This is a genomic window from Pseudomonas sp. RtIB026, from assembly GCF_016861355.2.
Classification (GTDB): Bacteria; Pseudomonadota; Gammaproteobacteria; order Pseudomonadales; family Pseudomonadaceae; genus Aquipseudomonas; species Aquipseudomonas peradeniyensis.
The window spans coordinates 3,957,203-4,012,951 of the sequence record NZ_AP023348.2 but is presented as its reverse complement, the minus strand read 5'-3'; the positions used below and the strand labels follow the sequence as shown (position 1 = coordinate 4,012,951).

The window sequence follows — 55,749 nt, the reverse complement described above, 5'->3', positions numbered from 1 at the left end:
GCGCTGTTGAAGGTGCTGTTCGAGGGGCTGTTCGTGCACGGACGCAATCTGGGAGACCCTGCGGTATTGGGTGAGACCTTGGCCGCAGGAGGCTTCGAGGCCGAGATGTTCCAGGAACTGGCCGCGCGGCCCGAGGTCAAGGACGCCTTGCGCAAAGCTACCGAGGAGGCGGTCGAACGTGGCGTGTTCGGGGCGCCGACATTCTTCGTCGACGGGCAGATGTTCTTCGGCCAGGACCGGCTGGATTTCGTCGAGCAGGCTTTGGCCCGGCAGGCATGACGATCTGGCCATGCCACCCCCCTGTAGGAGCGGCCTTGTGCCGCGAAAGGGGCGCGAAGCGGCCCCGGCGATCTTTGCGTCAACGCTGAAACCCTGGGGCCGCTTCGCGCCCCATTCGCGGCACAAGGCCGCTCCTACAGGGGATCAGACCAACAGTCGTTCTATTTGATCGCGTTCCCAGAGGCTCAGGTGATCCACCGGATTGGTGCCATAGCGGTGCCAGTCGTCCAGCGTGCCCTGGCGCCCATCCGGGCTCTGGCAGTGGCTGCAGTGGGCCAGTCCCTCGCTGTCCAGCACCAGGCTCAGGCGCCAGCCGTCGACTAGCACCTCGACCTGCCCGCCGGCCAGGCGGGCGACCGTTACCAGCGATCGGACGCCAAGGGCGGCGTCACGCAGGCACTGGTACGCCTCGCGGCTGGCGACGGTGGTCATGGGCGGATCAGAAGTTCGCCGGGGTATTGGCGCTGATGATCTCGGCCTCGTCGGGGCCGATGTTCTTGAAGGTGTGGGGCAGGGTGGTAGGGATGTAGTAACCATCGCCGGCGTTAAGCACGCTGACCTGGCCATCGACCCACAGCTCCATGGTGCCTCGGGTGACCAGGCCGCATTCCTCGCCTTCGGCGTGGACGATCGGCTCGCCGGAATCGGCGCCCGGCGCATACAGCTCGCGCAGCATGCGCATCTGCCGGCCTTCGACACTCGCACCGACCAGCAGCATGCGCAGGCCGTTACGGCCCAGGTCGGGCTGCTCGCCGCCACGGAAAACGTAACGTTCCTCGCGCACCGGCTCGTCGAAACTGAAGAACTCCGCCAGGGACATGGGGATCCCTTCGAGCAGTTTCTTGAGGGAACTGACCGAAGGGCTGACCCGGTTCTGCTCGATCTGCGAGATCGTCGAGTTGGTCAGCCCGCTGCGGCGGGCCAGTTCCCGTTGGGAGAGGTTGTTGCGTTCACGCACCAGTTTGAGTCGTGTCCCCGTGTCCATAGCCGCCTTGTTTGCAGAGGTGTCAAAAATAATGGGCGAGGCATTAAAACACACTCTGCAGGCTTGCGCGCTGTGCGTCTCAGTGACGCTGGTCGCTCGCTGCCGGCCACAGCCCCACCAACAACAGCAGGGCACCCACGGCAAGGAACGGCAGGCGCGGGTCGAGGGCATAGACCAGAGTGCCGGCCAGCGGCCCGATCACCGCGCCCATGCCCTGGGCGGCGCCGATCGAGCCGGCCGTGGCACCCTGTTCGCTGGCGTGCATGGCGTTGGCCGCCAGGGCGGAGAATGCCGGGAAGACGAAGCCCATGCCAAACGCAGCGACGAAGAATGCGCTCCACAGCCAGGGTGCGTGGGTTGCCAGCGCTGCGGCAGCGAAGCCCAGGCCGGAGATGCTGGCGCCGACACGGATCATTTTCGCCGGCGGCCACTCGAGCCTGCGCAGGAACACCTGCGCCAGCATCAGCGCCACGCCCACGCAGGTCAGGGCGATGCCCGCGGCCTGGGCGGCGTCGCCGGCCTCCAGGTGCAGGCGATCGAGGGCGAAGAAACCGACGGCGATCTGCGACACGGTGATGCTCAGCATGGCGCTGAAGGCCACCAGCAACGGGCGGCGCAGGCGTGGATCGGACAGGCGCACCGGATTGGGCGCATGAACGTGTGCCAGTGGCTGCGGCTTGAGCTTGAACAGCAGCACCACGAACGCCGTGGCCGGCAGCAGCGACATGGCATAGAACGGCAGGCTCAGGCTGTAGCGCGACAGCAGCGCGGCCAGTGCCGGGCCGACCACCAGGCCGACGGCATTGGCCGCGCCCAGCGAAGCCATGGCCCGCGCCCGGCGCTGGGGCTCGACATGGTCGGCAATCAGGGCATTGCCGCCCACCGGCAGCGCGGCATAGAAGGCGCCGATCAGGCCGCGGGCCAGCATCAGCCCGAAGAACGCCACGCTCGCGCCCGGCAGCCAGCGCAATGCGCCGTCGATGAACAGGCACAGCACCCAGTAGGCCAGGGTGAAGCCGCCGCTGCCCAGCAACAGTACGCGGCGCCGGCCATAGCGGTCGGCCAGGCGCCCCCAGGGCCGCGCCAGCAGCACCCAGACCACGCCGGCCACGGTCACCGCCGCGCCGGCCTGCCAGGTGGCCATGCCCAGCAGGCGGGCGATGGGGCCGATCAGGGCGACGAAGGCCATCATCGACATGGTGCAGGCCATGTTCACCAGCATCAGTGGACGCAGGTCCAGGGTGCTGGACGGGGTCAAGGCGGCAGGGTCCTTTGCAACGTTCATGGGGCAGTCCGGGGCAGTTCGACGAAATGAGCGCCAATGTTAGTAATAATTATTTACATGTGTCGACCCCGGCAATGCTCATTCACTGCGGCGCAGCGGGCCTGGCCACATGCTACGCAAGACGCCGTCGCGGCGCACCAGGGCATGCACCAACGCCGCCCCCAGGTGCAGCAGCACGGTGGCGAACAGCAGGTAGCCGGCCCAGCCGTGGGCCTGGCGCAGTATGGCGTACAACTGCAAGTCGTGGGGGGCGATGGCGGGCAGTTGCAGGGGCCGTGGATAGCCACCGGCCGAGAGCATGGCCCAGCCGAGCAGCGGCATGGCCAGCATCAGGCCGTACAGCAGCAGGTGCGAGGCGCCGGCGGCCAGCCGTTGCAGGCGCGGCAGGTCGCCGGGCAGCGCCGGGTGTGGCAGGGCCAGGCGCAAGGCGATACGCAGGATCACCAGCACCAGCAGGGCCAGGCCTGTGGCCTTGTGCAGCTCGACCAGCAGCGGATGCCGTGGCGACAGGTCGCCGACCATGTTCACGCCGATGAACAGCATGGCCAGGATCAGCGCGGCCATCAGCCAGTGCAGCAGGCGGGCCAGGGGGTGGAAGGCGGTGGCGGTCATGGGCGGGCTCCTTCGCTCAGCGCTTCGTGGCTGCGGCGGTTGAACGACACTGAATAGGCGGCCGAGCGGGCGGCGAGGATCGGGTCGGCGGACGGTTCGATGCCGTGGGGCAGGATCAGCGGGTCGAAGTTCAGGTCGCGGCAAGCGCCTTGCTCGGGGCCGTCGACCCGTTCCAGCACCAGGGTGCCGGCGTCGATGCTGCGACGTTCGACGGGCCAGGGACGGGCAGGGTCGTCCACCGGGTCGCCGGGCTCGGCCAGGGTCAGGCGCAGGGTCCAGCGCAGCGGGCCCTGGGCCAGGCGTTGTTGCAGGTCGTGCTGGAGGAACTGCTGGTCATCGACCTGGGCGGGCAGGGCAGCGAACGCTGTCTGCGGCTCCAGGGCCCAGCGTACCGGGTGGGCGTTGCCCTGGGCATCGATCAGGCGAAAGGCATTGATGCTGTTGTAGGCGGTGCTGGCGAAGCTGTCGCTGGGCTTGTAGCTGGCCGCCCACTGGCGAAACGCCGCGCTTTCCGGGTGGCTGGCGAAAAACGCCTGCAGCTTCGCTGGGTCCGGCTTGCCGGTGGCCGGGTCGGGCGCCCCGGCCAGCACCTGCTGGTAGAACGCCTCGGGCGTGCTCACCGCCAGCACCGGCGGGTTGTTCATGCCGGTGCGCCAGACCTGGCCGTCGTCGCTGCTCAACTGGATGGCCAGGCTGCGTACCGGTATGGCGGTGTCCGGGGCGGAGGGGTTGGCGCCGCCGATGGCGAAACGACCGATCACCGGCACCTGGGCCTGGCTGAAGACGCGGGCGCTGGAGAGCGCCGCAGCCTGCCCGCTGGCCTGGAAGTAACCGCTGACGCACAGGCCTTTGGCATGGTTTTTCCGATAGCCGGGATAATGGCCGGCCTGAGCCTCGAAGGTGTCGATGATGCGCTGCGGGGTCAGCCCTGGCGCGCCGATCCAGCCGGCGGCATAGGCGAAGCCCGCTCCGAGGGCGGCGAGGGTGGCGCCGATGGCGGCCAGGCGCAGGGCCTTGGCGGTGCCATGCAGGGGAGTGGTCATGGGGACGCTCCGGTCAGGTGGGATGAGCCGGTACGACGCAAGGGCGAACGATTTATTCCCGCCGGGGGAATAGATTTCGTGCCGGGCCGTCTGCCCATTACACTGACTGCCCATTGGGGCCCGGAACCCGACCATGCACGATCTGGACGACCAACAATGGCGCGAGCTGCTGCAACGCCTGCGCCGCTTCGCCCTGTGGCTGACCCGCGAGCCCGGCGGCGCCGACGACCTGGTCCAGGCCACGGTCGAGCGTGCCCTGAGCCGCCGTGGCCAGCAGCGCGACGCCGACAGCCTGCGGCCCTGGCTGTTCACCATCCTTTACCGGCTGTTCCTCGACGGCAAGCGCCGCGAGCGCCTGCACGCCCGCTGGCTGGCCTGGTTCGGTCGGGGCCAGGCCGAGGAACCGACCGGTGGCGAGATCGAGAGCATCGTCCTGGCCCAGGCCGATCTGCGCGCCTTCGCCCGGCTGTCGGCGGAGCAACGCGCCCTGTTGCTGCTGGTCAGCGTCGAAGGCCTGAGCTACAAGGAGGCGGCCGACACCCTCGGCATTCCCATCGGCACGGTGATGTCGCGCCTGTCGCGTGCCCGTGCCGCCCTGCGTGAACTGACCGAGGGCAACCCCACGCCCCCGGCCCTGCGGAGACTCAAATGACGCGCCTGATCCCCACCGAGCACGAGTTGCATGCCTATGTCGACGAGCGCCTGGAGCCGGCCCGCCGGGCCGAGGTCGAGGCGTGGCTGGCGGTCAATCCCGAGGATGCGGCGCGGATCGAGGCCTGGCGCGGCGATGCCCGGCGCCTGCGGGCGGCCCTGGCCGGCTTCGGCGAGCAGCCCAGCGATCCGGCGCTGGACCTGGCGCCCCTGCGCCGCCGCCTGCGCCAGCGTCGGCAATGGCGCCTGGCACAGGCGGCGGTATTGCTGCTGGCCGTGGGCCTGGGCGGCCTGGGCGGCTGGCAGGCACGTGAGGCGACGCTGTTCGCCGGCATGTTGCCCATGGCCGATGCGGTGGAGGCCCACCGACTGTTCGCCGACGCAAGCACGCTGGATATCCAGGCCAGTGATCCGGCGCGGCTGCAGGCCTGGCTGGGACGTCACTTCAACCGTGTCGGCCAATTGCCGGACCTGTCTGGCTATGGTCTGCAGCCGGTGGGCGCACGCCTGCTGAGCAACGAGGCGGGGCCGGCGGCGCTGCTGGTGTTCCAGGACCGCCAAGGGCTGCGCATCAGCCTGTTCCTGCGCTCGCCCGGCGAACACTTCGAGCGCATGCCCAGCGGCCAGCGCACCGACGGCCAGTTGCAGGCCCGCTACTGGTCCCACGGCGACTACAACTTCGCCCTGGTCAGTGCGGTGGATGATGCCCGTGGCGAGCAGGTGCGCCGGGCGCTCGGCGTCAGCCTGTAGGCCAGTCACCTGTCCCGGGTATCGATGCTCACCACCACCGACATCCCCGGCCGCAGCTGCCTGGCCTCGGGCTGGTCGCCATCGACGGTGATCCGCACCGGGATGCGCTGGGCGATCTTGACGAAGTTGCCGGTGGCGTTGTCGGCCTGCAGCAGGGCGAATTCCGAGCCGGTGGCCGGGGAGATCTGCTGCACGTGGCCGCGCAGCTTCAGGTGGTTGAGCGCATCGACGGTGAAGGTAGCGGGTTGGCCGATGCGCACCTTGGCCATCTGCGTTTCCTTCAGGTTGGCGATCACCCACAAGGTGTCCGGCACCAGCGCCATCAACTGCGCGCCGGGATTGACGTAGGCGCCCAGGCGGGTGCCGATCTGCCCCAGTTGGCCGTCCCGTGGCGCCTTGACCCGGGTGTTGTCCAGGTCGATGCGGGCCAGCTCCACCGCGGCCCTGGCATTCTCCACCGAGGCCTGCAGCGCGGCACGGTTGACGATTACCGTCTCGCGGTCCTGGCGGGCGATTTCCAGCGCGGCCCTGGCCTGGGCCAGGCTGGCGACGGCGGCGGCATGGCTGGCGCGGCTCAGGTCCAGTTCGCGGCGCGACACCGAGCCGTCGCTGACCAGCGCCTGGTTGCGCTGCAGGTCGGCCTTGGCCTTGTCGGCCTGGGCCGCGGCGTCGCTGATCGCGGCCTGACGCTGGGCGATGCCGGCCTCGGCGCTGTTGCGCTGCTGTAGGTTGTTGGCCAGCGCCGCCTCCTGCTGTTTGAGCTGGGCGATGGACTGGGCCAGGCGCTGGCTGTAGATACGGTCATCCAGGCGCACCAGCAGGTCGCCCTGCTTGACGAACTGGAAGTCGTGCACCGGCACCTCGACGATATAGCCGCCCAGTTGTGGCCCGATAATCGTCACCTGGCCGCGCACCAGGGCGTTCTCGGTGCTCTCGATGGCGCTGCTGAACGGCGGCAGGCGCCAGGCGTACAGCACCAGCAGGATGCCGGCCAGGGCCACGGCGGCGAAGCTCAGCGACGACAGCAGGCGCACCCGCCGGCTGCGCGCCGGGCTGGTCGGTTCGCTGGGTGGTTGCGCGCCTTCCGGGGTTTCGGCGATGGCGGTGGTGGTGGTCGTTGGCGTCTCTTGGGTCATCGGCTCGGGGTACCGCTGGTGGAGTGGTTGTAGCGCAGGTACAGGCTGCGGATGAAGATCCAGATCATGGTCAGGATAGCGATGGCGCCGATCAGCATGAACACATCGTTGTAGGCCAGCACATTGGCCTCGCGGGTCGCAGCGTTGGCCAGCAGGCGCATGCCGGCCTCGTTGCGCAGCGCCGGGTCGGCGAACACCCCGGCGTAACCGGCGCCACCGCCCTGCACGCGGGCGCTGACCAAGGGTTCCAGGGCGCTCAGGCGATCCATCAGCTGGTTGGAGTGGAATTTCTCGCGCACGGTCTGGAAGGTGCCCAGCAGCGCCGAGCCGATCAGCCCGCCGAGGTTGTTGCAGATACCGAACAGCACCGAGAAGCTCACCAGGTTGCGCGGGTTGGCGCGCACATGGCCGATGCCCAGCGCCATCGACGGGCCGACGAAGAACGTGCTGCCGAAGGCCAGGAGGAACTGGCTGAGGTACATCTGCGCCGGACGGGTCAGGTTGCTCGAGGTGCTGTCCATGAAGGCGCCGGTGGCCATGGCCGCCAGGGAGATGAACAACGGCAGCACCAGGTGCTGGGGGTTGATGGTCAAGGCGCTGGTGGTCAGCCCCGTGACCGCGCCCAGCAGCATCACCGCGTACAGCGCGCGCATCTGCTCGTTGCCCATGTTCAGTGCCTGGAGAAAACCCACGGCGCCGGTGGACTGCTCGGAGATCACCATGCGGATCAGGATCACGCACAGGGCCAGGCGGATGATCGCGCCGCTGCCCAGCCAGCGGGTCATCAGCAGCGGGTTGCTGCGGTTGTGCTCGATGGCCAGGCCCGAGAGGATCAGGGCGATGGAGCACGCCAGGGCGACGCCGATCCAAGGCGCGTCCAGCCACCAGTCGATGCGCCCCAGCGACAGCGCCGCGCAGAGCAGGGCGGTGCCGCTGGCCATCAGGGTGAAGGTGAGGAAATCCAGGGGCTCGAAGGTCTTGAAGCGATCGCCGGGGGGCAGCTTTAGCAGCAGCACGCAGCCCAGCGCGGCCAGGGCCAGGCCCAACTCGAACAGGTACAGCCCCCGCCACTCGGCGATCTGCAGCAGGTCCTCGGAGAACACCCGGGCCAGCGGCACCGCCAGCTGCGAGGCGCCAAGGCCCAGGACCATCGCCTTGAGCCGCCACTGCGCGGGGAAGGCCTGGATCATGTAGTACAGGCCCAGCGAACTCAGCGCGGCGCCGACCATGCCATGGGCGGCGCGCACGGCGATGGCCGAGTTGAGGTCGTTGACGAACAGGTGGGCGAGGGTGACCAGGGCATAGAGCACCAGGAACACCTCGGTGAAGGCGCGCAGGCCGAACTCCTGGCGGAACTTCACCAGCAGCAGGTTCATCGACACGTTGGTCATCACGAAGGCCGCCGGCAGCCAGGCCATTTCGGCACTGGTGGCACCCAGCGCGCCCTGCAGGAACGGCAGGTTGGCGACCACCAGGGCGTTGCCCAGGCCGCCCGTGATGGCCACCAGCAGGCCGACCAGGCCGAAGGCCAGGCGCTTGGCCGGGGCGTGCAGCGGCGTCGAGGGCGAGCCGGGCAGGCTGGGCTTCTCATGGGGGAGCCACTGGCGGGGGGCGTACTTGTCCATCGGGTTGTCCGTTACCGCAGGTGATCCGACTCTACGTCAATGGCCGTTTGGATGAAATCATCGCTCAAACGCCGAGCGCCAGGCGCATGGCGCAGCGATTGCCCAGGCCATGGGCCAGCTCGCCGGCAAGGATGCCTTGCAGGCGCGCATCAAGCTGCGGCGCGGGGATGCGCTCGAAACCATAGCGGGCGTAGAACGGGGCATTCCAGGGGACATCGTCGAAGGTGGTCAGGGTCAGCCAGGCCAGGCCGTTCAGGCGCGCGGCTGTACGCGCCTGGTCCAGCAGGCCGCGACCCAGGCCCTGGCCCTGGGCTTCCTGGCGGACCGACAACTCATGGATGTGCAGGGCGTCGCCTGTGGTGCTGGCGCAGAGAAAACCCAGCGGCAGGTCCCGGCCATCCACGGCAACCCAGCTGCCGCCCTCGGTGACGAACGTCAGGTGCTCGGCTTCGTTCATCACATCGCTGTCGGCCAGCCAGGCCAGGTGCGGCAATTGCCGGAAAGCCTGGGCCGCAGAGCGTTCCAGGGTAGGGAGCAGGGGGATGTCGCTGACGAGGGTGGGGCGCACGTGCATGGTGGATCAGGGCCTGTAGGAAATCGCGCAGCCCATTGGGCTGCGCTGTTGCATAAAGAACTGTACCCCTGTGGGAGCGGGCTTGCCCGCGAAGCAGGCGTCGCGGTGCTTGGCACCGGCTTTGCCGGTGATCGCGGGGCTAGCCCGCTCCCACGCTGTTCCAATCTGCGCAGGAAGAGTGGAGTTTGCCAGATCGGTGTGTGAAGGTGTTGCATTGTAACTGTTATAACGTAACATTTATGGTCTTCCTTTCATCCAGGGCCTCCACCGTGATCCGCAGAAACCCCTCCGGCCATCTCCCGCAAATCGCCGAATCGGCCTATATCGATCACACCGCCATCATCTGCGGCAAGGTGATCATCCACGACAACGTGTTCGTCGGCCCCTATGCGGTGATCCGCGCCGACGAGGTGGACGGCAGCGGCGACATGCAGCCGATCGTCATCGGCGCCAACTCCAATATCCAGGACGGCGTGGTGATCCACTCCAAGTCCGGCGCGGCGGTGCGCATCGGCCAGTACAGCTCGATCGCCCACCGCTCCATCGTCCATGGTCCGTGCGAGGTCGGTGACCGGGTGTTCATCGGTTTCAACAGCGTGCTGTTCAACTGCAAGGTCGGCGACGGCAGCGTGGTGCGGCACAACTCGGTGGTCGACGGTCGCGACCTGCCACCGCGCTTCTATGTGCCGCCCACCGAGCACATCGGCCCGCACACCGACCTGGAGCGTTACCCGCCGGTCAGCGTGTCGGCCTCGGAGTTCTCCGAGGACGTGGCGCGCACCAACATCGACCTGGTCCAGGGCTACAAGGCCCTGCAGAACGAGTTCTGAACATGGACACATTGCTGGTGCGCAACGCACGGCTGGTCAATGAAGGGCGCGAGTTCGAAGGCGACCTGCTGGTGCGCCACGGGCGCATCGAGCGGATCGCCGGCAGCCTCGACAATGCCCGGGCGGCGCTGGAGATCGATGCCCGGGGTGCCTGGCTGCTGCCGGGGATGATCGACGACCAGGTGCATTTCCGCGAGCCGGGGGCGCCGCACAAGGGCAGCATCGCCAGCGAGTCGCGGGCGGCGGTGGCCGGGGGCATCACCAGCTACATGGACATGCCCAACACCAACCCGCCGACCCTGACCCTGGAGGCGCTGGCCGACAAGAAGCGACGGGCGGCGGCGAGTTCGCGGGCCAACTATGGCTTCCACTTCGGCGTGAGCCGCGACAACCTCGACACCATCGCCGCCCTCGACCCGCGCGAAGTGGCCGGGATCAAGGTGTTCATGGGGGCCTCCACCGGCGACATGCTGGTGGATGACCCGCAGGTGCTGGAAAAGCTCTTCGTCTATGCGCCGACCATCGTCCTGGCGCACTGCGAGCACACCCCGAGCATCCTCGAGAACGAGGGCTGGTGGCGGGCCCGCCACGGAGAGTTCATTCCCCCGGCCGCGCACCCGCTGATCCGCGACGCCGATGCCTGCTACCGCTCCTCGAGCCTGGCGGTGGAGTTGGCCCGGCGCTTCGGCACGCGCCTGCACGTGCTGCACCTGACCACGGTGCGGGAACTGGCATTGTTCCAACCGGGCCCGGTGAGCGGCAAGCACATCACCGCCGAGGTGTGCCTGCACCACCTGCTGTTCGACGACAGTGACTACGCAAGCCTGGGCCACCTGATCAAGTGCAATCCGGCGATCAAGACCGGCACCGACCGCGATGCCCTGCGCAAGGCCCTGGCTCGCGATCGCATCGATGTGATCGGCACCGACCATGCGCCGCATACCCTGGAGGAAAAGCGCCGGGTGTATACCCGTGCGCCGTCGGGCCTGCCGCTGGTGCAGCATGCCTTGCCGGCGGCGTTGGAGCTGGTCTGCGAAGGGGTGCTGAGCATGGCCCAGGTGGTGAACAAGACCAGCCACGCAGTGGCCGAACTGTTCGCTATCCGCGAACGGGGTTTTCTGCGCGAGGGCTATTGGGCGGACTTCGCCATCGTCGAGCGCCTGGCCAGCCCACGGGCGGTGGCGGACGACCCGATCCTGGCGCATTGCGGCTGGACGCCGTTCCAGCAGCGCGCCTTCCACCATGTGGTGCGCAGCACGGTGGTGTCCGGGCAACTGGCCTGGCACCAGGGGCGGGTACGCGACCAATGCCAGGGCTTGCCCTTGATGTTCGACCGCTGAATCCCCCCAGATCGCCCATCCCTTCGGGCTGCTCTGTCGCGCACGGAACAGAAGAGCACGCATCACCAACGTGGGAGCGGGCTAGCCCCGCGATCACCGGCAAAGCCGGTGCCATACACCGCATCGCGGGGCAAGCCCGCTCCCACGCTGTTCAAGTCAGCAAGTTACGTTTTGTTCCATGAGGGCGGTCTCGCGCCCCCAGCATTCTGGAGTTACCCCCATGACTGAAGAGCAACTGCTGCAACAACCCGCCAGCGCCTACATGAACGAACCCCAGCGCCAGTTCTTCCGCAACCTGCTGCTGACCCAGCGCGGCGAGCTGCAGACGCGCATCGAGCAGGAGTTCCGCGCCCTGCGCGAACAGGAAGTGCACAGCGACCCCGCCGACATCGGCAGCGCCGAGGAGGAACGTCACTGGCAACTGCGCTCGCTGGAGCGGGAGAAGAAGCTGCTGGACAAGATCGACCAGGCGCTGGAGCGCCTGGCCCGGGGCGATTACGGCTGGTGCGAGGAAACCGGCGAGCCGATTGGCCTGCGCCGCCTGCTGCTGCGGCCCACCGCCACCCTGTGCGTCGAGGCCAAGGAACGCCAGGAGCTGCGCGAACGGCATGTGCGCGACGACGTCTAGTCAGAGGGCAGACCCTGGGCCTGCAATTGCCAGCGCACCGCGCTCACGCCTTTCTCCAGGCTCACCCGCCCGACCAGGCGCTCCAGCTGGGTCGGCGCCTGCGGCGTGCCGAGCAGCTCGGCGCGCACTTCCAGGCGTGCCGGATCGGCCAGGTCCTCGCTGTGCAGCGACTGCAGGCGCAGGCCCGGGTCGCTGAGGCTGTGCAGCATCAGGCTGCGCACCTGGATCTCGTCCTCGGCGCGGCAGACGATGCGCACCTCGTAGCGCTGCTCGACCTCGCTGGCCGGCACCACGTCCTGGCGGTCCAGGCGCTGGGCGAGGTCGCGCAGCAGGATGTTGGCGCACAGCACCACCAGGCTGCCCAGGGAGGCCTCCAGCAGCAAGCCGAGGCTGCACAGCACGCCGACCGCGGCGGTGCACCAGAGGGTGGCGGCGGTGTTCAGGCCGCGCACGTTGAAGCCGTCGCGCATGATCACGCCACCGCCGAGAAAGCCGATGCCCGACACCACATAGGCGGCGATGCGTGAGGCATCGGTGGGTGCCATGCCCGGCACGGCCTGGGTCATCAGCACGAACAGGCAGGCGCCGGTGCTGACCAGGGCGTTGGTGCGCAGGCCCGTCAGGCGCTGGCGCAGTTGACGTTCGGCACCGATCAGGGCACCGAGCAGCAGGGCCACGCTGACGCGCAGCAGAAAGATTTTCCAATCCATAGCGAACTCCGTTCCGCGGGCGATGGCCCGCACGAGCACCGACCGCAGACGGCGCGAATGAAAGCGAGGAATGCGCAGGACCACGCGCCATGCCAGGTGGCAGGGCAGGAAAGGAAGGAGGAATGTTCAGCCCCGCAGGGCCGAAGGGAACCACCGTCTACCGTGTGCGGCGAGACAGTGGCAGGAACGCTGCCGGACTAGCTCGCCGTGTGGGCCTGTCGCAATCGACTGGGGCTACTGTCCAATGCAGTGGACTCCTGTGTGGGGGATGCTTGAGTGCGCGGCGGACCATACGCCTCGACCCGCGCAGGGTCAAGGCGTGAATCATGACAATTGCGTTACGCCAGGCGCTGGCAGACGTAGGCCTGGGTCCGGTAGGGGAAGGCGATGCGCTCGCGGCCCTTGAGGTCCGGGTGGTTGTCGATCAGGTCCTGCAACCGGGCCATGACCCTGTCCTGTTCGGCCTGGGGCAGGGCGGCGATGAAACTCACCGAGCGCAGGCGTTCGAGGATCACCGTCTGCGGGCTGCCTTCATGGACGTGGGGCAGGGTGGTCAGTTGCGGCGCGCTGAAGCGGCTGCCCGCGAAGGCGTCGCGCCAGCGACCGGTATGAAAGCGTGGGGTGTCGCCCTCGTAGGGGGTGATGATCTCGGTGATCCGCGCCACCCAGTCCACCGCTTCGTCACGCACGTTCCAGATCAGCCCCAGGCGGCCGCCCGGCGCCAGCACCCGGTGCATGTCGCGCAGGGCGGCGGCGTCGGCGAACCAGTGGAAGGCCTGGGCGCAGACCAGCACCTGCTGGCTGGCGTCGGCCAGCGGGATGTGCTGGGCGGTGCCTTCGAGCACCGGGACCTCGGGCAGCCGCTCGCTGAATCGCTCGCGCATGGCGGCCACCGGCTCCACCGCCGTCAGGCGCGGCGCCAACGCGGCGAGCAGGCGGGTGAACTTGCCGGTGCCAGCGCCCAGGTCGAGGACCGGGGTGCCGGCGCCGATGCCCAGGGTGTCGCGCAGCCAGCCCTGCAAGGCGCTGGGATAGTCGGGCCGGCCCTGCTCGTAGTTGCTCGACTGGCGGGTGTAGCCGGTGCTGGCTGAGACGTGCACATCCTTCATGGAAAATCCCTCCGAATGACCTGGCGGCAATGGTACCCTTGCGCCTTTCGTTGCCAACCCCCCGGACCGATCCATGTTGTTCAATCTCGCCGTGCTGTTCGGCACCCTGGTGGCCATGGAGGGCGTCGGCACGCTGGCCCACAAGTATGTCATGCACGGCTGCGGCTGGTGGCTGCACCGCTCGCACCATGAGCCGCAGCTGGGCATGCTGGAGACCAACGACCTCTACCTGCTGGCCCTGGGCCTGATCGCCACGGCGCTGGTGGCCCTGGGCAAGGCCGGGCATGCACCGTTGCAATGGGTTGGCGCTGGGGTAGCGGGGTATGGCGTGGCCTATGTGCTGGCCCACGATGGCTTTTTCCACCGGCACTGGCCGCGAGCACCGAAACCGGTCAACCGCTACCTCAGGCGCCTGTATCGGGCGCATCGCCTGCACCATGCGGTGAAGGGGCGCCAGGGCAGCGTTTCGTTCGGCTTCTTCTACGCGCCGCCCTTGCGGGTGTTGAAGCAACAGCTGAAGCGGCGGCGGGGCTGAGCTTCACGCCTCTCCCCGACCTTCAGGCGCCGCCGGCCTACCAGGCCAGCGGCTGCTCGAATCCCTTCCAGCACAACCAGCGCCTCACCTCGCCATGCGCCCCGGTGCCGATCTGCCATTGCGGCCTGCCGCTGTCCAGGGCGATCAGTGAAATGAAACCGGCATGGCTGGCCACCGCCAGGGTGCGGCCATCGGCGCTGATGTCCATGGCGCTGATGGTCGAGCCGAGGTAGTGCTGCCAGTGCTCGCTGCCGTCCTCGCCGAAGGCGCGCAGGTAGCCATGGGCGTCGCCGACGATGTACTCGCTTTCACGGGCCACGCCGGCGTAGATCCGTGCGCCGTCCTGCAACAGCGGCGTGCGCGGGTCCTCGCTGTAGAAACCGGTGTCCAGCCCCGGCAGGTCGGCCACCCGCACGCCGACGGTGCCGCCCCGGTAGAAGTGGCAGGCGTTGAGGATCAGCTGGTCGCCACGCCGGTTGAACAGGGCGAAGTGCGGGTATTCGCTGGCCGGGCCCACTTCGGCGATGGGCTTGAACTGCTCGTCGAGCACCAGGTGTCGGCCGCATTGCTCGCCCAGGGCGATCAGCCGGCCATCCGGTGACAGCGCGGCATGCTCCATGGCCAGGCCCAGGACGATGTCGTCCGGATCGGTGCCCTGGCGCAGTTCATCGAGAATGTCCGCCTGCCGCGGCAACAGGCGCGTGGCACCGCTGGCGGCGAGCACGAAGATGCCGTCGCTGCTGACCAGCAGGACCCGCTGGCCATCGGGGAAGGGCAGCAGCGCGGTGGGTATCGGCAGCAGGTCGAGGGGGTCGAACGGGTAGCCGGCGGGCAACCCTTCCAGGCCATGGGGCCAGGCCAGCCTGGCCACCTGCGGGCCGCCCCAGCCATCAGTCACGCGCACCCCTTCGGCATTGGCCAGGGCGTAGTAGCGCCGTTGCGGGCAGCGGCCGAAATGCTCGACGCCGATCACCGGGGTGACGCCCTGGTCGTCGATGCGCAGCACCTGCCCCCGGTCGAACGGCATGCCGATGCGCGCCAGCAGGCTGCCGTCGTCGAGCAGCAGCAGGCTGCCGATGCCCTGGGCCTGTTCCTCGAACAAGGGCACCAGCGGCAGGTGCGCCGGCGGCCAGGCCTCGCGGAACAGCTGGCGCTGTGCCGGGTCGACGCCGGGCCGGTTGATGGCCCGCAGCGCCGCCAGCCAGGCGTCGAGCAGGTGTTCGGTGGCCGCTGCCTGCGGCTCTTCCAGATCGTCCCAGCCTTGCGCGCGGCCCTGCGCGACATAGCGGTTGATGGCCTCGGCGTAGGCGATGACCGCCTCGCGCCACTGCTGCTGGGGGTGCTGCTTGTCCATGGGCGGATCGAACTCCTTGTTCCGCAGGGTGGGTGGCGATGCCACAAAAGGGTGCATGGTACTCCGTCCGCACCCGAGGTTGTGAGGGCCGGGCTTGATGCGTACCATGCTGGGCATCCTTCCAATAATCAAACGTGCGTCACCGGCCTGGCAGCTGGGCAGGCGATGTGCGTCCCGTTGCCTTGCCCGCGGAGAAAAACCTCATCACATGAATGGACCCGTACCCACCTCAATGCCCCCCACAGCCGGCAACGGAAGCTGGCTGAGCGTCATCGCCCTGGCCCTGGCGGCGTTCATCTTCAACACCACCGAGTTCGTCCCGGTGGCGCTGCTCAGCGATATTGGCCGCAGCTTCGAGATGACCACCGCGCAGGTCGGCCTGATGCTGACCATCTATGCCTGGGTGGTGGCGCTGGCGTCGCTGCCGATGATGCTGATGACCCGCAATATCGAGCGGCGGCGCCTGCTGCTGATCGTGTTCCTGGTGTTCATCGCCAGCCACCTGTTGTCGTGGTTGTCGCAGAGCTTCGCCATGCTGCTGGTCAGCCGTATCGGCATCGCCCTGGCCCACGCGGTGTTCTGGGCCATTACTGCGTCGCTGGCGGTGCGCGTGGCGCCGCCCGGCCAGCAGGCCAAGGCGCTGGGCCTTTTGGCCACCGGCACCACCCTGGCGATGGTCATGGGCATCCCGCTGGGGCGGGTGGTGGGCGAGGCGCTGGGCTGGCGCATTACCTTCCTGTGCATTGCCGGGGTGGCGCTGGCGACCATGCTGTGCCTGATGAAGTCGCTGCCGCTACTGCCGAGCCAGAACTCCGGCTCGCTGCGCAGCTTGCCTATCCTGTTCAAGCGCCCGGCGCTGGTGATCACCTACGTGCTGGTGACGCTGGTGATCACCGCGCAGTTCACCGCCTACAGCTACATCGAGCCGTTCGCCCTGCACGTGGCGCAGATCAGTGGTGAACACACTACGTTGCTGTTGTTGCTGTACGGTGGTGCCGGCGTGTTCGGCTCGGTGCTGTTCAGCCGCTACAGCGAGCGCTTCCCCCATGGCTTTCTGGTGGGCGCCATCGGCGCGCTTGCCGCGTGCCTGCTGTTGCTGTTGCCGCTGTCGGGCAATTTCCAGGTGTTCGCCGCCCTGAACATGGTCTGGGGCGTGGCGATCCTGAGCTTCAGCCTGGCCCTGCAGTCCAAGACCCTCAAGCTCGCCTCGGACGCCACCGACGTGGCCATGGCGTTGTTCTCGGGGATCTACAACATCGGCATCGGCGGCGGCGCGCTGCTGGGCAGCATCGTCAGCAGCCAGCTGGGCGTGGCGCATATCGGCCTGGTCGGTGGCGGCGTCGCCGTCGTTGGCCTGGTGCTGGCGCTGGCCAGCACCCAGCGCTTTCGCGAGGCCCTGACGCGAGTTCCCGGCCAGGCCTGAACCGCGACCTCTGTAGGAGCGGCTTTAGCCGCGATCACCCGCGAAGCGGGTGCCAGGCTCCGCGTTGCCTGCATCGCGGCTAAAGCCGCTCCTACAGAAAAAACCCGCTTCCCGGCACCTCCACCCCTGGGAATCTCTCCCGACTGATCCGCATCAATCCCCCTGGCAACCAGCGCCCCTGTAATAGGGGCGCTTGTGCATCGGCAAGGCTGCCACTAATATCCAAGCGTTTTCTTGTGTAATTGCCTGTTCCCCCTGGCCAGGCCATCAATACGGACGTTGATATGGATTTGCACACCTCCCTGTGGCTGTTCCAGGCCATCCAGGCCGTGGGCCTGGCGTTATGGCTGAGCATCGCGGTATTGAACAACCTGCAGGCTTTCGCCAGTTCCGTCGGCGCCATCGGCGCCACCCTGGCCATGGCGCCGCTGCGCCAACCGCCGGCCATCGACTTCCCCCTGCTGCGCCGGGCCTGCCAGTCGGCCGGCCTGGCCCGCGCCGCGCTGCTGGTGATCCTGCTGCTGCAGATCGTCGCCAGCCTGGCGGCCTGGGTCGGCTGCTACGGGCTGATCATCGCCCAGGATCCGCTCATGGCCCGCGCCTGGCTGAACCTGGCGCTCGCCGCGTTCCTAGCCTTCACCTTCGCCATGCTGCTCGGTGGCCTGTGGTTCGGCTACTGGATTCGCCAGGAAGGCCTGCAGCTCACCCATCTGGTGCTGGTGCTGTGGGCGATCCTGGCGTTCTTCCTGTTCAACCTGAACTGGGCCTGAGGCGAGGACGCGCGATGAATAGCAAGACGATACTTGGCAGCGCCCTGGTACTGGCGCTGGTCACCGCCGGCGGTCTGGCCTGGCGCCACACCGGCCAGGCCCAGGCCACGGCGACACCGGCGCGGCACCTGGTCAAGGTGGCCCTGGCCACGGTGCAGAAAGCACCGCAAAAACGCGCCTTCGCCGGCGTCGGCGAGCTGGAGGCGGTACACCAGGTGCTGGTCTCGGCCGAAATCGGCGGACGGGTGACGGCGATCAACTTCACATCCGGCCAGCAGGTGCGCAAGGGCGATGTGCTGGTCACCCTCAACGATGCCCCGGAGCAGGCCGAGCGCCTGCGCCTGAAGGCCCAGCTGGACAATGCGCGGACCAACCACCGGCGGGTCAAGGACCTGCTGCGCGAGAACGCTGCCACCCAGGAACAGCTGGACAATGCCCTGGCGGCCCGCGACATGGCCCAGGGCGAGCTGGCCCGCACCGAGGCGGTGATCGCCCAGAAGGCGGTGCGCGCACCGTTCGACGGGCGCCTGGGCATCCGCCGGGTGAACCAGGGGCAGTACCTCAATGTCGGCGATCCGGTGGTCAGCCTGATCGACACCCGCAGCCTGTACGTCAACTTCTCCCTCGAAGAGCAGTTGAGCGCCCAGCTGCGCCCCGGCCAGCCGGTCGAAGTGCGCCTGGACGCCTTCCCCGACACGCCGTTCACCGCCCATATCACGGCCATCGACCCGCTGATCGGGCGGTCGCGCACGGTGCAGGTCCAGGCCACCCTGGCCAAACCTGATGCGCGCCTTGCGGCCGGCATGTACGCCAGCGTGCAGGTGGCCAGCCCCGATGACGGCCAGGTGCTGACCGTGCCGGAAACCGCGGTGGCCTACACCGCCTATGGCGACACGGTGTTCGTCGCCCGCCGCGATGACGCCGCCGATGCCCTGGTGGTGCAGCGGGTGGCGGTGCGCACCGGCGAGCGCCAGGCCGGCCGTGTGGTGATCGAGCAGGGTCTGAACGAGGACGACCAGGTGGTGGTATCCGGGCAGTTGCGCCTGAGCGACGGTACCGCCGTGCAAGCCACCGAAGACACCCTGCAGGCCCCGGCCAGCGGCGCCTGACCCCAGCGAGAACATGCCATGACATTCACCGACCTGTTCGTGCGCCGGCCTGTGCTGGCGCTGGTGGTCAGCACCCTGATCCTGTTGCTTGGGCTGCTGTCGCTGCTGCAGTTGCCGATCCGCCAGTACCCGCTGCTGGAAAGCTCGACCATCACCGTGACCACTGAATACCCCGGCGCCCCGGCCGAGCTGATGCAGGGCTTCGTCACCCAGCCGATCGCCCAGGCGGTGTCGTCGGTGGAAGGCATCGACTACCTGTCGTCCTCCTCGGTCCAGGGCCGCAGCCTGGTGACCGTGCGCATGGAGCTCAACCGCGACTCGACCCAGGCGCTGACCGAGGTGATGGCCAAGGTCAACCAGGTGCGTTACCGCCTGCCGGAGCGCGCCTACGATCCGGTGATCGAGCGCTCTGCCGGCGAGTCGACGGCGGTGGCCTATATCGGCTTCGCCAGCCCGAGCCTGCCGATCCCGGCCATGACCGACTACCTCACGCGGGTGGTCGAGCCGTTGCTCAGCACCATCGAGGGCGTGGCCAAGGTCCAGGTGTTCGGCGGCCAGACCCTGTCGATGCGCCTGTGGATCGACCCGGCGCGCCTGGCCGCCCGGGGCCTGACCGCCGCCGACGTGGCCGAGGCGGTACGGCGCAACAACTATCAGGCGGCGCCCGGCAAGGTGAAGGGCCAATATGTGATTGCCAATATCCGCGTCGACACCGACCTGACCTCGGTCGGCGACTTCCGTGAGCTGGTGATCCGCAACGACGGCAATGGCCTGGTGCGCATCCGTGACATCGGCACCGTCGAGCTCGGCGCCGCCTCGGCCGAGACCAGCGCCAGCATGGACGGCGTACCGGCGGTGCACCTGGGCCTGTTCGCCACCCCGGGCGGCAACCCGCTGGTGATCGTCGAGGGCATCCGCCAGCTGTTGCCGCAGATTCGCCAGACCCTGCCGCCGGACGTCAAGGCCGAGCTTGCCTTCGAGACGGCGCGCTTCATTCAGGCCTCCATCGACGAGGTCACCAAGACCTTGCTCGAAGCCCTGGCGATCGTGGTGGTGGTCATCTACCTGTGCCTGGGTTCGCTGCGCACGGTGCTGATCCCGGTGGTGACCATTCCCCTGTCGATGCTAGGCGCGGCGGCGCTGATGCTGGTGTTCGGCTTCAGCATCAACCTGCTCACCCTGCTGGCCATGGTGCTGGCCGTGGGACTGGTGGTGGATGATGCCATCGTCGTGGTGGAGAACGTCCATCGTCATATCGAGGAGGGGCGCACGCCGGTGGCGGCGGCCTTGATCGGCGCCCGCGAGGTGGCCGGGCCGGTGATCGCCATGACCATCACCCTGGCCGCGGTGTACGCGCCGATCGGCATGATGGGCGGGCTGACCGGCGCGCTGTTCCGCGAGTTCGCCCTGACCCTGGCCGGCGCGGTGGTGGTCTCCGGCGTGGTGGCCCTGACCCTGTCGCCGGTGATGAGCTCGTTCCTGCTCGATGCGCGCCAGTCCGAAGGGCGCATGGCCCATACCGCCAACCGCTTCTTCGATTGGCTGGCCGAGCGCTATGCCCACGTACTGGGATTCTCGCTGAAGCACCGCTGGATCAGCGTCGGCTTCGCCTTGCTGGTGCTGGTCAGCCTGCCGCTGCTGTACAGCCTGCCGCAGCGCGAGCTGGCGCCGACCGAGGACCAGGCCGGGCTGCTCACCGCGATCAAGGCGCCGCAGCATGCCAACCTGGCCTATGTCGAACGTTTTGCCGACAAGCTCGACGCGGTCTACCGCACCCTGCCGGAAACCGTCAGCACCTGGATCATCAACGGCAGCGACGGCATTGCCTCGGGCATCGGCGGCATCAACCTGCAACCGTGGGACGAGCGCGCGCGCAACGCCTCGCAGATCCAGCTCGACCTGCAGGCGGCGGTCAACGATGTCGAGGGCACCAGCATCTTCGCCTTCCAGCTGCCGGCGCTGCCGGGCTCCACCGGTGGACTGCCGGTGCAGATGGTGTTGCGCAGCTCCCAGGACTACCGGGTGCTGTTCGACACCATGGAGCAGGTCAAGGCCAAGGCCCGGCAGAGCGGCCTGTTCGCCGTGGTCGACAGCGACCTGGACTACAACAACCCGGTGGTGCAGGTGCGGGTCGACCGGGCCAAGGCCAACAGCATGGGTATCCGCATGCAGGACATCGGCGAGTCGCTGGCGGTGCTGGTGGGGGAGAACTACCTCAACCGTTTCGGCCTCGACGGCCGTTCCTACGACGTCATCGCCCAGAGCCCGCGCGACCAGCGCCTGACCCCGCAGGCCCTGACCCGGCAGTACGTGCGCAGCGAGGAGGGCCGGCTGGTGCCGCTGTCCACCGTGGTGCAGGTCAGCGAGCAGGTCGAGCCCAACCGCCTGACCCAGTTCAACCAGCAGAACGCGGCGACCTTCCAGGGCATCCCGGCGGCCGGGGTCACCCTGGGCGACACCGTGGCCTTCCTCGAACAGGTCGCGGCTGAATTGCCTGTTGGCTTCAGCATCGACTGGCAGTCCGACGCCCGCCAGTACCAGCAGGAGGGCAACGCCCTGATGCTGGCCTTCCTCGCCGCCGTGGTGGTGATCTACCTGGTGCTGGCGGCGCAGTACGAGAGCCTGGTCGATCCGCTGATCATCCTGATCACCGTGCCGCTGTCGATCAGCGGCGCGCTGCTGCCCCTGGCGCTGGGGGTGGCCACGGTGAACATCTACACGCAGATCGGCCTGGTGACGCTGATCGGGCTGATCAGCAAGCACGGCATCCTCATGGTCGAGTTCGCCAACACCCTGCAGGCCGAGCAGCACCTGGACCGGCGCACGGCAATCGGCAAGGCGGCGCAGATCCGCCTGCGGCCGATCCTGATGACCACGGCGGCCATGGTGGTGGGGCTGATCCCGCTGCTGTTCGCCTCGGGCGCCGGCGCCGCCAGCCGGTTCGGGCTGGGCGTGGTGATCGTCACCGGGATGCTGGTGGGGACCTTGTTCACCCTGTTCGTGCTGCCGACCATCTACAGCCTGCTGGCCCGTGACCATGCCAGCACCGCGCGTTCGGCGCGGGCACGGTCGTTGGCCGAAACCCTGGAGGGCCAGCCATGAAGCCTGTATTCGTCGTTTCCCTGATGGCCCTGGCCTTGACTGCGTGCAGCGTCGGCCCCGACTACCAGAAAGCCGAGGTACCGGCCACTGGCGTGCACAGCCCGCAGCGCGCGGCCTTCGCCGCCCGTGGCGAGTTGCCGGCGCAGTGGTGGCGGTTCTTCGACGACCCGCAACTGGTGCGCCTGGTCGACCAGGCCCTGGCCAACAACCACGACATCCGCCAGGCCCACGCCAACCTGCTGGCGGCGCGGGCGCTGTTCGACGACCGCAGCCTCGACCGCGATCCCTGGGTCACTGCCCGCGCCGGCTACAACCAGAGTCTGGAGCAGCAGCAACCGGCCGATGGCAGCGACCCACGACGCATGCGCACCGAGCAGTACCGCGCCGGTTTCGACGTGCAGTGGGAGATCGACCTGTTCGGTCGCCTGCAGCGCCTGACCGACGCCGCCGAGGCTCGCGCCGACGCGGCGGCGGCGGACCTGCGCCAGGTGCGGCTGAGTATCGCCGCGGAGGTGGCCCGCAACTACTACCTCCAGCTTGGGCTCAAACGCAGCCTGACCGTGGCCGAGGACCAGGTCGAGGCCTGGCGCGAGACCCTGCAGCTGACCAGTGCCCAGGTGCGCGCCGGCAGTGGCCAGTACGAAGACCAGCAGAACGCCCACGCCAACCTGTTGCTCAGCGAGGCGGCGGTGCCGCCGTTGCAGGCGGCGATCCAGCAGGCCAGCTACCGCCTCGACGTGCTGACCGGACAGGTGCCGGGCAGCCAGGAGCAGGGCGCCGCGCCGTTCCTGCCGCCGTTGGCGCGCCAGTTGCCGTTGGGCGATGTCGACGCATTGATCGGCCAGCGCCCCGATGTTGTCAGCGCCGAGCGTGAGCTGGCAGCCAGCACCGAGGACGTCGGCGCGGCCACCGCCGAGCTCTACCCGCGCCTGGACCTGGGCGGCTTCATCGGCTTCTTCGCCCTGCGCAGCGGCGACCTGGGCAGTGCCGCCCGTGCCTACGAGCTGGCGCCGGTGGTGACCTGGCCGGCGCTGCGCCTGGGCAACGCCCGAGCCCGCCTGCGGGTGCGCGAGGCGCTGGCCGAGGGCAGCCAGGCACGCTACCAGCAGGCCGTGCTGCTGGCTCGCGAAGAGGTGGAAAACGCGGTGACGCAACTGGTGCGTAACCAGGCACGGCTGCAAAGCCTGGTGGCCTCCGCCGGCCACGGCAGCGAGGCCATCGACATTGCCAACAAGCGCTACCGGCGCGGCGCGGGGACCTACCTGGCGGTGCTGGAGAACCAGCGTGCGCTGTTCTCGATCAAGCGCGAGGTGGCCGAGGCGGAGACGGCCTCGTACCTGGATGCGATTGCGCTGTACAAGGCGTTGGGGTGGGGGAGTGCGGCGCAGTAGCACCTGTCGGTCATGCATGTCGTACTAACAGGGCTGGCAACCATGGCCTGTCAGGCATGGCCACGCTGCAACAGATGTAGGAGCGGATTCATCCGCGATGCGCCGCGCGGGCGGCGCTCGATCTTGAGCGCCGCGCAATGCTATCGTCGAGCGCCCCTAATTTTCCCCCAGCGTCCTTCGTTTTTATGGAAGCCGCCCTGCGCCCGGCGCGTTCGGCACTCATCATTCAAGGAGACAGGCAATGACTTCCGTATTCGACCGCGACGATATCCAGTTCCAGGTAGTGGTCAACCACGAAGAGCAGTATTCCATCTGGCCCGACTACAAGGCGATCCCCAACGGCTGGCGCGCGGTGGGCAAGAGCGGCCTGAAGAAGGACTGCCTGGCCTACATCGATGAAGTCTGGACCGACATGCGCCCACTGAGCCTGCGCCAGAAGATGGCCGAAGCCGCGGCGCAGTAAGCCGGTGTCGAGCCTGAACCTGCTGTGCCTGCCGTACTCCGGCGCCAGCGCCATGGTCTACAGCCGCTGGCGACGCAAGTTGCCGGCCTGGCTGCAGGTGCGCCCGGTGGAACTGCCCGGTCGCGGCGCGCGCATGGGCGATGACCTGCACACCGACCTGCGCGGCCTGGCCCGGCAGTTGGCCCATGAGCAGCGCGCCGCCACCCAGGCACCCTACGCCCTGCTCGGGCACAGCCTGGGGGCGCTGGTCGCCTTCGAGCTGGCCCACGAGCTGCGGGCGCTGGGCTGTCCACCGCCGCTGGCGTTGTTCGCCAGTGGCACCGCGGCGCCGACCCGCCGCGAGGACTACGCCGGCGGCAAGTGGACCGAACCCCGTGGCGACGCCGAGCTGATCGCCGAACTGCGCAAGCTGGGCGGCACCCCCGAGGAAGTACTGGCCAACCAGGAGCTGATGAGCCTGACCCTGCCGATCGTGCAGGCGGACTTCCTGCTCTGCGGCCGCTACGCCTACCAGCAGCGCCAGCCGTTGCAATGCCCGCTGCACGTACTTGCCGGCGAGGATGACCGCGCCAGTGACGAACAGTTGCAGGCCTGGGGGCGGGAGACCGTGGGTGCGCATTCGCTGGCGAAATTCCCCGGCGGGCATTTCTTCATCCACGAGCATGAAGACCAGGTGCTCGATGTGCTCTGTCGGACCCTGGAGCCGCTGCGGCTTTGTGCCTGAGCAGTGGTTGCCGTCGCGTTGTAACACCGCTGTTGCTCCTGCAATGGGTTGGTCGCTGGGTTTCTGGCGACCAGGCCTGACGGCCAAAGCTCTATTGAACGCTCCTATTCATATGCCTACTTCTTCCGGCTGAGCTTCTGCGTGGAAATCTATTCCGGCGAAGTTGGCTGAAGAGACTATTGCGTTTCGTTCCATGGAATTGTCCAAGTGACACTCCGGAGTGTGGCGGTCTGGTCCTTGGGGTCTGTAACCCTCCCCATCAGTTCGTTCCCGCGGCGTAAATAATTTTCCTGGGCGGCAATTAGCGAAGGGAGTTGAGTAGAGGCCGCTTTGCGGGATTCCTTTCCTGACCTTGCACCTTCATACAGGGATTTCATTACCGACTGATTGGCGTTAAATCGTTCTAAGTCCTGGTCCAGCACGTAGAGGTTGGCACCGCCTTGACTGGTTTTCTCGGATACTTGATGCACTGTTGCCGTTTTTTTCTGAACGATGTCAGCGGGTTGCCAGGTTCTAATCTCAAGTCCTCCGCTATCTTTGGGTACTACCGTTTCCCGGGGGAGGCGCTTTATCGTATTGGTGTAACGTACTGAATATTTGTACTGGACATGCCCCGTAGGATCGGCAGCATTCACCGGGTCTCCAATACAGTACGTATAAGCGTTTACATCGCCACGCCCGAATGGGCTCAAATTGTCAGGCGAAGTGAATCGACATAGGCTTGGGCTGTAGGCTCTATATCCGTTCCCTAGCAGGTAGTAACCTGTCGACAACTCCTGCGTCTCGCCATTGAACGCAAGTGACGATCGTAGTTCAGTGGTGAAAGGTCGATAGCCATAGGCTGAGTATGAATACGCAACGTCCGCGTGCGCTGCAAGGCAACGCAGGGTAGACGTCTTCAGGTCGGTTACCAATAAGGCAACCCATGGTGTGGCAGCCAGTGTCGACATGATCGCTCCGGAGCGGGGAGTTTTATGGCATGACTTTGTCGACTTCAGGGCAATCGACAACTGGTAAAAATGATAGGTTCGCATGTCTTGATCTGACGTTGAGGGCAAGGCAGGAAAAGCTTCAGGTTTACACCAGACACCCGGTCAGCGAATGACATTTTGCCAAGATGATGGCTAAGTGATATCTTTTATTTTCTCGTGGCGCCCGGCCTCATTGGGCAATCATCAAAGTGAAGATCTTGAGGGAATATGGATATCACCTACAAGCTACCCCATCCGGTGAGAATCAACTGCTCCGAGTATGCAGAGTTGAATACGCAGGCAATGGATCGGCTGTATGACGAAGTGTTCGTCGGTCTGGATATTGAATCTTGCTCTATCGACTACCTGACGCAGACGGTCATGCGCTCGCGCCCGGAAATTTTTGCGCTGCACCGTTCAGCCAATACGACTGACCACATGGCAGGAATTGCGCTCAGTACGACGCTCTATTCATACAAGTTCAGGCGGCAAGACGGAAATATACTGACGACGTCGAACGTGTTGGATGAAGTTCTGGAACAGACGGAAATAGGTGATGATGTTCCGGTTGATTATCTGCGTCCGCCCTTCAAGACGTGCTATATCGAGTTTACCGAAGATCGCAGTTCCTCTTTGAGTGTGTACAATGAACTAACCCATGAACACATTCTTGAAGGCGTCTATATCAGTGAGACCCAGATCGAGCCAGGCACCCAGGAGATGGAGCGGTATGTGGGTAGCCCAGTGGTTGATGTCACAAAGTCACTGAGAATTCTTGACCTGATGTTCACGGGTTCGCCGTTGGGCAAGGCGCACGTGGAAGATGATGCGCTGCGTGTGCAAGGGTTCTACATACAGGACGGCATGCGTACGATAAAACAGGAGCTAAGTCGCGTGGAGGAGAAATATGGCGCGGACGCTGACTTTGCTGGCGATATACAGTATTTGTCTCAAACCCTGAATCACATGGCGAAGGTCTTGCTGTTTATTAACTGCAAACAGTATCGTGATACGGCTTTTAATGAGCGCAAGGAGCTGCGCAAAAAAATAAATTCATTGAAAGGGCTGGGCAAGATTCGTAAATTTGAAAATAAACTTCGTAAGACCTATGATCGGGTCGTCATCAGTCCTGTGGACAACGTTGTCTATGAAAGCGATGTAGGCGTGGACCATTCGCGGCAGGTAAGGGAGAAGCGCACCCACTGGAGAAAGGGTCACTTTCGAATGCAGCCTTATGGGCCAGGCGCCAGCAAGCGAAAAATACTGTTCATTGAACCGACGGTTGTAGGGGGCGTTTTTGCGAAGAAGAAATCCTATGATGTGAGAGAAAAACAGCCTGTCTGAAGAACTGGTTTCTCTTTCGAAGGTGCCCCGGGTGCGATGGCCTGGGGTCTCTGTTCAGCATCAGGAGTGACGGCATCCGCGTAGGATGCCATCTTGAATGTTTAAGGGTTTTTATGGCTTCTTTGAATAAACGCAGGATGGGGTTCGTTGCCTTCAAGCGAGGCTTCGAAGACGGCACGACAATTAAACAGCTGCTTTTTTTGCACTCCGTGCTGGGGGCTGTTTCGTTTGCACTGTTCCCCGCGCTGTTCAGTGCGGGTGTTACCGCTATCCAGACCGAGTGGTCCTTGCTTGCCGCAGTGATGTTGTTTGCCATGAGTATGGTGGTGAATGTCGGCTTATTTCTGTTTTATTTCTTATTCTCGGAAGCTCCCGACATGTTGTGGTGGGCTCACATGTCACCACCCTACCGTGCATTGGAGGTCCTGGCTATAGGTTCACCCCTGGTGGGCATGCTGTGTCTGTTGACATTCTATTCTATCGGCGCTTTGGTCGTGGCGATCTCAGCCATTGGCCTTGTTGGCTTACTGAGTCTAAGAGTAATTGGCAGTGTTCGTGAGGCGATGAATGCGCGGGATGAACGCTGGCGAGCCGCACTTCTATCAGATGACTTAGAGTTGCTCGATGAATTGGATGCGTATGATTTTACGAAAAAAGATCCTGATCAGCGAACGTGGGAATATAAAATCACGCTTCTGCAAACTGACGGGCAGCTAAAAAAGCTGGGGTGGTTGACATTGAAGCACCCGGTCAGCAAGGGCGATGATGTCGAATGGTTCGGCGATGATGGCGGCCTTTATTCTGTATCAAGAATCATTCATTCCAGTTCAGCCGCTGTCTTGCAGTGCCGGCCGATTGAAAAAGATGATTTGTCCTGATTTCAGGCATGGGGGACGACCTTGGCAACCGGACTTTCCGCATACCGCGCCTTTAGATGCCCCTGCTCATCCAGCAGGTACGCATCCATCACCTCCCGCACCACCGGCCCCGCCACCCGACCTCCAGCCTCGCCGTTCTCGATCATCACCGCCACCACCATCGCCGGGTGCTCGGCCGGGGCGAAGCCGACGAACAGGGCGTTGTCGCGGTGGCGCTCGAGGGTCTTGTTGCGGTTGTAGCGTTCACCCTGCTTGATCGCCACCACCTGCGCCGTGCCGCTCTTGCCGGCGATGCGGTACTGCGCGCCGGCGGCGGCGGCGCGGGCGATGCCGCGCGGGTCGTGCATGACCATCTGCATGCCCTGGCTGACCTGGTCCCAGGCGTGCCGGTCGTGCAGCACGATATCCGGCATCGGGTTGGGGTCGACCGGCGCCTGGCCGCCGATGGTCAGCGCCAGGTGCGGGCGGTGCCAGGCGCCCTTGCTGGCCAAGAGGCTGGTGGCCTGGGCCAGTTGCAGCGGGGTGACCTGCATGTAGCCCTGGCCGATGCCGAGGATCAGCGTCTCGCCGGGGAACCAGGCCTGACGCCGGGTAGCGCGCTTCCAGGCCTGTGACGGCATCAGCCCGGGGGCTTCCTCGAACATGTCCAGCGAGACCTTCTGGCCCAGGCCGAACTCGGCCATGTAGTCGTGCAGGCGGTCGATGCCCAGCTTGTGCGCCAGGTCGTAGAAGTAGGTGTCGTTGGAGCGCATGATCGCCGTGTACATGTCCACCCAGCCATCGCCCGTGCGGTTCCAGTTGCGGTACTTGTGGTCGTAGTTGGGCAACTCGTAGTAGCCGGGGTCGAAGACCCGGCTGGCGGGGTTGATCACGCCGCTGTCGAGGCCGGCGATGGCCACCTCGGGCTTGACCGTCGAGCCGGGGGCGTACAGCCCGCGCAGCACGCGGTTGAACAGCGGCCGGTCGATGGAATCGCGCAGGGCGGCGTACTGCCTGTAGCTGATGCCCTTGACGAACAGGTTGGGGTCGAAGGCCGGGTTGCTGACCATGGCCAGCACATCGCCGTTGGCCGGGTCAAGCACCACCACCGCGCCGCGCCGGTCGCCCAGGGCTTTCTCGGCGGCCTGCTGCAGATGGGCGTCGAGGCTCAGCACGATGTCCTTGCCCGGCACCGGGTCGTGGTGGTTGAGCACGCGCATCACCCGGCCCTGGGCGTTGGTCTCGACTTCCTCGTAACCCACCTGGCCGTGCAGTTCGTTCTCGTAGAATCGTTCGATACCGGTCTTGCCGATCGACTGGGTGCCGCGGTAGGCGGTGCTGTCGAGGGCCTTGGCTTCCTTTTCGTTGATGCGCCCGACGTAGCCCACCGAATGGGCGAAGTGCTCGGCCAGCGGGTATTCGCGGATGAACTGCGGCTCGACCTCCAGCCCCGGCAGGCGGAACTGGTTGACCGCGATCAGGGCGATCTGCTCTTCGCTCAGGCCCACCAGCAGGGTCACCGGCTCGAACGGCTTGCGTCCGCGGCGCAGGTCCTTGTCGAACTGCTGGCGGTCGTCCTCGGACAGCGTGAGGATCTGCGCCAGGCTGTCGAGCACCCGCGCCGGGTCGCCAGCCCGCTCGCGGGTCATGGTCAGGTTGAAGCTGGGCTTGTTGTCGGCCAGCACCACGCCGTTGCGGTCATAGATCAGGCCGCGTTCCGGTGGAATCGGCAGCACGTGCACGCGGTTGTTCTCCGACACCGCGCTCTGCTGGTCGTGCTGCAGCACCTGCAGTACATAGAGCCGACCCACCAGCACCGCCACCAGGCTCATCACCAGCAGGGCGCAGGCCAGCAACCGGCGGTTGACCAGGTGCTTTTCCGTTTCGTGGTCCTTGAGGGGAATGGGCTGGGGCATGGGCTTCGTGGTGTCACGCAATGGGGTCGCGATGCTACGCGGGCGGGCAGGGGGGCTCAAGGCGAGCCCAGCCGCGCAGCCACCACGCAACGCCGCTCGGCCCCGCTTCCAGGGGGTTGGCGGCAAATATGAAGTTTCCTTCATGGAACGCTGGGAACGATCGGATTTGTGCCGAAGGGATGGGATTTGTCAGAATACGCGATAAGCAATCATTATCATTCGCAGGGTAATCCATGCAGTCGGCTCTTGCTTCCCATGCCCCGGTGCGCATCCTCGCCATCGAGGACAGTGACGGCAACCCGCTGTCGGTGGTGCCGGAGTACACCGTCAACACCATGCTCGACTGGCAGGTGACCGAGGCCCTGTCGCTGAGCCTGACCGGCACCTACTACGGCAAGCAGGAGCCGCGGCAGTTCAATCCGACCCTTACGGCTCAGAACGAGCTGAAGACCCTTGATCCGTACCATGTCTGGGGCATCGGTGGCACTTACGCGCTGAGCAAGAACCTGTCGTTCGGCGCCGGTATCAGCAACCTGTTCGACAAGCGCGTTTACCGCGAAGGGGCGGGGACCCGCGCCGGCGCCGCCACCTACAACGAGCCGGGGCGCGCGTTCTATGCGTCGGTGACCACCTCGTTCTGATGACAAGCGGGGCTGCTGCGCAGCCCTTTCGCGGCACAAGGCCGCTCCTACAGAGGGACGTGATCTTCTGTAGGAGCGGCCTTGTGCCGCGAAAGGGGCGCAACGCGCCCCCAAGGATTGCAAACCGTGAACCTCTCCTGGCCCATGCTCTCGCGCATCGTCGCCGCCGTGCTGTTGGCGCTGATCGGCTTCTGGCCGCAACTGCCGCAGCGCCTGGGATGAAGCAGAAAACCATCACCCAATCCCTTTCATGGCTGCACACCTGTTGCGGTTTGCTGTTCGCCAACTTTCTCATCGGCACCCCGGTCGCTGCGGCCTGGTGTGACGTGGCTATTCGTGGTGCGGTTCGCCCAGGAAGGTCAATGAGCTGAACAGGCTCTGTTGCGCCACGGGGGAACCTTCGGGCAAAGGCTGCGTGGCTTGGGCGGCAATGATGTTCAGGCCCTCGTTGCGCACCTTGATCAGCGCCCGGCCGTCAGCGCCGGTCGTGGCGCTGACCTGATCAGGCGCGCCCCGGTAGTCGCCCTGCAGGGGAATACCCGGCGCGGGCTTGCCGTCGATCAGGACCTGCACTTCCAGCAGGTTGCCGGGCCCCACCTTGAGCGGGTCGCTCAGCGGCACGATGGCCAGGCGCAGCATGTCCAGCTTGGGCAAACGGGTGCTGCCCTGGTAGATGGCCAGGCTGTACTTGAAGCTGTGAGTCGAGGCGATGGCATCCTTGACCTGGGTGCGGTCCTGGTTGACCCATTGTTTGTCCGGGCGCTGTGACCACGGTCCGTTGTCCAGCACCACGGCCAGTGCCGCGGGCGGGGAGAGCGGTTGCAGGCGAGCATGGTCGGCCAGGCGCTCGACGCTGACCGGAATCATCTTGCCGGCGCTGTCGAACGCCCAGGCGCGCTTGATCTTCTCGGCCTTGTAGGCGTCATCCTCGGCGCCATGGCCGTATACCGCCTCGATATTGCCGCGTCGCTGCTCGGTCCACAGGCCGTGGGCGCCGGCGTCGGCGCTGATGGTCATGGCCAGCAGGGCGGCCAGTTTCAGTGATGGATGCATGACAGTCCCTTGAATCAGAGGTTTAGAGGTTCAGGGTCAGGCTTACGCTGACGTTGCGCGGCTCGCCGGGCAGCACCCACGAACTGTTGTACGAACGTTCGTAGTACTTGCGGTCGAACAGGTTGTTGAGGTTCAGCCCCACGGTGACCTGTTCGCTGGCCTTGTAGTGCGCCAGCAGGTCGACCGTGCTGTAGGCGTCCAGGGCGAAGTGGCTGCCGGCCTGGCCGGAGCGCTCGCCGACATAGTTGAACACCGCGCCGATGTCCGAGCCGCGCAGGGCGCCGTCCTGGAACTCGTACACGCCCATCACGCTGCCACTGTTGCGGGCAATGCCCAGCAAGTCGCTGCCCTTGGGCAGGGCCGCGTCGCCCTTGGTGACCTCGGCATCGATGTAGGCGTAGGCACCGATCACCCGCACGGCGTCGGTCAGCTGGCCGCTGAACTGCAAGTCCAGCCCCTGGCTGCGCGCTTCGCCCGCCGCCACGCTCTCGCCGAAGGCGTCGGTGGTGATGACGTTTTCCTTGTCGATATGGAACAGCGCGATGGTCGCGCCAAGGCGGTTATCGAGCAGGTCGAGCTTCAGCCCGGTCTCGTAACCGATGCCTTTTTCAGGCTTGTAGACTTGGCCCTGTGTTCCGATGGTATTGGGCTTGAACGACGTCGAGGCGTTGGCGAACACGCCGACCTGTGGGGTCAGCTGGTACAGCAGCCCTACGCGCGGCGTGGCGACATCCTTCGCCTGGCTGTTGCTGACCCCGGTGGAGCGGTTCTGCGCAGTCTGTTCGATGCGCTCCAGACGCACACCCAGCAGGCCGCGCAGGCGCTCGGTGAAGGCGATCTGGTCCTGCAGGTTGAGGGCATGGCTTTCGGTACGTTCGAAGAAGTCGTTGGCCCGTGTGAGCGCCAGCTTGGGCTTGCCGTACACCGGGTTGTAGATGTCCAGGCCATAGCCCGCCGAGGTCGCGCTTTGCGGGTACTTCTGGCTGTTGCGGTAGTTTTCGTATTCAAGCCCGATCAGGCTCTGGTGCTGCCAGCCGAGCAGCTGGAACTGGCCGTGCAGCTCGGCCTGGGTGATGTTGTCGTTCCACTCGAAGTCGCGCTCGCGGTAGAAGCGGGTGAGGGTGTTGCCGACCAGGGCCTGGGGCTCGGAGCTGTTGCCCTTGAGCGTGCCCTGGGTGTAGTGGTTGGCCAGGCGCAGCTTCCAGTCGTCGTTGAGAAAGTGCTCCAGCGCCAGGTCGAGGGTCTGGTTGTCGTTGCGGATCTTGCCGTCGTTGGGTTCGCCCATGAAGGCCGAGCGCGGTACCGAACCCATCTGGCCGTTGACCGCCGGAATGCCCCGGTCGAACACCGATTCGGTGCGCGAGAACTCGGCATCGAGCATCACCCGGGTGTCCGGCGACAGCTGCCAGCTCAGCGACGGACTGACAATGCGCCGTTCACTGTTCACGTGATCGCGGAAACTGCCGTTGTCCTCGACCGCCAGGTTGATCCGGCCCAGCAGGTTGCCTTCGCTGTCCAGGGGCGAGTTGGCATCCAGGGCGGTGCGGTAGCGGTCCCAGCTGCCCGCGCTCAGGCTGAGGGTGCTGAAGGTCTCGGCCTGGGGGCGCTTGCTGACGATATTGACCAGCCCGCCAGGGTCGCCACGGCCATAGAGGCTGGCGGCCGGGCCCTTGAGCACTTCGATGCGCTCGATGCTGGAGGTGTCCGGGGAACTGTAGCTGCCGCGGTTGATGGCAAAGCCGTTCTTGTACAGCTCGCCGGTGGTGAAGCCGCGCACGCTGTAGTTGAGGAAGGTCAGGCCGCCGAAGTTGTTCTGCCGCGACACGCCGCCGGCGAAATCCAGGGCGCGGTCGATGCGGGTGGTGTTGAGGTCCTTGATCACCTGGGCGGGCACCACCTGGATGCTCTGCGGGGTGTCGCGGATATCGCTGTCGGTGCGCGTGGCGGTGGCCGAGCGGGTGGCGCGATAGCCTTGCACCGGGCCGTCGGCACGCTCTTCGAGGTAGGCGTCGGTGATCGAGGTTTCCTCCAGCAGCAGGGGTTGGGCTGCCGAGAGGGGTTGGCCGAACAGGCCCAGGGTGAGGCCGGCCAGAAGCGGTGCGCGAGGGTTCACGGGGGATCTCCAATTAATATGTAATAACGTAACATTTACCATTGCTCTGACGCCATAGGGAGCTGTGGTTTACGGCGTGATTGTCAGATGGGAATGATTCGCGTTATTGTAATGTTATTACGTAACTGGAGGTTCTCATGCAAGTACTGTCCTCACTCAAGCAGGCCAAGCGCCGTCATCGTGATTGCCAGGTGGTCAAGCGTCGTGGCCGGATCTATGTGATCTGCAAGTCCAATCCGCGGTTCAAGGCCAGGCAGGGCGGGGTGAAGAAGCGGGGGTAGCACGCTGTCCTGGTCGAATCGAAGAATTACGTTTGGCTCCATGAGAGATCGTCCAGCCCTGTTATTTCTGTGGGAGCGGGTTTATCGGACCGCCGCACCGCCGCGAACACCGGCGGAGCCGGTGCCATTCACCGCGCTGGATTCTTCGCGGGTAAACCCGCTCCCACAGAGTCAAGCTAAACCAATGGGTTACATGTCGTCCCATAGGAGCCCACCAGAAAGTGGCGCACCTGATGCCATACCTTGGACGCAGACGCTAACGGAGCGTCCTGCGCAAACGCCGCCAACCCAGCACCACACCACTGAGGGCAATCACCAGTCCACCGCTACTCAGGACGATGATCAGCCCTTCCCGCAACAGCGGCCGCGCCAGCAGCGGTTGCCAGTCCCAGCTGTGCAACAGGTTGAACAACCAGCGGCCGGTGCGTTGCGCCCGGTCATGGCTGGCCACCAGCATGCCGCTGGCCGGGTCCATGTAGGCCCAGGTGCCGGCCGGGTCGTCGAAACGCAGACGCAGCACAGGTAACGGCCTGGACTGGAAACCGTACATGCTCTGCGGATCGCGGGCAAAGTAGTGGAAGTCGTAGGCGGTCTGCCAGTCGTCTTGCACCGTAATGCCCGGGGCCATGGCCTGCGCGGCCGCCAGCAACCGCTGTCGGGCAAATGCCCGGGCCGGTGGCGCGCCGGCTTCGAGGATGCGGCTGTCGCCGTTGGCGTTGCGTGCCACCAGGTAGGTGATGTCGGCCAGGCGCTGCCACTGCAACTCGACGGCGTTGAAGCCTGCCTCCTCGCGTAACCAAGCCAACGCCGTGGCGACCGGCAGCTTGAGGTCGACGGCGCGCAGCGGGCCGGGTTGCAGGGCGATCTGCGAACGGCTGTCGGTCAGGCCCCAGGGGCGCATCGACATCAGGCCACTGAACACCCACAACACCAGCACGCCGCCGAACAGCAGCCCGCCGATGTGGTGCCAGCGCAGCCAGCCGCTCGGGTAAGGGCTGCACGAGCCGCTGCGATAGCGCTTGCGCAAGCGTAGGCGCAGGATGCCCACCGCCATGCCCAGGACCGCCATCAGCGTGCCGAGCACGGACAGGCCGATCACCAGCGTGCGCCAGCCGTTGTCGAAGCCGAACCCGCCGCGCAAGGGATAGAGCCAGTGCAGCCAGGCACCGACCCAGTTCCATGTGCGTTCCTGTGCGGTGGCGTCGCGGACCACTTCACCGCTGCGCCCGGACAGGTACAGCCAGGTGCCGGCGGCATCGTCCACCCGCACCCGGTGCAAGGGCCGGTCGCCGTCCAGGGCCCGGGAGTGGGTCCACATGTCCTCGTCCACCGTGCCCTGGTAGGCCAGTGCCGCGTCACCGGCGTACTGCCGGGCATTGGCCAGGGCCCAGGCGGCATCGGCCTGAGCCAGGGACGCGCCGCTGGCGGCATCGAGGGTGACGCGGCGCCCGTCGGCCAGTTCCAGCAGGTAGTGCGCTCGCCCGCCCAGGCTGGTCAGGCGCAGCGCTTTCAACGGCTGCTGCGCCCACTGCGCCGGCAACTCGGCGCAGCAACCCGCCGGCAGTGCCGGCAGGTGGGCCAGGCGCTCGGCCGGGGTCAACTTGGGGTAGCCGACATACAGCATGACCACCCCGGAGACGAACCACAGCGCCATGAACAGACAGGCGACGATACCCAGCCAGCGGTGCCACAGGTACAGCTGGCGTTTCAGGCCCATCAGTAGCGCCACTGCACAGCGACTTCCAGGCTGCGCGGCTCACCCAGGTAGTACTGGGTGTTGGTCTGGTGGATGAAGCGGGCGTAGACCTCGTCGGTGAGGTTGCGCAGCCGCGCGCTGAGCTGCACGTGCTGGTCCAGATCGTGGGTCATCGACAGCCCGTAGACGGTGTACGACGGCACCCAGGCGGTGTTGGCGGTATTGGCGTACACCGACGACACATAGCGGGCGTCGGCGCCGACCTGCCAACCCGGCGCCAGGTCGTAGGTCAGCCACAGGTTGGCGACCCGGTCGGGGATGTTCACCGGGTTCTTGCCCTTGCGCGAGTACACCACGCCGCCGATGGTCTCGTTGAATTCGTCGTATTCGGCGTTGACCCAGCTGAAGTTGCCCGCGGCCAGCAGCTTGGGCGTGACCTTGAACGAGGCCGCCAGCTCGATGCCGGTGGAGGTCTGCTGGCCCGCCTGCTCGGTGGTGTTGGGCACGGTCGAGGAGGGCACCGAGATGTTCTTGCGCACGATGCGATAGGCCGCTGCAGTGGCCGAGCCGCGCCCATCGAGGAAGTCAAACTTGCTGCCCACTTCCACCTGGCGGCCGGTGCTCAAGTCGAAGTCGCCGACCTGGCTGATCGAGGCGCCGGTGAGCGAGCCTCCCGGCGGCTCGGCCGAGGTGCTGTACTGGGTGTACAGGCTGACATTGGGCGTCAGCTCGTAGACCAGGCCCAGGCGGCCGGTGAAGGCGTCCCAGCGCCGGTCCAGCTTGGCCCGGGTCACGTGGTCGACCACGTCGAAGTCGATATGGTCGTAGCGCAGCGCGGTGATCAGCGACAGCTGGTCGGTCAGGCGGGTGCGGTTTTCGACGAAGCCCGCAGTGGTGTCGGTGTTGGTGCTGCGGCCTTTGGCCCGCGGCGCGTCCATGCCGGGGATGTCGAGGAAGTGATCGGGTTGGAAGCCGTTCGGGTCGATGCGGTCGAAAGCACCCTTGGACAGTGGGTAGTTGGTCTGCTGGTTGCGGTTGTAGTCCACGCCGAACGCCCAGTCGCTGGCCAGGCCGAACAGCTGGCCCTGGTGGGTCAGCTCGACGCGGTTGCCGTTGACCTCCTGGTCGTGGCGCTGGCGGTAGCCGCCGGAGCGGTCGATGGCGGTGTTGCCGGCGTTGTAGCGGTACACCTCGAGGTTGCGGTAATCGCGCTGGCCGTTGTAGTGGTAGAAGGTGTTGCGCAGCTGGTTGCTGTCGTCGATGCGATAGTCGGTGATCGAGCGCAGCCAGCGCGTGCGCTGCTCGTAGCGGCCGTCCTCGACGTTGTAGTTGTTGAAGCGATTGTGCTTGTCGATGTGCAGGGTGCCGACCGCCGGTTGCAGCACCGGCGTGCCCCAGTACGGGCTGTCCTCTTTTTCTTCCAGGTACTCGATGGCCAGGGTGTGCGACAACTGGTCGTTGATGTCGCTGAGCAGCGAGAAGGCCAGGTTGCCGGCCCCGTTCTCCTGGCGGTCGATGTAGCCATTGGTGCTGGTGCGGCTGTAGTCGAGTCGGGCGTAGTGGCGTGGGCCGTCGCCGCTGTTGAGCGCCTTGTTGAGGCCGACCGAGGTCTCCATCGTGTCGTAGCGGCCATAGCTGACGCGGCCTTCGAAGGTATCCTCGTCGCGGTTGGCCAGCTTGGTGATCATGTTCAGGCTGCCGCCGACGGCGCCGCTGCCGTTGAGGAACGACGAGGGGCCGCCGAGCAGTTCGACGCGGTCGTAGATCCACGCCCCGACCGGTCGCCCGGCAGCGCCGTACTGCAGGTTGATGCCATTGAACAGCTGGCTGACCTGTGCACCGTTGAAGCCGCGGTACGACACGTAGCCGCCCCAGCCGGGCGGTGCCGAAGCGTTGACCCCGGGCAGGGCGTTGGCGGCGTCCTGGAAGTTGCGCGCGCCGATGCGTTCCATGGTCTTGCGGTCGGCGACGCTGACCGAGGCGGGGTTCTCGCGGGCGCTGAGGTTCAGTCGCGAGCCGCTTTCGATAGGCCGGTCAAGGTCCAGGGTGGTGGCTTCTTTGGGTTGGTCGGCGGTGGCCGTGACGTTGCTGGCGGGCAGGGTCAGGGTGTCATCCTGCGCCCAGGCGCAGGTTGCGCTGCCAACGAGCAGCGCCAAAGTGGTCATGCGAAACATGCAAGGCTTCCTGGCTGAAATCGGTTAGCGCACGCCCGCTGCCGATCAGGCAGCGCAGGGCGTGGCGATGTCAGAACGCGAGAAGCGAAGCAGGAGAGGCGCGCGGATTGACCAGTGGCCAGCGCTGCTTGGGCAGGGGTGGCGCGGGTTGCCTGGGTAAGGGTTTGCTCGACTCCCCGGCGAGCAAGGCCAGCAGGCCGAAGAACACCGCCAGCAGGGTGGCGCTGAACAGGCTGGCGATCACGCAGTCGCCGCCGGCGGGCAGCACCGGGTCGCTGATGTCCTGGTCGCCCTTGAACACGCCGCTGCTGTCGGCCGCGCACCAGGCGGCGTCATCCAGGCCGGCCAGGCGCAAGCCCGCCATCTGTCCATGGCCCATGGCGCACAGCAACGAGCCGAACAGGATGCTGAAATACAGCACCCAGGCGACTTGCGATCGTGTGTGGCGGGCCAGCTTCATCGGCAAAGCTCGAAGGGAATGAGAATAGGTTCGGCGTGCGGATTCTACAGCGTTTGAAACATCTGCCTAGAGTGCTCGGCCGATAAAAAACATTCGAATCGATTCACCTGGCTGGCTTGACGCCTCTCGGCCCCAGGTGTTCAGATGCCGACCGATTTCAGGTGTCCCATGCCGCCGCGCATGGGGTGAAACGGGAAACCGGTACGCGCTTCGCGCCAGTCCGGTGCTGCCCCCGCAACGGTATGCAAGTGATGCCTTCGACAGACCACTGTGGCTAATGCGCCATGGGAAGGTGAAGGTGTCTTGTCTTGCGAGCCCGGAGACCGGCCTGGAATGTGGTAGGCAAACTCCTGCGGTGGGCGGGCATGGGCCGGTATTGGCTGTGCGCGATCCCTGCTCCTGCGTGCTTCTGCGAAAGTCACTTTCGAGAAGAGCATGATTGCTGTGATTCACTCCCGACGTTTCTCCCCCAAGGCCCGGACCCTGCTTCTGGGCTGCCTGGCCAGCCCCCTGGCACTGGCCGAAAACACCCCTCTGATCCTCGACCAGCAGATCGTCGCCGCGCCCTCGGTGGAGTCGACCACGGTCGCCGCCATGGCCCAGTACGGCAGCAAGGTCGAGATCGTCAGCCGCGAGCAGATCGAGCGCGCCGGCCCCGGCGCCGACATCACCCGGGTGATGCAGATGTTCATCCCCGGCTTCTACGTCGCGCCGAAGAACGGCCCGTTCGACTACGGCACCTACTCGCTGCTGGGCGGGCGCAACGACGACACCTTGATCCTGCTCGACGGCGTGCGCCTGAACAACCGCCTGTACGGTGGCCTGTACCTGGACACCCTGCCGGCCAACGCGGTGGAGCGCATCGAGGTGCTCAAGGGCGGCCAGAGCCTGTTGTTCGGCACCCAGGCGGTGGCGGGGGTGATCAATATCGTCACCCGCAGCCCGCAGCGCCGCGAGGCTTCGGGGGAGGTCAACCTGGGCCTGGACAGCTTCGCCGGCAACAGCAAGGACGCCCGCGTCGAGCGGATCTTCAGCAATGGTTTCGGCGACCTGGGGCTGCTGGCCTATGTCAGTCACAACGTCTCCGACGGCTACCAACCGTTTCGCAACCGTGACTACAGCGGCAACGTCAGCGACAAGAAACGCGGCTACGAGGTAACCACCTTCGGCGGCAAGGCGATCCAGGCCTTCGGCGACGATACGCGGCTGGAGCTGTTCTACCAGTACACCGACGCCAACCTCGATTTCGCCCGGCCGGTGAACAACTACAAGACCACCAACGACCGCGTGCAGCAGATCGCCACCGCCACCTTCGAGCAGCGCCTCAACGAGCGCCTGAGCTACTTCGTCAAGGGCCATGTCAACGACTGGGACACCCGCTACACCCGCATCAACAACCGCGCCGACGGCAGCCGCAACGTGGTCAACCACAACGACTACTGGGGCTTCACCGACTGGGGTGTGCAGGCCGAGGGCAAGGCCGAGCTCGACGGCGGCCATGTGCTGGTGTTCGGTTCCGACAACCAGTGGTTCAAGGGCCAGGACGACGTGCTGTTGATCGACGACAACGAGGCCCAGGCCAATGCGCTGTATGCCCAATTGAGGCCAAGGATCGAGGCCCTGCCGAACTGGCACCCGAGCCTCGGCGTGCGCCACGAAGCCATGAGCGGCGGCTACAGCGCCACCGTCGGCATGCTCACCTCGCTGTACGACCTGAACGACAACTGGCAGCTGCGCGGCCAGTACGGCAGCGCCTACAAGCTGCCCAACGCCGAGCAGCTGTTCGTCAACGAGCCTGGCGACGAGATCGGCAACCGCGACCTCAAGCCCGAGAAGAGCCGCAATGCCGAGCTTGGCCTGGACTACCACGGCCTGCTGCTGGCGCGTGAGTTCAGCGCCAGCGTCACCGTGTTCCGGCGCAAGATCACCGACCTGATCACCCTGGACGGCAGCCAGTGGGTGAATGGCCAGGGGCAGGTGCAGATGCGTGGTTTCGAGGCCGATGCACGTATCCAGCTCGACGACCAATGGAGCCTGCAGGCCGACATGACCCGTAACCTCACCGAGTCGCGCACCGGGGCGACGATCAACGACGTGCCGAGTTTCTTCGCCCGCTCGCGGCTCGGCTACGAATCGGCAGACCGCAGGTGGGGTGCCGGAGGGGCCATTCGCTACATTCGCGACGTGGTCAGCTCCAAGGGCGTCGACTATGGCCATTACTCGGTGGTCGATGCCGATGCCTATCGTTACCTGGATGGCGCCCGCCAGCACCGGCTGAGCCTGCTGGTTGAGAACCTGTTCGACCGCGACTATGTCACCAGCCGGGCGAGCAATGTCGACAACCTCGGGCGGCCGTTCACCAGCGAACTGCGGTACACCTACACCTTCTGAGGGGCGTGAGCATGGACTATCAGCGTGTGCTGTTCGTGGGCCCCGGTCTGGCGAGTGGCTCGGTGGCCGAGGCGTTCGGCGCCGAGGTTCGCGACCTGCGTGGCCGCGAGGCGGACCGGGATATCGTCGATACCCTGGAGGGCTTCGACGGGCTGTGGGTGGTTATCCGCGAGGCCCTTGACCTGGGCATTGAGCGCTTGCTGGTAGTGGACCTGGAACCCACCTCGGACAGCGCCTACCTCGACTGGCTGCGCGATGAGCTGGGGCGCCTGGCGCAAGGTCGCGCCGGTATCTGGATCACGGCCCAGGCCCTGGGCCGGCGCGGGCTGGATGCTCGGGCGGCGTGTGCCAGCGTCGGCGAGCATGCCCGTCACCTGCCATGCGACCAGGTCAACGCGGTGGCCAGCGATCCGGACTGGTCGCGGATACCCGAGCATGCCCGCCAGGTGTTCCTGTGCACCGGCCCACGCTGCGTGCGGCGCGGTGCCTTGCCGTTGTGGAAACGCCTGCGCCGCCAGTTGCTGGAGCGTGACTTGATCGAGACGCCAGGCGGCGTGCTGCTGACCCGTACCGGTTGCCAGTTCCCCTGCAACCTGGGGCCAGTACTGACGGTGCACCCGGACGGCTGCTGGTATCGGGTACGTGATGGTCGGGAGGTGGAGGAATTGGTAAAAACGCATCTAGAGGGCGGAAGGATCGCCGAAAGATTGCTGATCAAGGGAGGGACATGCAATGCGTAAAGCCTGGTTGCTGTCGCTGGCCCTGTGCTGTGGCACACCGGCCCTGGCCGAGCGCTTTCGCAACTGCGGGCAGGACTGGCAACGGCCTGCGGCGACGCCTGCACGTATCGTCGCCCTCAACCAGCACGCGGCCGACCTCCTGCTCGCCCTTGGCGTCGGGCCGTCGATGGTCGGGGTGGCCTACCTGGATGACAACGGCGTCGCCTACAAGCAGGGTCGCTACCAGGGCGTGCCGGTGATCGCCCGGGAGTATCCGGCCAGCGAGGTGCTGTACGCGCAAAGGCCGGACCTGGTGGTCGGTGGATTCGCCACGGCCTTCGGCGATGGGGTCAGCTCGCGAACCCGGCTGGCCGGCAACGGGATCGCCACCTACCTGCTCGAGTCGGCCTGTGCCGGCCATTCCCTGGACTACTACGCCCATGTCCGGCGTGACCTGACCCTCCTTGGCGAAATGCTCGGCAGGCAGGCGAGAGCCCAGGCGTTGATCGAGGCGATGGAGGCGGACCTGACGCGGGCCAGGGCGATCGCGCCTGTCGGCAAGCCGCTGTCGGTGTTCTACCTCGACAGCGAGGTCCGCGGGCTGGACAGCGAAGGCGGGCGGGGTTTCGTCACGCCATTGCTGGCCGCCGCCGGGGCGCGCAATGTGCTCGGCGGGATTGACCAGTACCGGGTGACGGTCAACCGCGAGGCGCTGCTGAGCAGCGACCCCGATGTGATCCTGCTGGCCGACGCCCTGTGGTCGCCGGCCAGCCGCAAGCGTCGGCTGCTGACCCGTGATCCGGTGCTCTCGAGCCTGCGGGCGGTGCGCGAGAACCGCATGATCGATATCCCGTTCACCGAGCTGGTGCCGACGCCGGCCAGCGGGCGGGTGACCCTGGAACTGGCGCGGCGGCTCAGGCAAGTGGCTGTCCCATAGCTGGCCAGCCCTGATCGCGAAGCTTGGCGTCGGAGCGGGCTTGCCCCGCGATGGGCTGGGTGCTACTCGCCGATGACCAGCTGACGCGCCAGCTGGTTGTGACGCTCCAGTACCCGCGGCAGGTCGACGGTGGTGATGCGCCCACCCTGAACCACCACACGCCCGTTGATCACGCTGGTGTCGACATGGGTCGGGGTGCAGAACACCAGCGCCGCCAGCGGGTCGTGCAGGGCGCCGGCATAGGCCACATGGCCAAGGTCGAAGGCGACGAAGTCGGCGACCATGCCCGGGGCGAGGGCGCCGATATCGTTGCGGTTGAGCACCTTGGCGCCGCCCAGGGTGGCAATCTCCAGCGCCTCGCGGGCAGTCATCGCATCCGGCCCGAAGCCGACCCGTTGCAGCAACAGCGCCTGGCGCACCTCGCCGATCATGCTGGCGCCGTCGTTGGACGCCGAACCATCGACCCCCAGGCCCACCGGCACGCCGTGGTCGCGCATCTTGCGGATCGGCGCGATGCCTGAGGCCAGGCGCATGTTCGAGCACGGGCAGTGGGCGACCCCGGTGCCGGTGCGGGCGAACAGCTCGATGCCGTGCTGGTCGAGCTGCACGCAGTGGGCGTGCCAGACGTCGTGGCCGACCCAGCCCAGGTCCTCGGCGTACTCGGCCGGGGTCATGCCGAACTTCTCGCGGCTGTAGGCGATGTCGTTGACGTTCTCGGCCAGGTGGGTGTGCAGCGACACGCCATACTGGCGGGCCAGCACCGCCGCCTCGCGCATCAGGTCGCGGCTGACCGAGAACGGCGAGCAGGGCGCCACCACCACGCGCAGCATCGAGCCGTGGCTGGCATCGTGGTAGTCCTCGATCAGGCGCTGCGACTCCTTGAGGATGTCGCTTTCCTTCTCCACCACCGAGTCCGGCGGCAGGCCGCCCTGGCTGCGGCCGACGCTCATGCTGCCGCGCGCGGCGTGGAAGCGCATGCCGATCTCCTCGGCGGCGTGGATACTGTCGTCGAGCTTGCAGCCGTTGGGGTAGATGTACAGGTGGTCGCTGGAGGTGGTGCAGCCCGAGAGGATCAGCTCGGCCATGGCCGTCTGGGTCGATACCGAGATCATCTCCGGGGTCAGCCGCGCCCAGATCGGGTAGAGGTTGGTCAGCCAGTTGAACAGCTCGCCGTCCTGGGCCGCCGGCACCACGCGGGTGAGGCTCTGGTACATGTGGTGGTGGGTGTTGACCAGGCCCGGGATGACCACCTTGCCGGTCATGTCGAGGATCACGTCGGCGTGCTGAGGCAGGGTATCGCTGGGGCCGACCTGTTTGATCACATTGTCTTCGATATAGAGGCCGCCGCGCTTGATCTCGCGGCGTTCGCCGTCCATGGTCACCAGCAGTTCGGCGTTCTTGACCAGTAGTGTCTTGGGCATGGGTGTCCCTCCCGCTTGGGGTGTGTTTTCTGATTGTAGGGAAGCGTCAGGCGCCGTGGCGAAGCCCGGCGTCGAAGGCTGGAGCAGAACCGCGCACGCGCAGGATCGGCCCTGGCGAGGGCGTATCAGGCGTGTGGGTCGATGGCAGCAGGGCGGATGCGGCGTTCAGGACGCACGGCATTCGAGAAGGGGGCCCGGAGAGGTTGGGCGATAGCGGATGTCGCATGGCTTGAGCCTGTCGCAATACGCAACGGCGATGACCGTTGTCGTAGGCGTGAGGCAGTGTAAACAGAATTTCTTTTTTTTGTATACGAGTTTTTTGCCGCAATTCTGACGACTGCGGGACGGGCCACTCTCATGGAACAAACTTGATTTAGCTTGACCCTGTGGGAGCGGGTTTATCGGACCGCCGCACCGCCGCGAAGAATCCAGCGCGGTGTATGGCACCGGCTGCGCCGGTGTTCGCGGGCAAGCCCGCTCCCACGGGGATCGCGCCAGATTCTAAAAATTGAGCAAGACAGTTGCCCCCACAATGATTCAGGGCGTGATTGATGTCGTTGCGCCAGTATGCGACTGTCTCGCTACCAGCCACTGTCACAGGCCGGCAGGTTCGCGCGGGCTGATTACACTGTGGAAATCGCCACACGGGGAGTACCTGGGATGGGCTGCGCGTTGATGGGGCATGCGGCAAGGCTGGCGTCTGCACGGGGCAGACGTTCATGAACAACCGTGGCCGGAGTATCTCCCTGCAATGGCTGGTGGCGCTGGCGATCATGCTGGGCATGCTGGCGCTGGGCGCGGCCCTGGCCTGGCAGGGCTACCTGGGGGTGCGCCAGACGCTGGTGGCCGCCGCCGGCGATGCCGCCCAGCAGATCGGCCGGACCATCGACGAGCGCGCCCGACGCCTGGTCGATCCGGTGCAGAGCAGCATCCGCCTGCTGGCCTTCGATACCGCTGCGGGCACAATGGCGCAGCACCTGGAGCGCCTGCCGCAACTGGTCGAGAGCCTGCGCGCCAACCGCATGCTCAGCGCCGCCTACCTCGGCTACCCCAATGGCGAGTTCCTGCTGGTCCGCCGCCTGCGCGACCCACAGTTGCTGCAGCGCTTCGCGGCACCGGCAGGCACGATGTTCCTGGTACAGGCCGTCAGCCTGGGCGAAGACGGTGCGTTGCATGGCGAATGGCGTTTCTACGACCAGGCGATGACCCTGCTGCTGCACCAGCCCAAGCCGGACTACCGCTACGATCCGCGTCAGCGCCCCTGGTTCGTCGAAGCCTCTGCGCAAGCCACCACCGTGCTTACCCGCCCTTATGTGTTCTTCACCACCCGCGAGATCGGCCTGACCATGGCCCAGCGTAGCGTCGATGGCGCGGCGGTGATCGGCATGGACGTCTCGGTCACCGACCTGGCCAGCGAGAGCCGCGACCTGCGCATGACGGCTGGCACCGAGATCGCCGTGGTCGATGACCAGGGCAGCGTGGTGGCCTATCCGGACCTGCAGCGGGTCATCGTCCGCGAAGGCGAGGGCGTGCGCCTGTCGCGCATCGATGAACTGGGCATTGCCAGCCTCGCACGGATCCATGCTGATACCCTCCAGGGTACCCGGCCACAGCCGTATCAGGTTGAAGGGCAGACCTGGTATGGCATGCGCGTGCCGCTGACCACCGTGGCCGGGCAGGACCTGCAGGTGCTGATTGCCGTGCCGGCCCACGAGCTGCTGGCCGGCGCGCGCCAGGTGTTGTTCGAGCAACTGCTCTGGGCCGGCGCGCTGGCGGCGGTGTTGCTGTTGCTCGGTGGCTTGCTCGGCCGGCGCATCGGCCGCCCGTTGCGCCGGCTTACGGAGCAGGTGCAGGGCCTGGCCGGTTTTGATTTCAGCCGTGAGGTGGGTGTGCTCTCGCGGGTGTCGGAGGTGCGTGAACTGAGCCGGGTGCTCAGCCGCATGTCCGGCACCATCCGCAACTTCCAGGCGATCACCCTCACGCTCAGCCGCGAGACCCAGCTCGAGCGTATGCTCGACGGCGTGCTCAACCACCTGGTGGCGGCTGCCAGCGCCAGTGCCGGCGCGGTGTACCTGTACGATGCCGACAACGCACGCCTGCGCCTGGCTGCGGCCTGCCGGGCCCAGGACTATCCGGCTGAACTGGCGGTACATGAGCACGACCATCAATACCTCGCCAATGCCGTGACCCAGGCCTTGTCGTTGCAGGGACGCAGCCTGGCGGTGGTGCTCAACGACCGCGGCCAGTCGCTCCTCGGCATTCTGGTCCTGCAACTGGAGGACGAACACGCCGGGCAGGCGTTCCGGCGCTTCGTCGAGGAACTGTCCGGCGCCGCCGCCGTGGCCATCGAGACCCGCCAACTGGTCGAGGCCCAGCAGCGCCTGCTGGATGCCATGATCAAGCTGCTGGCCGACGCCATCGACGCCAAGAGCCCCTATACCGGCGGCCATTGCGAGCGAGTGCCGCAGCTGGCGCAGATGCTCCTGGACCAGGCCGTGCAGGCCGAAAGCGGCCCCTATGCCGGCTTCAGCATGAACGAGGACGAGCGCTACGAGTTTCGCGTGGCCGCCTGGCTGCACGACTGCGGCAAGATTACCAGCCCCGAATACGTGGTGGACAAGGCGACCAAGCTCGAGACCCTGTACAACCGTGTGCATGAGGTGCGCATGCGCTTCGAGGTGCTCTGGCGCGACGCCGAGATCGCCTACTGGCAAGGCGTGGCCAACGGCGATGACGAGTTGCTGCTGCGCCAGGCGCTGGAGCAGTGCCGGGCCGAGTTGCAGGACGAATTTGCCTTCGTCGCCCACGCCAATATCGGCGGCGAGTTCATGCAGGAGGCCGACATCGAGCGCCTGCGCCGGATAGGCCAGCGCCGCTGGCTGCGGCACTTCGACAACCGTCTGGGCATCTCCCGCGACGAGGCCGCGCGCTTCGCCGACACGCCACCTGCGCCCTTGCCGGTGGAGGAGCCGCTGCTTGCCGACCGCGACGAGCACCAGGTGCCCTGGGGGCCGCGCAAGCCACCGGTGGCCAAGGACGACCCGCGCAACCACTGGGGTTTCGACATGCGCCTGCCGGCCCATGCCAGCAACCACGGCGAGCTGTACAACCTGTCGATCCGCCGTGGCACCCTCAACGACGAGGAGCGCTTCAAGATCAACGAGCACATCGTGCAGACCATCATCATGCTCAGCGCGCTGCCGTTCCCGCGTCAGCTACGGCGCGTGCCGGCGATTGCCGGCAACCATCACGAGAAGATGGACGGCAGCGGCTATCCGCGTAGGCTCGGCAAGGATGCGTTGGGCATCCCCGAGCGGGTGATGGCGATCGCCGACATCTTCGAGGCGCTGACCGCGGCGGACCGGCCGTACAAGGCGCCGAAGACCCTGTCCGAGTCGGTGAAGATCCTGGTGTCGATGGCCCGTGACAACCATATCGACGGGCAGTTGCTGCGGCTGTTCCTCAACACCGGGGTGTATCGCCAGTATGCCGAGCAGTTCCTGCGCCCCGAGCAGATCGATGAGGTGGACGTGGCCTACTGGCTGGCGCAGTTGTAGGTATTCAAAGCCTCAGACCCTCAGCAGCAGGTGCTCACGCTCCCAGGCGCTGATCACCTGCCGGTAGTTGCGCAGCTCGGTGCGCTTGACCGCCACATACCCGCGCACGAACCGGTCGCCCAGGTACTCCCCAAGCAGCTCGCAACCCTCCAGCCGCGCCAGCGCCTCGTCCAGCGTGGCCGGCAGGCGCAAGCCGCCATGGTCGTAGGCGCGTCCCTGCACGGGCGCGCTGGGCGCCGCCTGTTCGAGCAGGCCTAGATAGCCGCACAACAGGCTGGCGGCCATGGCCAGGTAGGGGTTGGCATCGGCGCCTGGCAGGCGATTCTCCACGCGCAGGGCAGCCGCTGTCGCGGTGGGCACGCGCAGGCCCACGGTGCGGTTTTCTTCGCCCCATTCGACATTGACCGGGGCACAGGCGTCAGGCAGGAAGCGGCGGTAGGAATTCACGTTCGGGGCGAGCAGCGCCAGTGCCTGGGGCAGGTACTTCTGCAGGCCGCCGATGTAGTGCAGCAGCCGATCGCTCGGTGTGCCGTGGGCGCTGGCGAAAAGGTTGGCGCCGGTGGACCTGTCCAGCACGCTCTGGTGGATGTGCATCGAGCTGCCGGGTTCATGGGCGATCGGCTTGGCCATGAAGGTCGCGCTGATACCGTGCTGCAGCGCCGCTTCGCGCAAGGTGCGCTTGAAAACGATCAACTGGTCGGCCAGGCGCAGCGGGTCGCCATGGTGGAAATTGACTTCCATCTGCGCAGGGCCGCTTTCGTGGACCAGCGTGTCCAGGTCCAGGCCCTGGACGGCGCACCAGTGGTAGACGTCCTCGAACAGCCGGGCGAATTCGTGGGTGGCTTCGATGGAGAAACCCTGCCGACCCGTCTCCGCCCGGCCCGAGCGGCCTTCGGGCGCTTCCAGCGGCAGGTCCGGGTCATGGCTGCGCTTGGTCAGGTAGAACTCCAGCTCCGGCGCCACCACCGGTTGCCAGCCACTGTCGCTGTACAGGGCCAGCACGCGCTTGAGCACATTGCGCGGCGATAGCTCGATGGGCTGGCCGTGCCGGTCGAAGCTGTCGTGGATGACCATGGCGGTCGGCTCCGCCAGCCACGGCAGGCGGTAGATGGCATGGGCGGCGGGGCGGCAGTGCATGTCGATGCCGGCTTCGTCCAGCAGCGCGTAGAAGACCTCGTCGTCGACGAAGTCGCCGGTCACCGTCTGCAGCAGCACACTCTCCGGCAGGCGCATGCCGCCCTCGTCGAGGAAGCGGTCGAGGGAGGCGACCTTGCCGCGGACGATGCCGGAAAAGTCGCTCACCACGCATTCGACCTCGCAGATACCCTGTTGCCTGAGCTGCTGCGCCAGTGGTTCGGCGGGGGTGTTCATTCCCACCCCGGAAGGGGGCATGCGTTCATCCTGAATGCCGGCCCGCCCAGGCAGGGGATTCGCGTACAGCGTCATGTTGCACTCTCGATACGCCAAAGACCTGGCAAAGGGTATTGAGTTGCGTATCAAGTTGCTGTCGGTTTGCGGCTCGTCGGCGTAAAGAGTTGATAAAGCGTGGCGGGTAAAATCGGCCCGCCACCGCTCTATGAAACAACAGGCGCCTTTCAGGCTAGACAACGTCAGCGTGGGAGCGGGCTAGCCCCGCGATCACCGGCGTAGCCGGTGCCATACACGGCATCGCGAGGCAAGCCCGCTCCCACAGCGATCTCTCAGGACGGTTGGGCCGCCAGGCGATTGCTGACGCTGCGCCCCAGCACCAGCACCGTGACAAAGCCGCAGCCCACCAGCGCCGTGGCCAGGCTGAACAGCACCGCGCTGCCCATCTGGTCGACGATCCGCCCACCGAAGAACGAGCCCAGGGCGATGATCACCTGGAACATGGCGACGAACAGCGGCATGCCGCGCTCCACATCCTTGGGCGCCACGACGAACATCCAGATGCTGGCGCAGGCCGGGAAGGCGCCGAAGGCGAAGCCCCACAGCGCGATCAGCATCGCCGCGCCGGTGAGGTTGGTGGCGAAGTAGGGGAACAGCGCGGTGCCGACGCCGATCATCAAGGCGACCAGCATCAGGGTGTAGCGCACGCTCTGGTTGGCGGCAAAACCGGCGAAGACATTGCCCAGCACCCCGGCCACGCCGTAGAGCAGCAACAGCGAGCCGATCATCGGCCCGTCGAAGCCGGCGTTGTGCTTGAAGAACGGCGCGACGTAGGTGTACGCGGCAAAGTGCGCCAGGCCGATCAGCAACACCGCGATCAGGCCGACCCGCGCCTGCGGGTTGATGAACAGCGCCGGCAGGTCGCTGATGCGGATGGCCTTCTCCGGGTTGAGCCTCGGCAGCAGCAGGACCTGCGCCAGCAGCACCGGTACGCCGACCAGCGCGGTGACCAGGAAGGTCATGCGCCAGCCCATGAGCCCACTGAGCCAAGTGCCCACGGGCACGCCGAGCACGGTGGCCAGGGTCACGCCGACCATGATGATCGAGGTGGCCTGGGCCACGCCCACGCCCTTGGGCGCCAGGCGGCCGCTCAGGGCGATCGCGGTCGCCCAGAAGCCACCGATGCTGATGCCCAGCAGTACCCGGCCGAACAGCAGCAGGCCGAAGTCGGTGGCGTAGGCCACCACGGCGTTGGCGACGATCATGATCAGGGTCAGGGCGATCAGCAGGTAGCGTCGGTCGAGGGCACCGATGCCCACCGACAGCAAGGGCGCGGCCAGGGCCGCCATGATGCCGGGCAGGGTCACCATCAGGCCGGCCTGGCCGGCGCTGATGCCAAGATCAGCGGCGACATCGTTGAGCACGCCCACCGGCAGGAACTCGCTGGTCACCAGGGCGAAAGCGCCCACGGCGACCGAGAGAATCGCCAGCCACTGCTGACGGACGCTCTGCTGGCTGTGTTCGGGTGGGCTGTGGGGGGACGGGGTGGGGCTTGGCATGGTGCGGGCTTCCATAGGGGACTGTCGCCTGGGACAGGCGCTGCAGCGAGGGGAAAACGGGGAGGCGATTATAGGGGGTGGATTTTGCAGCTCGACAGGCGGGCGGCTTGATAGTAATCATCAGTGGGATCGATGGGTGGCTTGGGGTAGAGCGTTTGGCCATCCCTTTGAGGGTATTGCGATTGTCGGGATATGACTGCTCAATTCAAGATTGCCGGGGTCGCTTTGCGACCCTTTCGCGGCACGAGGCCGCTCCTACAGAGATCGCGTACCCCATGTAGGAGCGGCCTCGTGCCGCGAAAGGGCTGCAACGCAGCCCCAGTACGCTGACTGACAGTCATCACAATTTTTCACCTGCACAGAAGGGCATATGACAGCGGCACATCAAGGAAGCTGCCTGTGCGCAGCGGTCAGCTACGAGTTGCTCACGCCACCCAAGGCCGTGAGCCATTGTCACTGCAGCCAGTGCCGCAAAGGCCACGGGGCTGCATTCGCGTCATACGGTAGCGTGCTGCGCAGCGCGCTTCGCATACTTCGCGGGGCCGACAGCATCAATGCCTACGCCTCATCGCAGACAGTGTTACGCGAGTTCTGCGGGGCGTGTGGCTCGACGTTGTTCTGGTCACGAACCGAAGGTGAGTTCGCCGACTGGATCTCGATCGCGCTGGGTACACTTGATACACCGTTCCAGCCAGGCAAGCAAAAGCACGTCTACATCGATTCTGCGGTGCCCTGGTATACACCATCCAGTTCTTGTCCCGAGGCCGACTGACGGCTTGCATCGCCGGAACGGGGTATGTTGTTGCCTCTGCGCTTGTTTACTGGCCTGTCATCACTGCTTGAGTACTCGATGCTGATTTCCACGCTTTCCAACGGTCGATTCATTACGCCATCGCTCCAGGCCGAACCCTGTGTGCCATGGTGGAGTTTCACCAAGACGGTGTTGGCCGCGACCGCCCTGACTCTGGTGCGCGACGGACGACTCGCCCTGGATGCCGCGCTGCCTGAAACAAATTACACCCTGCGTCAGCTGCTGCGTCACGAAGCGGGTCTTGCGGATTATGGCGAGCTTCCCGCGTACCACGCGGCGGTTGCCAATCATGAATTCGCGTGGTCGGCGGACGAGATGATGCAGCGCCTGGATGGCGCTCGGCTTCGCTACGACCCTGGAGCGGGTTGGCGCTACTCGAATGTGGGCTACATGCTGGTCGCCAGGCTCATCGAACGTGCCACAGGCCTGCTGCTTGAAGAGGCGCTCAGGCAGCAAGTTCTGGCTCCACTTGGCATCTTGTCGGTTCGCTTGGCAACGAAACGCGCAGACCTGCACGGTGACTACCTCGGCCATTCGTTGAACTACGACCCTGGCTGGGTCTACCACGGGTTGCTGATCGGCCCTGTTTCCCAGGCTGCCCTTTTCCTGGATCGCCTGCTTGCCGGGACACTGCTTCCGGCCGACCTGCTCCAGGAAATGCAGGCAACGAAGGTATTGGGTGGGCCAATGGCCGGCCGGCCGTGGATCGCACCAGGCTATGCCCTGGGTCTGATGCGAGGGACGATCGAGGGCGGCCTGACGCTGGCCGGGCATACCGGGTGTGGCCCCGGCAGTGTGGTGGCGGTCTATCGATGTGCGGTTGGGGAGGCCATCGCGTGTTGCGCAGTGTTTTCGAGGGCCTTGGATGAGGGGCGTATCGAGGCGCTGGTCGCTCAGGAGATACGCAAGGTGCTTGAGGCTGTGCGCTGAGGCTGCCTGGTTCTTGTTCCGCTTTCAATGGATATCACTTGCTGCCCGATTCAATACCCATTTTGAATTGGTAACGGATACACGTGAGCGGCTGCTTCCGACCCAAAGCGGACAATCATGAAGCGCAGTAATCGGCCAAATGCGACCGCTCGGATATGCCTACGAATGAAGTGGCAATTGCCGAAACAACGGATTCGGATCAACACCCGCTTGGGCTCAGACACCCTTGCCACGAGCTTTACACTATCCCGTGTGGTACTTGTCCCAGAGCTTGTTCCGGAATCGCCCTCCTGGATCGACTTGCGCTTTGAGTGCTAACAGACGGCGCGCGTTTGGATAGGCACTTGAAAACTGTGCCTGCGTTGCATGCAGTTGGTAGGGAAGGTAGTAGGTACCGCCAAGCAACAGCGCCGCGTTGATGAGTTCGCGTGTCCACACGCCAACTGCCTCGCGATCATCCACCCCGACGCGCTGCCAATAATAGAGCACGAATGAAAACACTTCTTCGCGTGCCCAGGACAGAAACGAGTCGGGGTCGGCCGGAGCGTGTCGGATGGAGATATTGACGGCGTCAACGCTGTGCGTCTGAAGGATGGCGGCCATTTGCTTCACGAACGCATTGAACTGTGTCACTGGCACAAAATATTCTTGCAACGCATAGGTACTGTTTCGGGTTGCAATGGGGCCAAGCGAAGCGACATCCGCACTGGCCTCGTAGTTGCGCCGTACGACCGGTTGATTGAGATAGCGCAGTGGATCGACCACATCCTTGCGAATCATTGGACCACCGGGAAGCTTGGTCACACTCCACATGACGGTCTGGTTGATTTTGTACGACTGCCCCGGTGCCACCAGTCGTTCTTCGACGGTCAGCGCTTTGTCCGAGGCACGCCAAGTGACGGAAGTAGCCATGTCGAAATAAGGAGGGGCCAAATCGGCATTATGCAGGATAGCCTGTTCGTTCTCGCGGACTTGGTCATTGAAAAAACGCGGGTAATCAGCAACTGGCATGCGGCGGATCTGACGTTCAATTGTGATGTTGGACGCGAGGTCCAGCTCGACCTCAGTGATCACCCCCATTGCACCATAGCCACCGATAGCAGCGTAGAACAGGTCGGAATTTGCGCTGCGGGAAGCTTCTACTACCGAACCGTCCGCAAGCACCAGTTGCAGAGAACGCACCGAGTTGATGACCGGACCTGCGCCGACATAGCGTCCATGAGCATTGACTGACAGCGAACCGCCGACGGTGAAGTTGGCATAACTTTGCATGATTTTTATCGAGAGATCGTCCGGGTCTATGACCGACTGCAGGTCACGCCAACGCATCCCTGTTTGCACGCGTATGACTCTGCTCTCAGGCGAATATCGGATCACCTGATTAAACTGACGCATATCGAGGTGCAGGCTGTTTTCGGTAGCGATCTGCCCCCCCATGCTATAGCGGCCACCACCGATGCTGACTGGGCCTGACGACATCGCGAGCGCCCGCTGTATTTCGCCCGTGGTGCGAGGTGCGAGCAAACGATTGACCCAAATCGGATTGAGCATCGTCACATCGTTCACCAGGACGCCCGATGGTGCCGCCCATGACGACCACGGTGAAAGCACACTGACGGCAATCCCGGTCATCCCGGCCTGGAGTAGATGGCGCCGAGTGAGAGTAGGCGACGACTTTGAAACGGCGTGCTGTTGCGAACTGTCGATCAATTGCGCTCCCTTGCGGTGAATCAAAAATAACATGCGCCTTCGGGCTTCAAAGCAGCCTAGGTTCGCAGCCAGTAGTAGAGGTCGCAATTCGACTGCATGTGCTGAGAGGGTTGGTTGTCGGAGTCAGGGTCTGGAATGGCAACTCGGCGAGCCCAGAGCGGGAACCACTCGTGATCACGTACATCGCTATTGTTAGGCTCTCGCACATTCTTTGACATGCTTCGTTCGCAGGCACCGAATTGGACGAAGTTCACCTGCGCCTCAATCAAACTACATCTATTCGGGCCACCCTCCTGGTGAGGGTAGTAGAGCTGGAACACGTCATCCTCCCAGAAACAAATTGGGCAGATGTCGTATGACCCTGGGGGTTCCTCGAAGACTGCATATCCGCAGCATGGGCACGTAAACATCAATTCTCACTTATGGGTGGCCGTAGCGACACGCCGAACGGCTGCAATGGGCCAAAGCAACCGGGGAGGGCCGCTATGATCTTTGTGGGAGCAGGTTTACCCGCGAAGCAGGCAACGTGCCGGATAGCACCGCTTCGCCAGTGCAACTGTCCAGTGTTACCTATGCGTCCAGAGCAGGCCTGGCCCACTGCGCCAGAAACTCGGCAATTCTGCGCTCAATACCACTCTCCACCGTCCGCAGCCGCAGAATGGGAAGGCCACTGGCAGCCAGAATCTCATTCTTCCTGGCGTCCCGAGCGGCCTGCACGGGGTGGTCGTGATACCCGCCATCGACCTCGATCACCCCAACCGGGGTCTTGCCCACTTTGAAATAGATGACGAAGTCGCAACTGGCGCGCTTCATGAACGCCCGCTGGGTTTGCGTCCACTCGGGCTTGCTCGGCGATGCGAGCATATCCAGCTGGATCTGCGTGTGGAACGTCAACGCATGGCACGCCGGGGCCGAGAGCGCTTCGCGCAGCAACTGCGCCACGATCTGCTCGGACTTGTAGCGTGAATCCTCGGGCCGCAGACGGGCGTTCAGGCGTTCCAGGGACTGGTCGTACTCGCGGTACAACAAGTCGAATGCCGACACCACTGGCGCACGCACGATCTGCTCGTCCTGTGCGTAATAGCTGATGTAGCGGATCAGCGCGGCGATGTGGCCATTGTTCTCGGTGAACACCTCGTCACCGGTCACCAGGGTGAAGCGATGTTTGGCCCGCGATACTGCCACATTGATCATGCGCGGGTCGTCGACGAAATCCAGGCGTCCTTGCGTCTGGTTGTAGCGCTTCTTGTCCAGCACGGTGGAAAAGACGATCTCGTCGCACTCGCGCCCCTGGAACTTGTGCACCGTGTCTTTGACGAAGTCCGCCGGCAGGTGCTTGTCGCAGAGGCTGACCTGTGCCCGGAATGGGGCGATGTAACCGCGGCCTTCACCGTCCACTGCAACAGATTGTCCCTCGTCTTCGAGCACCTTCAGCAAGGAATCCAGCTCCCGAAGGTTGGTGTTCTTGCGTGTGTGGTTGCCCTTGGCGGTCACCACCAGGCGCAGGGGCTCCTCGCCGTTGTCCACGGTCATCGGCACCAGTGCGTTGTCATAGAACTGCTGGTTGCAGAACTGGATGATCCTGGGGTGGCAGCGGTAATGCTCCTTCAGCAACGTCCTTGGCAGTGCGTCCTGGAATACGGCAATGCACGAATCCAGCAGGCTGTAGTGCTCGCAGTCGTAGGCCTCGGCCGGCGCCTGCAGCCCCAGTTTCACGGGGATGTGCGGTAACTGGCGGTTGTCGCCGACGACGATCAGGTTCTTGGCGCAGCCCAGCGGCAGGATGCCCGGCACGATGTCCTGCAAGGAAGCTTCGTCGATGATCACGTAGTCGAGGATCGCCCCCGGCGCGATCGAGTTGACGATCGAGTGCGTGCCGCTGCCCAGGATAGGGAAACGCTGCACGAAGGCATCAAAGTCCTTGCGGTAGGTCTTGACATCGAAGCTGTCTCGCGGCGGAACCTGGCCTTGCAGATGCTGCTTCAGATGCTGCATCGATGCGGTTGTCAGCTCTTTGAGCAACGCCGTGAAATTTGCGCGCGCCAAGGATTCACGGCACGCCCGCAGCTCGGTTTCCTTATCCTGCAGCGACTTGTCGTAGTAATGCATCTGCAGGGCATGGAACGCGGCCATGCGCGCCTCGCCCTCGGCGAACGGCTTGGTGCGAAAGACTCTGAATTGGAACAGCAGCTCGATGCGGTCCTTGAGCTTCACGCGCTGCTCGCCCAGGTGCGCCAGGTAGGCCATGAGGTCGGCAGTCTTGCGTGGGGTCAGCCGGTACTTGTCCAACGAGCCTGTGGCCTGCACACCGTTTTCTGCCTGCCACTGCTGCAGGTAGCGCCGCTCGATGATCAGCTCGTCCAGTTCGATCTGCAGTTGTGCTGCCCGGTTGTGGTCGTGCAGATGCTGCTT

49 protein-coding genes, 1 pseudogene and 1 riboswitch (2 of these 51 only partly in view) are annotated in these 55,749 nt (G+C 65.5%); of the genes and pseudogenes, 24 read left to right on the top strand and 26 right to left on the bottom strand.

Annotation, left to right across the window (positions count from 1 at the left end):
* Positions 1-279 carry the 3' portion of a 2-hydroxychromene-2-carboxylate isomerase gene (locus PRtIB026_RS17920; RefSeq protein ID WP_203652455.1) on the top strand. The gene continues 321 nt to the left of window position 1, outside the view, so only the last 279 of its 600 coding nucleotides appear in the window; its start codon lies beyond the left edge, outside the window; it ends in the stop codon at positions 277-279.
* 144 nt (positions 280-423) lie between these two features.
* Here PRtIB026_RS17920 and PRtIB026_RS17915 read toward each other — a convergent pair whose 3' ends face one another.
* The 5 genes from PRtIB026_RS17915 to PRtIB026_RS17895 all read right to left on the bottom strand — a co-directional run bounded on the left by PRtIB026_RS17915 (position 424) and on the right by PRtIB026_RS17895 (position 4,204).
* Complete coding sequence (locus PRtIB026_RS17915; RefSeq protein WP_203652456.1) at positions 424-711, bottom strand: DUF7693 family protein; 288 nt, start codon at positions 709-711, stop codon at positions 424-426.
* A 7-nt stretch (positions 712-718) separates the two neighbouring features.
* Positions 719-1,264, bottom strand: a complete 546-nt coding sequence (locus tag PRtIB026_RS17910) for a cupin domain-containing protein (protein WP_050705832.1) — start codon at positions 1,262-1,264, stop codon at positions 719-721.
* 79 nt (positions 1,265-1,343) lie between these two features.
* Entirely contained in the window at positions 1,344-2,549 is a 1,206-nt protein-coding gene (locus PRtIB026_RS17905; RefSeq protein ID WP_203652457.1) for an MFS transporter, read from the bottom strand.
* A gap of 78 nt (positions 2,550-2,627) precedes the next feature.
* Complete coding sequence (locus PRtIB026_RS17900; RefSeq protein ID WP_232856135.1) at positions 2,628-3,161, bottom strand: cytochrome b; 534 nt, start codon at positions 3,159-3,161, stop codon at positions 2,628-2,630.
* Positions 3,158-4,204 carry a catalase family peroxidase gene (locus PRtIB026_RS17895; RefSeq protein ID WP_267812616.1) on the bottom strand — a complete coding sequence of 349 codons (1,047 nt, stop codon included), beginning with the start codon at positions 4,202-4,204 and terminating at the stop codon, positions 3,158-3,160. Before PRtIB026_RS17895 ends, PRtIB026_RS17900 begins: the two co-directional genes overlap by 4 nt.
* A gap of 133 nt (positions 4,205-4,337) precedes the next feature.
* On the opposite strand from PRtIB026_RS17895, the gene PRtIB026_RS17890 reads away from it, so the two are divergent.
* A complete protein-coding gene (locus PRtIB026_RS17890; RefSeq protein ID WP_062573788.1) occupies positions 4,338-4,856 on the top strand; it encodes a sigma-70 family RNA polymerase sigma factor in 519 nt (172 codons plus the stop codon).
* The gene (locus PRtIB026_RS17885) at positions 4,853-5,605 is read left to right on the top strand and encodes an anti-sigma factor family protein (protein ID WP_203652458.1); all 753 of its coding nucleotides are present in this window, start codon (positions 4,853-4,855) and stop codon (positions 5,603-5,605) included. Before PRtIB026_RS17890 ends, PRtIB026_RS17885 begins: the two co-directional genes overlap by 4 nt.
* A 5-nt stretch (positions 5,606-5,610) precedes the next feature.
* Here PRtIB026_RS17885 and PRtIB026_RS17880 read toward each other — a convergent pair whose 3' ends face one another.
* The 4 genes from PRtIB026_RS17880 to PRtIB026_RS17865 form a co-directional block, all read right to left on the bottom strand.
* A complete protein-coding gene (locus tag PRtIB026_RS17880; RefSeq protein ID WP_203652459.1) occupies positions 5,611-6,741 on the bottom strand; it encodes an HlyD family secretion protein in 1,131 nt (376 codons plus the stop codon).
* Positions 6,738-8,366, bottom strand: coding sequence for an MFS transporter (locus PRtIB026_RS17875; protein ID WP_203652460.1), 1,629 nt, complete (start codon positions 8,364-8,366; stop codon positions 6,738-6,740). Before PRtIB026_RS17875 ends, PRtIB026_RS17880 begins: the two co-directional genes overlap by 4 nt.
* A gap of 64 nt (positions 8,367-8,430) precedes the next feature.
* A complete protein-coding gene (locus tag PRtIB026_RS17870) occupies positions 8,431-8,940 on the bottom strand; it encodes a GNAT family N-acetyltransferase (RefSeq protein ID WP_203652461.1) in 510 nt (169 codons plus the stop codon).
* A 6-nt stretch (positions 8,941-8,946) separates the two neighbouring features.
* Positions 8,947-9,177 carry a hypothetical protein gene (locus PRtIB026_RS17865; RefSeq protein ID WP_203652733.1) on the bottom strand — a complete coding sequence of 77 codons (231 nt, stop codon included), beginning with the start codon at positions 9,175-9,177 and terminating at the stop codon, positions 8,947-8,949.
* 32 nt (positions 9,178-9,209) lie between these two features.
* Here PRtIB026_RS17865 and PRtIB026_RS17860 point away from each other — a divergent pair, with 32 nt between their 5' ends.
* The 3 genes from PRtIB026_RS17860 to dksA all read left to right on the top strand — a co-directional run bounded on the left by PRtIB026_RS17860 (position 9,210) and on the right by dksA (position 11,738).
* Positions 9,210-9,770 (top strand): carbonate dehydratase, encoded by a 561-nt coding sequence (locus PRtIB026_RS17860; protein WP_062362175.1) that lies wholly within the window; start codon positions 9,210-9,212, stop codon positions 9,768-9,770.
* A 2-nt stretch (positions 9,771-9,772) separates the two neighbouring features.
* Entirely contained in the window at positions 9,773-11,110 is a 1,338-nt protein-coding gene (locus tag PRtIB026_RS17855; RefSeq protein ID WP_203652462.1) for a dihydroorotase, read from the top strand.
* A 220-nt stretch (positions 11,111-11,330) separates the two neighbouring features.
* The gene (gene dksA / locus PRtIB026_RS17850) at positions 11,331-11,738 is read left to right on the top strand and encodes an RNA polymerase-binding protein DksA (RefSeq protein WP_203652463.1); all 408 of its coding nucleotides are present in this window, start codon (positions 11,331-11,333) and stop codon (positions 11,736-11,738) included.
* Here the strand turns inward: dksA and PRtIB026_RS17845 are convergent.
* Positions 11,735-12,448, bottom strand: coding sequence for an MgtC/SapB family protein (locus PRtIB026_RS17845; protein ID WP_203652464.1), 714 nt, complete (start codon positions 12,446-12,448; stop codon positions 11,735-11,737). The two genes, dksA and PRtIB026_RS17845, sit on opposite strands and share 4 nt — an antisense overlap.
* A 338-nt stretch (positions 12,449-12,786) precedes the next feature.
* Positions 12,787-13,557: a class I SAM-dependent methyltransferase gene (locus tag PRtIB026_RS17840; protein WP_203652465.1), complete on the bottom strand. Its 771-nt coding sequence runs from the start codon at positions 13,555-13,557 to the stop codon at positions 12,787-12,789.
* Between the two features lie 73 nt (positions 13,558-13,630).
* Here PRtIB026_RS17840 and PRtIB026_RS17835 point away from each other — a divergent pair, with 73 nt between their 5' ends.
* Positions 13,631-14,092: a sterol desaturase family protein gene (locus tag PRtIB026_RS17835; RefSeq protein ID WP_203652466.1), complete on the top strand. Its 462-nt coding sequence runs from the start codon at positions 13,631-13,633 to the stop codon at positions 14,090-14,092.
* Positions 14,093-14,129: 37 nt separating this feature from the next.
* Here PRtIB026_RS17835 and PRtIB026_RS17830 read toward each other — a convergent pair whose 3' ends face one another.
* Positions 14,130-15,446, bottom strand: coding sequence for a hypothetical protein (locus PRtIB026_RS17830; protein WP_203652467.1), 1,317 nt, complete (start codon positions 15,444-15,446; stop codon positions 14,130-14,132).
* A gap of 208 nt (positions 15,447-15,654) precedes the next feature.
* Here PRtIB026_RS17830 and PRtIB026_RS17825 point away from each other — a divergent pair, with 208 nt between their 5' ends.
* From PRtIB026_RS17825 to PRtIB026_RS17795, 7 genes are all read left to right on the top strand, one after another.
* The gene (locus PRtIB026_RS17825; protein WP_203652468.1) at positions 15,655-16,869 is read left to right on the top strand and encodes a sugar transporter; all 1,215 of its coding nucleotides are present in this window, start codon (positions 15,655-15,657) and stop codon (positions 16,867-16,869) included.
* A 284-nt stretch (positions 16,870-17,153) separates the two neighbouring features.
* The gene (locus tag PRtIB026_RS17820) at positions 17,154-17,639 is read left to right on the top strand and encodes a DUF2165 family protein (RefSeq protein ID WP_203652469.1); all 486 of its coding nucleotides are present in this window, start codon (positions 17,154-17,156) and stop codon (positions 17,637-17,639) included.
* A gap of 14 nt (positions 17,640-17,653) precedes the next feature.
* Positions 17,654-18,748, top strand: coding sequence for an efflux RND transporter periplasmic adaptor subunit (locus PRtIB026_RS17815; protein ID WP_203652470.1), 1,095 nt, complete (start codon positions 17,654-17,656; stop codon positions 18,746-18,748).
* A gap of 18 nt (positions 18,749-18,766) precedes the next feature.
* Entirely contained in the window at positions 18,767-21,850 is a 3,084-nt protein-coding gene (locus PRtIB026_RS17810; protein WP_203652471.1) for a MexW/MexI family multidrug efflux RND transporter permease subunit, read from the top strand.
* Positions 21,847-23,241 (top strand): efflux transporter outer membrane subunit, encoded by a 1,395-nt coding sequence (locus PRtIB026_RS17805; protein WP_203652472.1) that lies wholly within the window; start codon positions 21,847-21,849, stop codon positions 23,239-23,241. The genes PRtIB026_RS17810 and PRtIB026_RS17805 overlap by 4 nt, the downstream gene beginning before the upstream one ends.
* 241 nt (positions 23,242-23,482) lie before the next feature.
* On the top strand, positions 23,483-23,704 hold the full coding sequence (locus PRtIB026_RS17800) for an MbtH family protein (protein WP_003256222.1): 222 nt from the start codon (positions 23,483-23,485) through the stop codon (positions 23,702-23,704).
* Between the two features lie 4 nt (positions 23,705-23,708).
* On the top strand, positions 23,709-24,428 hold the full coding sequence (locus PRtIB026_RS17795; protein ID WP_203652473.1) for a thioesterase II family protein: 720 nt from the start codon (positions 23,709-23,711) through the stop codon (positions 24,426-24,428).
* 176 nt (positions 24,429-24,604) lie between these two features.
* Here the strand turns inward: PRtIB026_RS17795 and PRtIB026_RS17790 are convergent, their stop codons facing one another.
* Positions 24,605-25,063, bottom strand: a complete 459-nt coding sequence (locus PRtIB026_RS17790) for a hypothetical protein (RefSeq protein WP_244671028.1) — start codon at positions 25,061-25,063, stop codon at positions 24,605-24,607.
* A gap of 33 nt (positions 25,064-25,096) precedes the next feature.
* Positions 25,097-25,378, bottom strand: a pseudogene (locus tag PRtIB026_RS26710) (RHS repeat-associated core domain-containing protein); the annotation flags it as partial.
* A gap of 249 nt (positions 25,379-25,627) precedes the next feature.
* Here PRtIB026_RS26710 and PRtIB026_RS17780 point away from each other — a divergent pair.
* Positions 25,628-26,743 (top strand): hypothetical protein, encoded by a 1,116-nt coding sequence (locus PRtIB026_RS17780; RefSeq protein WP_267812614.1) that lies wholly within the window; start codon positions 25,628-25,630, stop codon positions 26,741-26,743.
* Positions 26,744-26,856: 113 nt separating this feature from the next.
* Positions 26,857-27,621 (top strand): hypothetical protein, encoded by a 765-nt coding sequence (locus tag PRtIB026_RS17775; RefSeq protein WP_267812613.1) that lies wholly within the window; start codon positions 26,857-26,859, stop codon positions 27,619-27,621.
* Positions 27,622-27,623: 2 nt separating this feature from the next.
* On the opposite strand, the gene mrdA is transcribed toward PRtIB026_RS17775, so the two are convergent.
* Positions 27,624-29,516 (bottom strand): penicillin-binding protein 2, encoded by a 1,893-nt coding sequence (gene mrdA / locus PRtIB026_RS17770; RefSeq protein ID WP_203652477.1) that lies wholly within the window; start codon positions 29,514-29,516, stop codon positions 27,624-27,626.
* A 233-nt stretch (positions 29,517-29,749) separates the two neighbouring features.
* Between mrdA and PRtIB026_RS17765 the strand changes: the two genes are divergently transcribed.
* Positions 29,750-30,157: a TonB-dependent receptor domain-containing protein gene (locus PRtIB026_RS17765; RefSeq protein WP_203652478.1), complete on the top strand. Its 408-nt coding sequence runs from the start codon at positions 29,750-29,752 to the stop codon at positions 30,155-30,157.
* Positions 30,158-30,487: 330 nt separating this feature from the next.
* On the opposite strand, the gene PRtIB026_RS17760 is transcribed toward PRtIB026_RS17765, so the two are convergent.
* Both PRtIB026_RS17760 and PRtIB026_RS17755 read right to left on the bottom strand, forming a co-directional pair.
* Positions 30,488-31,210 (bottom strand): DUF4198 domain-containing protein, encoded by a 723-nt coding sequence (locus PRtIB026_RS17760; RefSeq protein ID WP_203652479.1) that lies wholly within the window; start codon positions 31,208-31,210, stop codon positions 30,488-30,490.
* Between the two features lie 22 nt (positions 31,211-31,232).
* Complete coding sequence (locus tag PRtIB026_RS17755; protein ID WP_203652480.1) at positions 31,233-33,323, bottom strand: TonB-dependent siderophore receptor; 2,091 nt, start codon at positions 33,321-33,323, stop codon at positions 31,233-31,235.
* A 137-nt stretch (positions 33,324-33,460) separates the two neighbouring features.
* Between PRtIB026_RS17755 and ykgO the strand changes: the two genes are divergently transcribed.
* Entirely contained in the window at positions 33,461-33,604 is a 144-nt protein-coding gene (ykgO, locus tag PRtIB026_RS17750) for a type B 50S ribosomal protein L36 (RefSeq protein WP_028694213.1), read from the top strand.
* Positions 33,605-33,860: 256 nt separating this feature from the next.
* Here the strand turns inward: ykgO and PRtIB026_RS17745 are convergent, their stop codons facing one another.
* From PRtIB026_RS17745 to PRtIB026_RS17735, 3 genes are all read right to left on the bottom strand, one after another.
* Entirely contained in the window at positions 33,861-35,315 is a 1,455-nt protein-coding gene (locus PRtIB026_RS17745; protein WP_234560967.1) for a PepSY domain-containing protein, read from the bottom strand.
* Positions 35,316-35,320: 5 nt separating this feature from the next.
* Positions 35,321-37,474 (bottom strand): TonB-dependent receptor, encoded by a 2,154-nt coding sequence (locus tag PRtIB026_RS17740; RefSeq protein WP_203652482.1) that lies wholly within the window; start codon positions 37,472-37,474, stop codon positions 35,321-35,323.
* 70 nt (positions 37,475-37,544) lie between these two features.
* Positions 37,545-37,934: a DUF2946 family protein gene (locus PRtIB026_RS17735; RefSeq protein ID WP_203652483.1), complete on the bottom strand. Its 390-nt coding sequence runs from the start codon at positions 37,932-37,934 to the stop codon at positions 37,545-37,547.
* Between the two features lie 142 nt (positions 37,935-38,076).
* Positions 38,077-38,281: riboswitch (cobalamin riboswitch) on the top strand.
* 88 nt (positions 38,282-38,369) lie between these two features.
* Between PRtIB026_RS17735 and PRtIB026_RS17730 the strand changes: the two genes are divergently transcribed.
* Genes PRtIB026_RS17730 through PRtIB026_RS17720 form a run of 3 tightly spaced genes read left to right on the top strand, consistent with a single transcriptional unit; the run spans position 38,370 to position 41,981 of the window.
* Entirely contained in the window at positions 38,370-40,325 is a 1,956-nt protein-coding gene (locus tag PRtIB026_RS17730; protein ID WP_203652484.1) for a TonB-dependent receptor plug domain-containing protein, read from the top strand.
* A gap of 11 nt (positions 40,326-40,336) precedes the next feature.
* Positions 40,337-41,065, top strand: a complete 729-nt coding sequence (locus tag PRtIB026_RS17725; protein ID WP_244670990.1) for a (2Fe-2S) ferredoxin domain-containing protein — start codon at positions 40,337-40,339, stop codon at positions 41,063-41,065.
* Entirely contained in the window at positions 41,058-41,981 is a 924-nt protein-coding gene (locus PRtIB026_RS17720; protein ID WP_203652486.1) for an ABC transporter substrate-binding protein, read from the top strand. The genes PRtIB026_RS17725 and PRtIB026_RS17720 overlap by 8 nt, the downstream gene beginning before the upstream one ends.
* A 62-nt stretch (positions 41,982-42,043) precedes the next feature.
* Here the strand turns inward: PRtIB026_RS17720 and PRtIB026_RS17715 are convergent, their stop codons facing one another.
* Positions 42,044-43,402, bottom strand: coding sequence for an 8-oxoguanine deaminase (locus tag PRtIB026_RS17715; protein ID WP_203652487.1), 1,359 nt, complete (start codon positions 43,400-43,402; stop codon positions 42,044-42,046).
* 719 nt (positions 43,403-44,121) lie between these two features.
* Between PRtIB026_RS17715 and PRtIB026_RS17710 the strand changes: the two genes are divergently transcribed.
* Positions 44,122-46,959 carry an HD domain-containing phosphohydrolase gene (locus PRtIB026_RS17710; RefSeq protein WP_203652488.1) on the top strand — a complete coding sequence of 946 codons (2,838 nt, stop codon included), beginning with the start codon at positions 44,122-44,124 and terminating at the stop codon, positions 46,957-46,959.
* Positions 46,960-46,971: 12 nt separating this feature from the next.
* On the opposite strand, the gene PRtIB026_RS17705 is transcribed toward PRtIB026_RS17710, so the two are convergent.
* Positions 46,972-48,330 carry a glutamine synthetase family protein gene (locus PRtIB026_RS17705; protein WP_203652633.1) on the bottom strand — a complete coding sequence of 453 codons (1,359 nt, stop codon included), beginning with the start codon at positions 48,328-48,330 and terminating at the stop codon, positions 46,972-46,974.
* A 329-nt stretch (positions 48,331-48,659) separates the two neighbouring features.
* Positions 48,660-49,886 (bottom strand): MFS transporter, encoded by a 1,227-nt coding sequence (locus tag PRtIB026_RS17700; protein ID WP_203652489.1) that lies wholly within the window; start codon positions 49,884-49,886, stop codon positions 48,660-48,662.
* 370 nt (positions 49,887-50,256) lie between these two features.
* On the opposite strand from PRtIB026_RS17700, the gene PRtIB026_RS17695 reads away from it, so the two are divergent.
* On the top strand, positions 50,257-50,658 hold the full coding sequence (locus PRtIB026_RS17695; protein WP_203652490.1) for a GFA family protein: 402 nt from the start codon (positions 50,257-50,259) through the stop codon (positions 50,656-50,658).
* Positions 50,659-50,736: 78 nt separating this feature from the next.
* Positions 50,737-51,627: a serine hydrolase domain-containing protein gene (locus tag PRtIB026_RS17690; protein WP_203652634.1), complete on the top strand. Its 891-nt coding sequence runs from the start codon at positions 50,737-50,739 to the stop codon at positions 51,625-51,627.
* A 243-nt stretch (positions 51,628-51,870) separates the two neighbouring features.
* Here PRtIB026_RS17690 and PRtIB026_RS17685 read toward each other — a convergent pair whose 3' ends face one another.
* The 3 genes from PRtIB026_RS17685 to PRtIB026_RS17675 all read right to left on the bottom strand — a co-directional run.
* A complete protein-coding gene (locus PRtIB026_RS17685) occupies positions 51,871-53,370 on the bottom strand; it encodes an FAD-binding oxidoreductase (RefSeq protein WP_267812608.1) in 1,500 nt (499 codons plus the stop codon).
* Between the two features lie 23 nt (positions 53,371-53,393).
* On the bottom strand, positions 53,394-53,747 hold the full coding sequence (locus PRtIB026_RS17680) for a CPCC family cysteine-rich protein (RefSeq protein WP_203652491.1): 354 nt from the start codon (positions 53,745-53,747) through the stop codon (positions 53,394-53,396).
* Between the two features lie 160 nt (positions 53,748-53,907).
* On the bottom strand, positions 53,908-55,749 hold the 3' portion of the coding sequence (locus PRtIB026_RS17675) for an AAA domain-containing protein (protein WP_203652492.1). 870 nt of this gene lie beyond the right edge of the window; only the last 1,842 of its 2,712 coding nucleotides appear in the window; the start codon falls outside the window, past its right edge; the stop codon is at positions 53,908-53,910.

What these genes read in the sequence shown, in the direction of transcription:
- PRtIB026_RS17910 (WP_050705832.1), bottom strand. Translation starts at nt 1,264, where the DNA reads ATGGACACGGGGACACGACTCAAACTGGTGCGTGAACGCAACAACCTC.
- PRtIB026_RS17830 (WP_203652467.1), bottom strand. Translation starts at nt 15,446, where the DNA reads ATGGACAAGCAGCACCCCCAGCAGCAGTGGCGCGAGGCGGTCATCGCC.
- PRtIB026_RS17865 (WP_203652733.1), bottom strand. Translation starts at nt 9,177, where the DNA reads ATGTTACGTTATAACAGTTACAATGCAACACCTTCACACACCGATCTG.
- PRtIB026_RS17735 (WP_203652483.1), bottom strand. Translation starts at nt 37,934, where the DNA reads ATGAAGCTGGCCCGCCACACACGATCGCAAGTCGCCTGGGTGCTGTAT.
- PRtIB026_RS17705 (WP_203652633.1), bottom strand. Translation starts at nt 48,330, where the DNA reads ATGAACACCCCCGCCGAACCACTGGCGCAGCAGCTCAGGCAACAGGGT.
- PRtIB026_RS17685 (WP_267812608.1), bottom strand. Translation starts at nt 53,370, where the DNA reads ATGTTATTTTTGATTCACCGCAAGGGAGCGCAATTGATCGACAGTTCG.
- PRtIB026_RS17900 (WP_232856135.1), bottom strand. Translation starts at nt 3,161, where the DNA reads ATGACCGCCACCGCCTTCCACCCCCTGGCCCGCCTGCTGCACTGGCTG.
- PRtIB026_RS17905 (WP_203652457.1), bottom strand. Translation starts at nt 2,549, where the DNA reads ATGAACGTTGCAAAGGACCCTGCCGCCTTGACCCCGTCCAGCACCCTG.
- PRtIB026_RS17840 (WP_203652465.1), bottom strand. Translation starts at nt 13,557, where the DNA reads ATGAAGGATGTGCACGTCTCAGCCAGCACCGGCTACACCCGCCAGTCG.
- PRtIB026_RS17775 (WP_267812613.1), top strand. Translation starts at nt 26,857, where the DNA reads ATGGCTTCTTTGAATAAACGCAGGATGGGGTTCGTTGCCTTCAAGCGA.
- PRtIB026_RS17765 (WP_203652478.1), top strand. Translation starts at nt 29,750, where the DNA reads ATGCAGTCGGCTCTTGCTTCCCATGCCCCGGTGCGCATCCTCGCCATC.
- PRtIB026_RS17695 (WP_203652490.1), top strand. Translation starts at nt 50,257, where the DNA reads ATGACAGCGGCACATCAAGGAAGCTGCCTGTGCGCAGCGGTCAGCTAC.
- PRtIB026_RS17800 (WP_003256222.1), top strand. Translation starts at nt 23,483, where the DNA reads ATGACTTCCGTATTCGACCGCGACGATATCCAGTTCCAGGTAGTGGTC.
- PRtIB026_RS17895 (WP_267812616.1), bottom strand. Translation starts at nt 4,204, where the DNA reads ATGACCACTCCCCTGCATGGCACCGCCAAGGCCCTGCGCCTGGCCGCC.
- PRtIB026_RS17700 (WP_203652489.1), bottom strand. Translation starts at nt 49,886, where the DNA reads ATGCCAAGCCCCACCCCGTCCCCCCACAGCCCACCCGAACACAGCCAG.
- dksA (WP_203652463.1), top strand. Translation starts at nt 11,331, where the DNA reads ATGACTGAAGAGCAACTGCTGCAACAACCCGCCAGCGCCTACATGAAC.
- PRtIB026_RS17870 (WP_203652461.1), bottom strand. Translation starts at nt 8,940, where the DNA reads ATGCACGTGCGCCCCACCCTCGTCAGCGACATCCCCCTGCTCCCTACC.
- PRtIB026_RS17825 (WP_203652468.1), top strand. Translation starts at nt 15,655, where the DNA reads ATGAATGGACCCGTACCCACCTCAATGCCCCCCACAGCCGGCAACGGA.
- PRtIB026_RS17890 (WP_062573788.1), top strand. Translation starts at nt 4,338, where the DNA reads ATGCACGATCTGGACGACCAACAATGGCGCGAGCTGCTGCAACGCCTG.
- PRtIB026_RS17690 (WP_203652634.1), top strand. Translation starts at nt 50,737, where the DNA reads ATGCTGATTTCCACGCTTTCCAACGGTCGATTCATTACGCCATCGCTC.
- PRtIB026_RS17855 (WP_203652462.1), top strand. Translation starts at nt 9,773, where the DNA reads ATGGACACATTGCTGGTGCGCAACGCACGGCTGGTCAATGAAGGGCGC.
- PRtIB026_RS17845 (WP_203652464.1), bottom strand. Translation starts at nt 12,448, where the DNA reads ATGGATTGGAAAATCTTTCTGCTGCGCGTCAGCGTGGCCCTGCTGCTC.
- mrdA (WP_203652477.1), bottom strand. Translation starts at nt 29,516, where the DNA reads ATGCCCCAGCCCATTCCCCTCAAGGACCACGAAACGGAAAAGCACCTG.
- PRtIB026_RS17810 (WP_203652471.1), top strand. Translation starts at nt 18,767, where the DNA reads ATGACATTCACCGACCTGTTCGTGCGCCGGCCTGTGCTGGCGCTGGTG.
- PRtIB026_RS17805 (WP_203652472.1), top strand. Translation starts at nt 21,847, where the DNA reads ATGAAGCCTGTATTCGTCGTTTCCCTGATGGCCCTGGCCTTGACTGCG.
- PRtIB026_RS17725 (WP_244670990.1), top strand. Translation starts at nt 40,337, where the DNA reads ATGGACTATCAGCGTGTGCTGTTCGTGGGCCCCGGTCTGGCGAGTGGC.
- PRtIB026_RS17720 (WP_203652486.1), top strand. Translation starts at nt 41,058, where the DNA reads ATGCGTAAAGCCTGGTTGCTGTCGCTGGCCCTGTGCTGTGGCACACCG.
- PRtIB026_RS17710 (WP_203652488.1), top strand. Translation starts at nt 44,122, where the DNA reads ATGAACAACCGTGGCCGGAGTATCTCCCTGCAATGGCTGGTGGCGCTG.
- PRtIB026_RS17880 (WP_203652459.1), bottom strand. Translation starts at nt 6,741, where the DNA reads ATGACCCAAGAGACGCCAACGACCACCACCACCGCCATCGCCGAAACC.
- PRtIB026_RS17680 (WP_203652491.1), bottom strand. Translation starts at nt 53,747, where the DNA reads ATGTTTACGTGCCCATGCTGCGGATATGCAGTCTTCGAGGAACCCCCA.
- PRtIB026_RS17715 (WP_203652487.1), bottom strand. Translation starts at nt 43,402, where the DNA reads ATGCCCAAGACACTACTGGTCAAGAACGCCGAACTGCTGGTGACCATG.
- PRtIB026_RS17915 (WP_203652456.1), bottom strand. Translation starts at nt 711, where the DNA reads ATGACCACCGTCGCCAGCCGCGAGGCGTACCAGTGCCTGCGTGACGCC.
- PRtIB026_RS17820 (WP_203652469.1), top strand. Translation starts at nt 17,154, where the DNA reads ATGGATTTGCACACCTCCCTGTGGCTGTTCCAGGCCATCCAGGCCGTG.
- PRtIB026_RS17730 (WP_203652484.1), top strand. Translation starts at nt 38,370, where the DNA reads ATGATTGCTGTGATTCACTCCCGACGTTTCTCCCCCAAGGCCCGGACC.
- PRtIB026_RS17835 (WP_203652466.1), top strand. Translation starts at nt 13,631, where the DNA reads ATGTTGTTCAATCTCGCCGTGCTGTTCGGCACCCTGGTGGCCATGGAG.
- PRtIB026_RS17780 (WP_267812614.1), top strand. Translation starts at nt 25,628, where the DNA reads ATGGATATCACCTACAAGCTACCCCATCCGGTGAGAATCAACTGCTCC.
- PRtIB026_RS17760 (WP_203652479.1), bottom strand. Translation starts at nt 31,210, where the DNA reads ATGCATCCATCACTGAAACTGGCCGCCCTGCTGGCCATGACCATCAGC.
- PRtIB026_RS17740 (WP_203652482.1), bottom strand. Translation starts at nt 37,474, where the DNA reads ATGTTTCGCATGACCACTTTGGCGCTGCTCGTTGGCAGCGCAACCTGC.
- PRtIB026_RS17875 (WP_203652460.1), bottom strand. Translation starts at nt 8,366, where the DNA reads ATGGACAAGTACGCCCCCCGCCAGTGGCTCCCCCATGAGAAGCCCAGC.
- PRtIB026_RS17885 (WP_203652458.1), top strand. Translation starts at nt 4,853, where the DNA reads ATGACGCGCCTGATCCCCACCGAGCACGAGTTGCATGCCTATGTCGAC.
- ykgO (WP_028694213.1), top strand. Translation starts at nt 33,461, where the DNA reads ATGCAAGTACTGTCCTCACTCAAGCAGGCCAAGCGCCGTCATCGTGAT.
- PRtIB026_RS17815 (WP_203652470.1), top strand. Translation starts at nt 17,654, where the DNA reads ATGAATAGCAAGACGATACTTGGCAGCGCCCTGGTACTGGCGCTGGTC.